Source organism: Xenorhabdus griffiniae (assembly GCF_001028135.1).
GTDB classification, from domain to species: Bacteria; Pseudomonadota; Gammaproteobacteria; order Enterobacterales; family Enterobacteriaceae; genus Xenorhabdus; species Xenorhabdus bakwenae.
This window is the reverse complement of sequence record NZ_LDNM01000032.1, coordinates 1-57,587: the sequence shown is the minus strand read 5'-3', so window position 1 is coordinate 57,587 and position 57,587 is coordinate 1. Positions and strand designations below refer to the sequence as shown.

General features: G+C 47.8%; 46 protein-coding genes and 2 pseudogenes. 38 read left to right on the top strand and 10 right to left on the bottom strand.

The features are described from left to right. From AAY47_RS20585 to AAY47_RS08840, 9 genes are all read left to right on the top strand, one after another. Positions 1-135 (top strand): TIGR03758 family integrating conjugative element protein (locus AAY47_RS20585; RefSeq protein ID WP_072059768.1); only part of this gene is annotated, 135 nt, incomplete at its 5' end. Positions 136-214: 79 nt separating this feature from the next. Further along, on the top strand, positions 215-547 hold the full coding sequence (locus tag AAY47_RS08875) for a TIGR03745 family integrating conjugative element membrane protein (protein WP_235428322.1): 333 nt from the start codon (positions 215-217) through the stop codon (positions 545-547). Positions 548-557: 10 nt separating this feature from the next. Beyond that, positions 558-914, top strand: coding sequence for a TIGR03750 family conjugal transfer protein (locus tag AAY47_RS08870; protein ID WP_047768957.1), 357 nt, complete (start codon positions 558-560; stop codon positions 912-914). Beyond that, on the top strand, positions 911-1,567 hold the full coding sequence (locus AAY47_RS08865) for a PFL_4703 family integrating conjugative element protein (protein ID WP_047768955.1): 657 nt from the start codon (positions 911-913) through the stop codon (positions 1,565-1,567). Before AAY47_RS08870 ends, AAY47_RS08865 begins: the two co-directional genes overlap by 4 nt. Beyond that, positions 1,564-2,397: a TIGR03749 family integrating conjugative element protein gene (locus AAY47_RS08860; RefSeq protein WP_047768952.1), complete on the top strand. Its 834-nt coding sequence runs from the start codon at positions 1,564-1,566 to the stop codon at positions 2,395-2,397. Before AAY47_RS08865 ends, AAY47_RS08860 begins: the two co-directional genes overlap by 4 nt. Continuing rightward, on the top strand, positions 2,387-3,784 hold the full coding sequence (locus tag AAY47_RS08855) for a TIGR03752 family integrating conjugative element protein (protein ID WP_047768950.1): 1,398 nt from the start codon (positions 2,387-2,389) through the stop codon (positions 3,782-3,784). Before AAY47_RS08860 ends, AAY47_RS08855 begins: the two co-directional genes overlap by 11 nt. Then, positions 3,784-4,140, top strand: coding sequence for a hypothetical protein (locus tag AAY47_RS08850; RefSeq protein ID WP_047768948.1), 357 nt, complete (start codon positions 3,784-3,786; stop codon positions 4,138-4,140). The genes AAY47_RS08855 and AAY47_RS08850 overlap by 1 nt, the downstream gene beginning before the upstream one ends. Continuing rightward, a complete protein-coding gene (locus tag AAY47_RS08845; protein WP_047768946.1) occupies positions 4,128-4,529 on the top strand; it encodes a TIGR03751 family conjugal transfer lipoprotein in 402 nt (133 codons plus the stop codon). Before AAY47_RS08850 ends, AAY47_RS08845 begins: the two co-directional genes overlap by 13 nt. Continuing rightward, positions 4,529-7,294, top strand: coding sequence for a conjugative transfer ATPase (locus AAY47_RS08840; protein ID WP_047768945.1), 2,766 nt, complete (start codon positions 4,529-4,531; stop codon positions 7,292-7,294). The genes AAY47_RS08845 and AAY47_RS08840 overlap by 1 nt, the downstream gene beginning before the upstream one ends. A 70-nt stretch (positions 7,295-7,364) precedes the next feature. Here AAY47_RS08840 and AAY47_RS08835 read toward each other — a convergent pair whose 3' ends face one another. Next, entirely contained in the window at positions 7,365-7,700 is a 336-nt protein-coding gene (locus AAY47_RS08835) for a hypothetical protein (RefSeq protein WP_047768944.1), read from the bottom strand. 125 nt (positions 7,701-7,825) lie between these two features. On the opposite strand from AAY47_RS08835, the pseudogene AAY47_RS08830 reads away from it, so the two are divergent. From AAY47_RS08830 to AAY47_RS08820, 3 genes and pseudogenes are all read left to right on the top strand, one after another. Then, a pseudogene (locus tag AAY47_RS08830) lies at positions 7,826-8,035 on the top strand (type VI secretion protein); the annotation flags it as partial. Between the two features lie 78 nt (positions 8,036-8,113). Further along, positions 8,114-8,587, top strand: coding sequence for a hypothetical protein (locus tag AAY47_RS08825; protein ID WP_047768940.1), 474 nt, complete (start codon positions 8,114-8,116; stop codon positions 8,585-8,587). Between the two features lie 101 nt (positions 8,588-8,688). Further along, entirely contained in the window at positions 8,689-11,934 is a 3,246-nt protein-coding gene (locus AAY47_RS08820) for an Ig-like domain-containing protein (RefSeq protein ID WP_047768938.1), read from the top strand. Positions 11,935-12,035: 101 nt separating this feature from the next. On the opposite strand, the gene AAY47_RS08815 is transcribed toward AAY47_RS08820, so the two are convergent. The 5 genes from AAY47_RS08815 to AAY47_RS19955 are packed head-to-tail and all read right to left on the bottom strand — an operon-like array spanning position 12,036 to position 18,950. Beyond that, a complete protein-coding gene (locus AAY47_RS08815; protein WP_047768936.1) occupies positions 12,036-12,305 on the bottom strand; it encodes a PAAR domain-containing protein in 270 nt (89 codons plus the stop codon). Beyond that, positions 12,289-13,494 carry a type VI immunity family protein gene (locus tag AAY47_RS08810; RefSeq protein ID WP_047768973.1) on the bottom strand — a complete coding sequence of 402 codons (1,206 nt, stop codon included), beginning with the start codon at positions 13,492-13,494 and terminating at the stop codon, positions 12,289-12,291. Before AAY47_RS08810 ends, AAY47_RS08815 begins: the two co-directional genes overlap by 17 nt. A 15-nt stretch (positions 13,495-13,509) precedes the next feature. Continuing rightward, the gene (locus tag AAY47_RS08805; protein WP_047768934.1) at positions 13,510-15,021 is read right to left on the bottom strand and encodes a VRR-NUC domain-containing protein; all 1,512 of its coding nucleotides are present in this window, start codon (positions 15,019-15,021) and stop codon (positions 13,510-13,512) included. Continuing rightward, on the bottom strand, positions 15,018-17,195 hold the full coding sequence (locus tag AAY47_RS08800) for a type VI secretion system Vgr family protein (protein WP_047768932.1): 2,178 nt from the start codon (positions 17,193-17,195) through the stop codon (positions 15,018-15,020). The genes AAY47_RS08805 and AAY47_RS08800 overlap by 4 nt, the downstream gene beginning before the upstream one ends. An 18-nt stretch (positions 17,196-17,213) precedes the next feature. After that, positions 17,214-18,950, bottom strand: coding sequence for a type VI secretion system baseplate subunit TssF (locus AAY47_RS19955; RefSeq protein WP_160300193.1), 1,737 nt, complete (start codon positions 18,948-18,950; stop codon positions 17,214-17,216). Between the two features lie 421 nt (positions 18,951-19,371). Between AAY47_RS19955 and AAY47_RS08790 the strand changes: the two genes are divergently transcribed. The 12 genes from AAY47_RS08790 (at position 19,372) to AAY47_RS08735 (ending at position 31,438) form a co-directional block, all read left to right on the top strand. Further along, positions 19,372-19,770: a TIGR03757 family integrating conjugative element protein gene (locus AAY47_RS08790; protein WP_047768930.1), complete on the top strand. Its 399-nt coding sequence runs from the start codon at positions 19,372-19,374 to the stop codon at positions 19,768-19,770. Then, complete coding sequence (locus AAY47_RS08785) at positions 19,767-20,735, top strand: TIGR03756 family integrating conjugative element protein (protein ID WP_047768923.1); 969 nt, start codon at positions 19,767-19,769, stop codon at positions 20,733-20,735. The genes AAY47_RS08790 and AAY47_RS08785 overlap by 4 nt, the downstream gene beginning before the upstream one ends. A 39-nt stretch (positions 20,736-20,774) precedes the next feature. Then, complete coding sequence (locus tag AAY47_RS08780) at positions 20,775-22,190, top strand: integrating conjugative element protein (protein WP_047768969.1); 1,416 nt, start codon at positions 20,775-20,777, stop codon at positions 22,188-22,190. 6 nt (positions 22,191-22,196) lie between these two features. Continuing rightward, positions 22,197-22,532 (top strand): hypothetical protein, encoded by a 336-nt coding sequence (locus AAY47_RS08775; protein WP_047768921.1) that lies wholly within the window; start codon positions 22,197-22,199, stop codon positions 22,530-22,532. Further along, positions 22,529-24,043 carry a conjugal transfer protein TraG N-terminal domain-containing protein gene (locus AAY47_RS08770; RefSeq protein WP_047768919.1) on the top strand — a complete coding sequence of 505 codons (1,515 nt, stop codon included), beginning with the start codon at positions 22,529-22,531 and terminating at the stop codon, positions 24,041-24,043. Before AAY47_RS08775 ends, AAY47_RS08770 begins: the two co-directional genes overlap by 4 nt. Before the next feature lie 677 nt (positions 24,044-24,720). Continuing rightward, a complete protein-coding gene (locus AAY47_RS08765; RefSeq protein WP_047768918.1) occupies positions 24,721-25,143 on the top strand; it encodes a hypothetical protein in 423 nt (140 codons plus the stop codon). Positions 25,144-25,843: 700 nt separating this feature from the next. Continuing rightward, positions 25,844-26,251: a hypothetical protein gene (locus AAY47_RS08760; protein ID WP_053014234.1), complete on the top strand. Its 408-nt coding sequence runs from the start codon at positions 25,844-25,846 to the stop codon at positions 26,249-26,251. 33 nt (positions 26,252-26,284) lie between these two features. Continuing rightward, positions 26,285-27,397 carry a cysteine synthase family protein gene (locus AAY47_RS08755; RefSeq protein WP_047768917.1) on the top strand — a complete coding sequence of 371 codons (1,113 nt, stop codon included), beginning with the start codon at positions 26,285-26,287 and terminating at the stop codon, positions 27,395-27,397. A gap of 12 nt (positions 27,398-27,409) precedes the next feature. Next, entirely contained in the window at positions 27,410-28,585 is a 1,176-nt protein-coding gene (locus AAY47_RS08750) for an MFS transporter (protein WP_047768916.1), read from the top strand. Continuing rightward, on the top strand, positions 28,582-29,484 hold the full coding sequence (locus AAY47_RS08745) for an ATP-grasp domain-containing protein (RefSeq protein ID WP_047768915.1): 903 nt from the start codon (positions 28,582-28,584) through the stop codon (positions 29,482-29,484). The genes AAY47_RS08750 and AAY47_RS08745 overlap by 4 nt, the downstream gene beginning before the upstream one ends. After that, entirely contained in the window at positions 29,474-30,208 is a 735-nt protein-coding gene (locus tag AAY47_RS08740) for a GNAT family N-acetyltransferase (protein WP_047768914.1), read from the top strand. Before AAY47_RS08745 ends, AAY47_RS08740 begins: the two co-directional genes overlap by 11 nt. 15 nt (positions 30,209-30,223) lie before the next feature. Further along, complete coding sequence (locus AAY47_RS08735) at positions 30,224-31,438, top strand: ATP-grasp domain-containing protein (protein WP_047768913.1); 1,215 nt, start codon at positions 30,224-30,226, stop codon at positions 31,436-31,438. A 598-nt stretch (positions 31,439-32,036) separates the two neighbouring features. Here the strand turns inward: AAY47_RS08735 and AAY47_RS23040 are convergent. After that, positions 32,037-32,162 carry a hypothetical protein gene (locus AAY47_RS23040; protein ID WP_255334705.1) on the bottom strand — a complete coding sequence of 42 codons (126 nt, stop codon included), beginning with the start codon at positions 32,160-32,162 and terminating at the stop codon, positions 32,037-32,039. A gap of 342 nt (positions 32,163-32,504) precedes the next feature. Here AAY47_RS23040 and AAY47_RS08730 point away from each other — a divergent pair, with 342 nt between their 5' ends. Further along, a complete protein-coding gene (locus AAY47_RS08730) occupies positions 32,505-33,422 on the top strand; it encodes an integrase domain-containing protein (RefSeq protein WP_047768912.1) in 918 nt (305 codons plus the stop codon). Between the two features lie 54 nt (positions 33,423-33,476). On the opposite strand, the pseudogene AAY47_RS08725 reads toward AAY47_RS08730, so the two are convergent. The 3 genes and pseudogenes from AAY47_RS08725 to AAY47_RS23280 form a co-directional block, all read right to left on the bottom strand. Next, positions 33,477-34,170: pseudogene (locus tag AAY47_RS08725) on the bottom strand (IS982 family transposase). Between the two features lie 203 nt (positions 34,171-34,373). Next, positions 34,374-37,475 (bottom strand): AMP-binding protein, encoded by a 3,102-nt coding sequence (locus tag AAY47_RS08720; protein ID WP_047768910.1) that lies wholly within the window; start codon positions 37,473-37,475, stop codon positions 34,374-34,376. 376 nt (positions 37,476-37,851) lie between these two features. Beyond that, complete coding sequence (locus tag AAY47_RS23280) at positions 37,852-38,073, bottom strand: DDE-type integrase/transposase/recombinase (protein WP_072059766.1); 222 nt, start codon at positions 38,071-38,073, stop codon at positions 37,852-37,854. Positions 38,074-38,219: 146 nt separating this feature from the next. On the opposite strand from AAY47_RS23280, the gene AAY47_RS08715 reads away from it, so the two are divergent. The 13 genes from AAY47_RS08715 to AAY47_RS08660 all read left to right on the top strand — a co-directional run bounded on the left by AAY47_RS08715 (position 38,220) and on the right by AAY47_RS08660 (position 57,436). Beyond that, a complete protein-coding gene (locus tag AAY47_RS08715; RefSeq protein ID WP_072059765.1) occupies positions 38,220-40,058 on the top strand; it encodes a non-ribosomal peptide synthetase in 1,839 nt (612 codons plus the stop codon). Next, a complete protein-coding gene (locus tag AAY47_RS08710; protein ID WP_047768908.1) occupies positions 40,051-45,486 on the top strand; it encodes a type I polyketide synthase in 5,436 nt (1,811 codons plus the stop codon). The genes AAY47_RS08715 and AAY47_RS08710 overlap by 8 nt, the downstream gene beginning before the upstream one ends. A 65-nt stretch (positions 45,487-45,551) precedes the next feature. Beyond that, on the top strand, positions 45,552-49,616 hold the full coding sequence (locus AAY47_RS08705; protein ID WP_047768906.1) for a non-ribosomal peptide synthetase: 4,065 nt from the start codon (positions 45,552-45,554) through the stop codon (positions 49,614-49,616). Beyond that, a complete protein-coding gene (locus AAY47_RS08700; RefSeq protein ID WP_083446703.1) occupies positions 49,613-51,220 on the top strand; it encodes a DHA2 family efflux MFS transporter permease subunit in 1,608 nt (535 codons plus the stop codon). Before AAY47_RS08705 ends, AAY47_RS08700 begins: the two co-directional genes overlap by 4 nt. Positions 51,221-51,224: 4 nt before the next feature. Next, entirely contained in the window at positions 51,225-51,848 is a 624-nt protein-coding gene (locus tag AAY47_RS08695; protein ID WP_047768904.1) for a hypothetical protein, read from the top strand. A 197-nt stretch (positions 51,849-52,045) separates the two neighbouring features. Further along, a complete protein-coding gene (locus AAY47_RS08690) occupies positions 52,046-53,068 on the top strand; it encodes an HlyD family secretion protein (protein WP_047768902.1) in 1,023 nt (340 codons plus the stop codon). Positions 53,069-53,481: 413 nt separating this feature from the next. Then, positions 53,482-53,682 (top strand): hypothetical protein, encoded by a 201-nt coding sequence (locus tag AAY47_RS21685; RefSeq protein ID WP_152669791.1) that lies wholly within the window; start codon positions 53,482-53,484, stop codon positions 53,680-53,682. Then, on the top strand, positions 53,633-54,079 hold the full coding sequence (locus tag AAY47_RS08685) for an antirestriction protein (protein ID WP_152669790.1): 447 nt from the start codon (positions 53,633-53,635) through the stop codon (positions 54,077-54,079). The genes AAY47_RS21685 and AAY47_RS08685 overlap by 50 nt, the downstream gene beginning before the upstream one ends. Positions 54,080-54,171: 92 nt before the next feature. Further along, the gene (locus AAY47_RS08680) at positions 54,172-54,630 is read left to right on the top strand and encodes an antirestriction protein (protein WP_047768900.1); all 459 of its coding nucleotides are present in this window, start codon (positions 54,172-54,174) and stop codon (positions 54,628-54,630) included. Positions 54,631-54,749: 119 nt separating this feature from the next. Continuing rightward, positions 54,750-55,292 (top strand): hypothetical protein, encoded by a 543-nt coding sequence (locus AAY47_RS08675; RefSeq protein ID WP_047768898.1) that lies wholly within the window; start codon positions 54,750-54,752, stop codon positions 55,290-55,292. A 16-nt stretch (positions 55,293-55,308) separates the two neighbouring features. Beyond that, complete coding sequence (locus AAY47_RS08670; RefSeq protein WP_047768896.1) at positions 55,309-55,617, top strand: TA system toxin CbtA family protein; 309 nt, start codon at positions 55,309-55,311, stop codon at positions 55,615-55,617. A gap of 90 nt (positions 55,618-55,707) precedes the next feature. Further along, positions 55,708-56,631 carry a DUF1281 domain-containing protein gene (locus AAY47_RS08665; protein WP_047768894.1) on the top strand — a complete coding sequence of 308 codons (924 nt, stop codon included), beginning with the start codon at positions 55,708-55,710 and terminating at the stop codon, positions 56,629-56,631. A gap of 115 nt (positions 56,632-56,746) precedes the next feature. Further along, a complete protein-coding gene (locus tag AAY47_RS08660) occupies positions 56,747-57,436 on the top strand; it encodes an N-6 DNA methylase (RefSeq protein WP_047768892.1) in 690 nt (229 codons plus the stop codon). Positions 57,437-57,587: the final 151 nt, after the last annotated feature.

Sequence of the window (57,587 nt, the reverse complement as noted above, 5' to 3'; positions counted from 1 at the left end):
TTCTGGGCGGCCTGGGCTGCGGTAGATGTCTGGCAGGGCTGGGCGAATGAAAAAGTGCGTAATGAGACCCTCAGCCAGTTTGCCCTTCGAACCGCGGTATTGCTGGTCGTGGCTGTCTGGATGTTTGCCAGCTAATGCAGCGAACATAATGAAAAGGAACAGAGTCAATATGAAGCCCATTTTTACCGTCTGCCGGCGTATCAGCACGAGCCTGATGACCAGAATAAACGCCTTTCTTTTATTGTGCTGCTTTTCCTGTCGATCCGCCTGGGCGGATTTGCCCGCTATCGAGCCGCCGAAAAGTGGCGGCGGAGGCGGATTGCTGGGACAGGCTAAAGGGTACGCGCAGGATGGCATTGTGATTGGCGGGTTGATCCTCTCGGCAGTCGCGTTTTTTAAAGTGGCCTCAGCTGCTGTCGAAACCTTTTCCGAAGTGCGGGATGGCAAATCAACCTGGACCCAGTTTGGCGCCATCGTCGTGGTCGGCGTGGTGCTGTTGGTGGCCGTGATTTGGCTGCTGTCGAAATCGGCCAGTATTATCTTTTAAGGCAGTCACCATGCAGACGATCGCTTTCTTACCTGACCGTTTAAACGCCGAGCCGGTGGTGTTTCGCGGGTTCACCACACCGGAGATGGGACTGGCCGCACTGGCCGGGATCGTGCTCGGACTGGCCGTCAGTCTTCCCCTGATCCCGTTAGCCGGTTGGGTCATGCTCCCGACCGGCATGTTGGTGATGCCTTTGTTACTGGTGAGCTTTGGCGGGCGCTGGCTTGCGCATGTTAAACGTGGCAAGCCGGAAAATTATCTCTGGCTGAAACTGGAAGAGAAAAAACGCCGGCTGGGTCTCGGTGATCCGGCCTTGATTATGGCCGCTCAGGGCTGGTCGTTGCGCCGAAGCAGGAGAGCGCGATGAGCCGGTTTCGTCATGCGGTGAAAAACCGGGATCAGCATATTCTGACCCTGCGAGTGGCGTGCGGCATTCTGGTGTTGGTATTGCTACTGAGCCTGACGGGCTGGATGGCGTCACCGCGCAATCTCACCATCCATCATCCGCCGGACTTACGCACCGGCAGCACGCGCCCGTGGTGGGAAGTACCCACCCCCAGTGTCTACAGTTTCGCCTTTTATATTTTCCAGCAACTGAATGCCTGGCCGAAAAACGGGGCACAGGACTATCCGGCCAAAATTTATACGCTTTCCCCTTATCTGACGCCGGCCTGTCAGGATTTTCTGCGTGAAGATGCCAGAACCCGGGCTGACAGCGGTGAGCTGCTCGACCGGGTGCGGGTGGTGTATGAAATTCCCGGTCGCGGCTATGGGACACGCAGTGTGACGGTGCGTGACCGGGATAACTGGGTAGTCCGGCTGGATTTGGTGGCCGATGAATATTATCACGCTGAACCGGTCAAACGGGCACGGGTGCGTTATCCGCTGAAAGTGGTGCGCTGGGAAGGGGATGCCGAGCGTAATCCCTTCGGGCTGGCACTGGATTGTTACGACGGGATGCCACAGCGGCTGGAAGCGATGCCGCAACCTTTGGCAGAGAAAAAGGGCGTATTTCAATGAGCAGAGTGTCATTTGGCTGTCGCAATTTTTGGCTGGGTTTGGTCAGCATCTTGCTGTTCAGCGTCGGTGCAAAGGCTGATGAACTGATGAAGTGGGAACGTATTCCGTTATCCATCTCACTCAACGTGGGGCAGGAACGCATTATTTTTGCTGACCGGAATGTCCGTGTCGGTTTGCCGCCGTCACTCAGTGATAAATTGCGGGTACAGAGCGCGGGCGGGGCGGTGTACCTGAAAGCCAGCAATACCTTCCCGTCAACCCGCCTGCACTTGCAGGACAGCGAAAACGGCGAAATCATTTTACTGGATATTACGGCAGCTAAAACGGGGCCAACAGAGCCGGTACGGATTATTTATTCGGATGAAAAACATGCTGCGTCAAAAGAAGAACCACAGCGTCAGCGCAAAACCGAATTATCAGCGCCCGTTCCGGTCGCCTTAACCCGCTATGCCGCGCAGCAACTGTATGCCCCGTTGCGTACTGTCGAGCCGGTGGCAGGTATCCAGCCGGTGAACCTGCATCTGACCCCGTCCATCACAACGCTGTACCCGTCAGAGCCGATTGCGATTACGCCGCTGGCAGGCTGGCGATCACACCCTCACACGGTCATCGCGCTGAAACTGCGCAATACGGCCAAACGCACTATCCCCCTCGACCCGCGAGCATTACAGGGGCAGTTTGTGGCCGCCACGTTCCAGCATCGCTGGCTGGGTGAAACGGGATCACCGGAGGATACGACGGTATTGTACCTCGTCACAAAAGGGCTGCCGGATAATGCCTTTATCCCTGAGCCGGCATCGGTGAAACCGGGAGGCCGTCATGGAGGTTAAGTCCAATGCGTTGGTGAAAATACTGGTGCCGACAGTGCTGGTTATCGGCGGGTTTATTGGCATCAAAAGTTGCAGCTCAACGGAAGGTGCCGCGCCCGGTACGACGCAGAATAATGTACTGGCCACGCTGTCACCGGAGGAGTTACAGGCGCTGGGTGTCGGTGGCGATACACCGGAAGATACCCTGCGTACCCTGATAGGGGCACTGAATAAAGTGCGGGCAGAGCAGAAACGCTTAAGTCAGCAGAATACCGATATCCTGAAAGAAAATGACCAGTTAAAGCATCAGCGCCTTGATGTTGCCGGCCAGATAGATGCGGCGGTTACGGCCATCCGTCAGGGCGATGAACAGCACCGACGCGAGTTACAGGATGAGCAACAGGGGTTGCTGGCTCAGATTGATTTGCTCACCGAGCGGTTAAATTCAACCCCTTTGTCTGCCCCGGAAAGCCAAAACGCATTGAGCAGTCCGTATGCCACCAACCCAGTCAGTGGGCAGGATGAACTCATCTGGGTGGTTCCTGCCGATGAAAAACCGGTTGATGCCCAAAACGGGGTTTACGGCAAACCGGCCACTAAATTCCCGACCGCTTTTTTAAGTGAGCAACCGGCAACGGAACAAAATACCCCACCGGATCCCTCGCTTAAGGAAGAAAACGAAAAACCGGTCTATACCCTGCCGGAAAATGCCACTCTGGTGGGCAGTCAGGCGATGACCGCGTTATTAGGCCGGGTGCCTGTCAATGGCACCGTAACCGACCCTTACCCGTTCAAGGTTCTGATTGGCAAAGACAACCTGACCGCCAATGGCATCGAACTGCCGGAAGTGGAAGGTGCTGTTGTCTCCGGTTCAGCCAGTGGTGACTGGACACTCTCCTGTGTACGCGGGCAGGTCAATTCCATCACCTTTGTGTTTCAGGATGGCACCGTGCGCACCCTGCCGGGCACAGGGCAGAATCAGCAGGGTATCGGCTGGTTATCTGATGAAAACGGCATTCCCTGTATCAGCGGTGAGCGTAAATCCAACGCCAGCTCTTATCTGCCGACGTTGTTTGCCCTGTCAGCCATGAATTCGGCCGGCGATGCCCTGAACGATAGTCAGCGAACCGCCCAGACCAACGGCACTGGCGGTATCACTTCCGCGTTAACGGGTAACGCCGGACAGGCGGCATTAGGCAAAGCCCTGGCCGGTGGCATGAATGACATCACCGAATGGCTCAAACAACGTTACAGCCAGACGTTTGATGCGATCTACGTCCCGCCCGGTGCCGGTGTTGTGGTGCATATCACCCAAAGTCTGGCGATGGATTACGAAACGAAAGGCCGTAAGGTGCGTTACGACTTTAGTGAACCCGTTCAACATGATACTCAGGAAGCCTTAGATTAATGGAAAAGCCTGTCTTTCAATGGCTGTTCAGTGCCAGCCAGCCCTATTGCCTGCAAGTCAGCAGACCCCCACAGGCTGAACCGGTACCGGTTCAGCTCTGCTGGCGGCCTGCCCATCAAAAAGCGTCCCGGCTCTGTCTTGCCATCGGCAATGCGTGTCAACCGCTGAATGACGGTGATTTTACCGTCTTTCGTCTGACAGAAATCCAGTGGCAGGTGGTGATTGCAGGCAAAGCCAGGGCTGAACCTGAACAGTGGGAACGGCTGCCGTTTACGGTATCGGAACTGGCCGTCCATCCTGAGTTTGCCACCTTGACCGCGATTGGCATTACGGAGGTTCAGCGATGCGAAAAATAAACACTGTTGTCGTGCTGTGTCTGACTGGGCTGCTGGCCGGTTGTTCAACCTCGAAAGGCACGTTGCTGCCTGCCGGCGGGCAGACGGTGCTGGCGATGTGGCAGGGCAATAAAGCCGGTCATACTACCGTGCAGGCCAGAGCCGCATTGCGCAGAACGTTGACCGGAATCGAACGCCGCCGGGCACTGGAAGAGCATTACCATTACAGCCGTTCGGCTGCGCAGGAAATCAGCCAGCAATTCCCCCGTCTCCCCAATCCCGATATGGTGATGTATATCTTTCCGCATCTGGCGGCAGGCAATACGCCGATACCGGGCTACAGTACGGTGTTCCCGTTTTATCAGCAGGTGCAGTACGCCCTGCCGGGTGAACGCACGGAGGCTCTGTAATGAAAAATCCCAAGGCACTGCATCGCCCCGGCAAGCTGCGTGAAGCCGATGAAGCCGCGATTTACCGGGCCAGTCCCTCCATCATCGACTACCTGCCCTGGGTGGAATATCTGGAAGACGGGCAATGCCTGTTGCTGGATGACGGGGTTTCCGTGGGAGCGGTCTATCGTATCGAACCGGTGGCCACCGAAGGGCGTCCAGTGGAACGGCTGATTGAAATCCGGGATCAACTGGAGGATGCGATCCAGGACAGTCTGGAAGAAGACGATATCTCACCCTGGGTGGTGCAGTTTTTTTGTCAGGATGAAGATGATCCAGCCAGTTACCTCAACACGTTACGAAACTATATAAAACCGTGGGCACAAGGTACCGCGTTTACGGAGGCCTTTCTGGCCGAGTCCGAACGCCACCTGAACAGCATTGCTCAGCCTGAGGGGATATTTTACGACAGCTTAATTACCGGGCAACCGTGGCGGGGACAGCAGCGCCAGACCCGCATGGTGGTTTACCGCTGGCTGCCGGCTCACAAATCGCAGACACACCATCAAACCGTATCCCCGGTGGCGGCACTTAATCAGGTCTGCGAGCGGCTGGTTTCCTCACTGGCGGCGGCGGGTATTGTGGCCGTTCGGCAAAATGGCGAGCAGATCCACAGTTGGTTGTTACGTCATTTTAACCCAGCCCCGGACTGGAGCATGGCCAAAGTCGATTTTTACCACACGGTGAGTTATGAAACGCCCATGCAGCTCGAACTCCCGATTTATAATGACTTTGCCGAAAGCCTGTGGTTTACCCCACCGGTATCTGATCCCGAAAACGGTGTCTGGTGGTTTGATGGCCTGCCGCATAAAGCGGTGCCGGTTGAACGCCTGCGCCGCCCGCCAGAACCGGGCACGCTGACGGGCGAAGTGAAACGGGGGGATAATATCAATGCCCTGATGGATATGATGCCGGCAGGCACCGTGGTTTCTTTGACCATCGTGGCGCAGGCACAGGATACGTTGGAAGAGAGCTTTACCCGGCTGGCAAAAAATGCGGTGGGGGAAAATACCGAATCGGCACGTGTCCGGCAGGATGTGCAGGAGGTCAAAACCTTACTGGGACGGCGGCATAAACTGTATCGCAGTGCGCTGGCCTTTCTGGTGCGCGGCAACGATGTCACTGATCTGAACCAGCGGGTGCATCAGTTATCGTCAACCCTGCTGAGCACCGGATTACAACCGGTGCGACCGGAATTCAGTGTGTCCCCGTTGAATACTTATCTACGTGCCCTGCCCATGTGTTTTAACCCGCAGAAGGACAAAAAACACTGGTTTACCCGCCTGAGCTGGGTGCAACATCTGGCAGGGCTTATGCCGGTCACAGGCCGTTCAACCGGCACCGGGCACCCGGGGTTCAGCTTCTTTAATCGCGGTGGTGCACCGCTGACGTTTGATCCGATGAATAAACAGGATCGCACCCAAAACGCGCATTTGCTATTGTTTGGCCCGATCGGGGCAGGTAAATCCGCCACGCTGTGCGCCTCTCTGGTGCAACTGATGGCTATCCACCGACCGCGTTTGTTTATTGTCGAAGCGGGGAACAGCTTTGGCTTGCTGGCAGATTATTACGCCAGTCTGGGGCTGACGGTCAATAAAATCGGTATCAAACCGGGCTGTGGTGTCAGTCTGGCCTTATTTGCCGATGCCCATCAGTTGCTGCAACTCAGCCCCAATCAATGGCAGGACATTCCTGATGAATCGCAGGAAGACGAAAATGACGAACAGCGCGATATTCTGGGTGAAATGGAAATTGCTGCCCGGCTGATGATCACCGGGGGTGAGAAAAAAGAGGAAGAGCGCCTGACCCGTTCGGATCGGGGATTAATTCGTGAAGCCATTATGATGGCAGCCCACACCAGCTTTGCTGAGGGACGCCAGATGCTGGCCTCTGACTTACAGAATGCCCTCTATGCCATCGCCCGCAATCACCAGCAGGATGAGTATGGCCAGCCCTTGATCACGGCACATCGCCGGGCACGGGCAGATGAAATGGCCGGTGCCATGTCGATGTTTACCCAGGGTTTTGAAGGGGAACTGTTTAACCGTCCCGGCACGCCGTGGCCGGAAGTGGATGTCACCTTGATTGATTTGGGTACACTGGCGCGGGAAAACTATTCGGCACAAATGGCACTGGCGATGGTGTCACTGATTAACACCGTGAATAATCTGGCCGAACGCGACCAGTATCAGGACAGGGAACTGCAACTGGTGATCGACGAAGGGCATATCACCACCACCAACCCGCTGCTCTCCCCCTATATGACCAAGGTCGTGAAAATGTGGCGTAAACTGGGTGCCTGGTTGTGGCTCGCAACGCAAAACCTCGCCGACTACCCAGACACGGCTGAAAAAATGCTGAATATGGCGGAATGGTGGCTGTGCCTCACTATGCCACCGGATGAAGTCGAACAAATAGCCCGTTTTAAAAAACTGAATGAAGAGCAGAAAGCTGTCTTGCTTTCTGCCAGTAAATTGCCCCGCTGTTATACCGAAGGCGTGGTGCTGGCGAAAAAAATCGAAGCCTTGTTTCGGGTGGTGCCACCCAGTCTCTATCTGGCGCTGGGGATGACGGAAAAAGAAGAAAAGGCCGAACGGCGGGCGTTAATGCGCGAGCACCAGTGCAGTGAACTGGAAGCGGCGGTTTTGGTGGCAAGAAGGATGGATGAGGTGAGAGGATTGAAAACTGATTCTGTGGAACGCCACATTATAAGCGCAACTGATTGATAATTCATATCATTGAGAACTGGTAGTAAAGACGGGAGATCCCAGCACTCTGGCTGGGATCGTTTTATTGCTATTCTTCGTACTTGAAGTCTATGTTGATTTTCATTTTTTCAAGGTCAACAGTGACTAGGCATCCATACCATACAGGCTGACCATTGGTCAGATTATTTTCTACGTAGTATTTACGCAGCATAACTAAATTTTCGATAACACCATCACCAGTTTCTGGAGAGGGGGGTAAAAACCATTTTTGGCATCCGCTTTCATCAATATAGTCATATAATAATTTAGCATGATCATTTTCGGGCGATAACTCGACATCCAGTAAAATCTTCTGGGCATTATCAGGCGCAGATTCATACAATATCCGACCAATTTCTGAATAAATTTCATCATCACTCACCATCATTTTCCTCCAGATGTGTTCATAAAGCGTTCTTCTACCGGCCTTTCATTGCCTATCTGATAAGCTACCGAAAAACGGTCTGGTCTGGCACCATTATCTTTGTAAGAAACATCTATCTTTACCGTTGTTATACCGAAGGGGTAGTGCTGGCGAAAAAAATCGAAGCCTTGTTCCGGGTGGTGGTGCCGAGTCTCTATCTGGCGCTGGGGATGACGGAAAAAGAAGAAAAGGCCGAACGGCGGGCGTTAATGCGCGAGCATCAGTGCAGTGAACTGGAAGCGGCTGTGTTAGTGGCCAGAAAAATGGATATTGCGCGGGGGTTAAAACAGACATAACTATTCAATTTTATTATCGGGTATATTGACTGAGAGAACGTTAACTCTCTTGCCTAAAAAATTGAGATGAAGATAAGAATGAAAAAGTATCAATCCAATCATGGAAAAAAGAAACTTTATCGCCGGGTCAATACGACAGCCCATTTCGTTTTTCATCATGGCGGTGAATATCGATGGGAGCGAGCCAAACAAAAATTAATCAGGGAGGATATGCCCTACTTTCTGTCTATGAAAGGCAGGCAAAGACGCGGCTTAGATTACACGCCACTTTTTATGTTTTTATTGAGTAAAGTCGGTGAAAAATGGGATGCGGTTCACAGTGAAGCCGTTCAGCGACTGGACAGTCCAGAACCTTTATTTTGGATAGTGGCGTTACATGAGCATGAACAAAGAGATTATATCCGCTGTGGTGAATCCAGTTATTACAACGGGCTGTTCGTCGATAAATCAGGCTTTTTAAGGAAGGTGAATCCGCATTTGTCAGCAAATGATATTCCTATTCAGTGTCAGTGCTGTACGCATACATTTAACGGGATTCCTGTTCACCGCTGATTCAGGTAATTTTCACCATGGGAAAAAGAATTAAGTGCAGTATTTAACGCGCTTTTTCTGCATGTTACCCCTTTCAGCATGAATGAAAAGGGTCACAATCTGTGGTGCAAAAAGTCCAGTCCCGTCGGTTCAGCAGGGGAAACTCTTCGATTATCGGCCTGTTAAGCCTGTCACTCAGTTTTCCCGGTCAGGCCATGCCGGAAGTGCCAAACCCGGATCAGCATGAGCACACCCTGGCCGAAATCACCACCCAATGGGGGCAACTGACTCAATCGCAGTCACCCAACGAAGCGGCAAAAACAATGGTCGCCCGGCAGTTATCGTCTGTGGTGACATCAACACTGACACCGTGGTTGAACCAATATGGCAATGCCCGCCTCACACTCCCTTTCGACAATCATTTTTCGTTAAAAGACGTTGCATTTGATGGGTTACTGCCTTTTTATCAATCGATTTCGGGTACGGCATTCAGCCAGCTCGGGGTAAAAACCCACCACGGACAGACAACAACGGCAGTCGGATTCGGCTATCGCTATGTCGCCGATAACTGGTTATGGGGGGCCAATGTCTTCTGGGATGCGTTGTGGCCGGCGCAGCATCACCGTTACAGCATTGGATTAGAAGCCTGGCATGATAACGTTAAATTGTCTGCCAACCTTTACCAGCGTTTATCCCATTGGAAGCCCTCCCGGCTTACAGATTTCGATGCAAGACCCGCCAATGGCTGGGATATTCAGGCCGAAGCATATTTACCTGCTTTTCCTCACTGGGGCGGGCAATTGCAGTTTGCGCAATATTACGGGCAGCAGGTCGCGTTATTCGGTGAAGCAGAACGCCAGAAAAACCCGTACAGCGTCACCGCGGGGCTGACTTACACGCCGGTGCCGTTAGTGACACTGGGCGCTGATTTTCGGCAAGGTAAACAAGGTGTCAGTGAAAATCGTTTTACCCTGAACCTCAATTATCGGTTGGGTGTTCCGTTAAACCAACAGTTTGATCCAAACGCGGTCGCGCCATTGCGCAATTTAAGATCCAGTCAATTTGATTTTGTGAATCGGCGTAGCGATATCGTGTTGGATTATCAGAAGCAAACGTTGCTGACACTGGCTTTCCCTGCATCAATCAACGGATATGAAGGCAAGGAAGTGACCTTTGTACCGATTATCCACGCTAAATATCCGCTGGCACGTTTAGAGCTGGATACGGCTGAATTACAGCAAGCGGGCGGGAAAATACTTGATCAACGGCCGGATAAAGTGACGTTACGGTTGCCGAAAACCACGGAAAATCCCGTTCGGCTTTCGGGAATAGCTATCGACAGCCGGGGTAATCGCTCCAACCGGGCAAAAATCCTGATGGTGAGTTTGCCGACCGAAAAGCGATGGCAGGTGACAGCAAATAAAACGCAGGCCAAAGCCGATGGTCATGACAGTGTGAGCTATACCGTCCTTGTCACCGACCAGGAGGGAACTCCTATTCCCAATCAGGTCGTTATCTGGTCAAGTGATAAAGGCGAATTGTCCCAAGCCCGGAAGCACACGGATGCGCAGGGGCAGGCATCGGTCGTGCTACATAGTCGTCAGCAGGGGCTGCACACAGTACGTGTTACCGTGGATGAAGAGGCTGTTATTGCACCTTCAGTACAGTTTGATGCGGTGCTGATCCCCGAAATCACCGTTGATAAGCACAGCATTAAGGCGGATGGAAAATCAAGGGCGACGCTGACCGTTACTGTCAAAAACGCAGCCGGTCAACTTGTTTCGAATCAGGCCGTTGGCTGGCAGACCAGCCTTGGCCAGTTCTCCGCATTTTCATTAATGACTGATGCAAAAGGGCAGGCTACGGCTTATTTAACCAGCAAAGTATCAGGAAATGCAGAAGTGACAGTGGCAGTTGGCAGTGAAACAGTGATGGCTTCTCCGATTAGCTTTACCGCCTCGTTAACGCATACACTTCAGGCTGACAAACAAACGGCGATTGCTGATGGTCAGGACAACATCCTTTATACGGTGAACGTGCGCGATGCAGCGGAACAACCCGTTGCCAACAGTAAAGTGCAATGGTCAGCGGATAACGGGCAACTGCTGGACAGGCAAGAGCAGACAAACAGTCAGGGAGAAGCGACAGCCCGGTTAGTCAGTCGCACCGCCGGGAGGGTAACGGTGAAAGCTGAGGTGGCGGGAAAAACCCTTTATGCTGCTCCGGTGATGTTTGAACGTTTGCTGAAACCGGCGATCACAGTGGACAAAGTCCGGGCTAAAGGCGATGGGCAGGATACCGTGGTGTTGACCGCCACAGTGAAAGACTCGCTGGGGCTATCTGTGGAAAATCAGTCAGTAATTTGGCAAACGGATCATGGCGTGTTGTCCTCAGAACGGACGCAAACTGATAATCAGGGACAAGTGCAGGTTCAATTGAGCAGTACATTTGCAGGAGATCACCAGGTGCAGATCCAGGTCGGCGATCATAAAGTGGCTGCCCCGATGGTCACCTTTGATGAAATTCTGTTACCCACCCTTCGGGTCAATAAAACCCGTGCCGCGGCGGATGGCGAAGATCGGGTGATTTTTACTGTCACCGTCACCGATATTCATGGGCAGGAGCTTGCGGATAAAGCGGTTGACTGGTCTGGCAATCTTGGCGAGATGATTTTTGCAGAAGGCGGGACAGACCGTCAGGGAAAGGCAACCGCAACCCTGGTCAGTCGTCATGCTGGACAGGCTTCGGTCACCGCAGAAGTGGGTGAGCAGCAAGTTGTCTCCTCTGTGGAATTTATCCTGCCGTTGCGCCTGGTTGATACTGTTGCCGTTGACCGTCAGGGCGGCAATGCCAACCAGAAATCGTTTGGTCTCAGGGGACCCTCCGTACTCTGGCGTGGCGCGAAATTCCGTCTTATCACGGCAGGCAATACAGGCCGGGTGAACTGGCAGAGTAACTCGCCCTCGGTGACGGTATCGGGGGATGTGGTGACGGTACAGCAAAATCCTGACGGAGTCAGGCTCACGGGTACTGATGAGACCGGGCAGCAGGTCGAGCTGACCTTGACGGTTCACACCTGGTTTGAGCGCTCCGGCCTGACGAAAGCGTTTTACTCAGAGGCAAAACAACTTTGTAAATCACTCGGCAGCCAAATTGCCTCCAAATATGCGTTGGAACAGCTCTATGAGGAATGGGGTAATTTTTATCTCTACGATGGCTGGACGCGGGAATTTTATGTGACTTCCACGGATTACCTGGCTGCCAGCTCAGGTTCCGCAGAGCATCAGGCGAAATGGACGTTTTGGGCAGAAACCGACCGGTGGATGCGAAATGGTTGGCCGATGACCGGATTTGCATGTGGCAGGTAGCAATGTTGCCCAATTTATCGGCTAAATAAAGCCAGTGGCTGTTAAAACAGCCACTTAAGAGAATTTCAATCGCTCAGGCTAGTACGTGATTTCTTGTCTTATTAACCCGTAGCAACAAGTGTACACCCAGATGGGCAACCACAATTCACTTTGTGCCCCTCCAGTGCAACCGCTTTACCCTGTATCATCGTCAGTGGAGAACCTTCAGCAATATCGCCTGTGCTTTTGCAGGCCGGGCAAAACACGCTGTCACCAACACAGGCAACCGGTTCCCCCTGCTTGGTTAGCCCTGAACCTGTTAGTACGGTGCCGCTTGTGTTTGTAGTGTCGCCTTTCAGGATAATTTTTTTACCGTCAATGGTTGCCCGCATTTTGCTGTACCTCAAGTTCCCTTAGATCTTTCATGTCATCATGCTCAATCTGACGCACCAAACGCCATACGGTTGTGCCGGGCGTATTACCTTCAACATCAGGGGCAATATCACCTTGCAGAATGATGTTTTCCAACCCTTCACGCCCTTTGGTTGTCCAGTAACCATCGACTCTGGCGGGTTCGCCTGCCATCAGCGGGTCAACCTGTAAGGGACCACGATCATAACGGGCATACCAGAGGGCACTGGTTTTACCGGTGAAATGGCCTTCACCATAAAAATGGAGAGAATCCCCCTCTTTCATGATATAGCGAATCGGTCGGATTAATTCATTAATGGCAAAATAACTTTCAGGCACACTGGCAGGTAGTGGGGTTAAGTCGGGATATTCGCTGGCACGGATAATCAACCCATTACCATATTCAGTAATGGTAATATCAGGATAAGCGGACAACTTTTTCCTTACCCATTGTTCTCCACCCAATCGCTTGATAAATCGGTGTGACAGTAAGGTAAGCCAGCCTATACTGCGTACCGAGTTATAATATTCATGTGCCCATGAATGAACTATTGCATTAACCTGCATGGCAGGATAACGAATGGCAAGCTGGTATTCCTGTGGCATATAAAGATGATAATCTCTGGGTAAGGCAAGTGTATAACCACATTCCCCATGATCGGGATTGAGTTGCCCGCAAAGAAATGCCAGCCATTCATTAAACTCAGTTTGCCCTTCGTCTGTAGCCAATACATTCCACGGTAATACCAAACATAAATAAGAACTCGCGTTACTGCCTACTGTTTCCCACGAATCAAGATAACGCATAATATATTGAGGTGCTTCAGTAGCATTTTTTGCATCACTGACATACCAACCACATATCTTATTGCCAACGAAAGGTCCGTTATCTGCCTTCAAAATTAACTGTTCTACTTTTTCGATATTTTCGGTTGAATATTTTTTCAACCCATCAAATTCATGGGTATGGAATCTTAACTTATCACCGTACATGTCCCGAAAGCGGCGATAACAGGCTAAAATCCGTTCTTTTTTTTCACGGGTATAACCTTGTTTAAAAAACAACGTGATAGCCAACCCTAAACGGGTGACGGTAATATCTCGTTCACTTTGCAGGGTAAATCCCGTTAATTGTGCCTTGATATGCTCAAAATAGGCTTCTTTATTCATAATAATCATTTTTCCTTATGATGCGGTTGCCGCTGTTAATGCGGTAATCCCCGCCACTGCTGCTGTCAGGGTCGCCCATATCGCGGCTGCGACACCACCGGCAACGCTACCCACCCAGATAATTAAACCCGCCAACAAAACTATAGCGGCAACAACGACAATGGTTTCAATAATAGTAATGATTTTTTCCCCTATTTTTACCATTAACTGAATTGTACCATTGCCCAGATCAGCAGCTATCTGATACCAATCGACCTGTTTCAATGCGTCTATCGTCAAGTCGGTATATTTGTATACTGTTTCCATGGCTTCCTTGATTTTAGCTTCGGTGAGACGAACGATTTCCCCTGTTTTTTCACTGACCCAATGAATGGCATAACTCAGCTTTTTTGTTACCGGATCGATAATTTCATCCGCTATCCATTGCCCTGATTCACGAAACCAGGCACCACAAGCCGCCAGTGCTGCACGCGTCTTATCACTCAGGTAATTGAACCCACTGGCCGTTAAATCCCATGTCCATTCCCAGCTACGGACAATCATATCTTTGGTATAGGTAAAGCCGTCTTTCACCCATTGAACACCCTGACTATAGTATTCTGTGACCCGTTCCCCAAATGAGGATTCACTAGGCGGCGTAATTAACGGCGGAACAGTTTGATCATGCGATAAAGCCATCCAAATACTGAAAACAGGCTTATGTTGCCACGGTTTTTCACTCACCAGCGGGAGATTTTGTGGTATATACCGGGCTATTTCAGGATGAGTAGGAATAGGTAATGGTACAGGTGTCGTATTTCCGCTAGCAACCGGCGGAAAAAGACGACCAAATAAGGCCACATGTTTCCTGATATTGTCCATTTCTGCCGCTTTGGCTTCTTCCGAAAGCGTTTCCCATTCCTTTGAACCACGATTATCTTCAACCACAAAAATACCAAAGCGTTCTCTGGTGGCAATGAGGGGATAATCCATTTCCTGTCCTTCTGACATGGAGTCTCCCGGAAATTTCACCTCAATTAATATCTTCAGGTTGTCGGGGTGCGCAGAGCCATCAAGATACTCTGCATCACGCCCCGGCCATCTTATTTGCTGATTTTTGACCAGAATAATATCGGGCCGCCGGAAACCAGTAATGCCGTGTTTAATAATGTTTTGTGCAGACAAATTGGGAAACCAGCTTTCAGAGTGGGGAAGATTGCCGGAATAGCGTTCCTTTTTGTCTGCACTGGCTGTCAGTTTAGGCAATGGCGTCCTGTTCCCTCTCATATAAAAAGTCACTTCAGCTTTATAGGGCCACAGCCAGTCATACACCTTTTCCTCTATTTTAATAAACTGGCTCATCGCGGCCTGTTTGAGAGAAAAAATGCCCTTTTTACCGATAGCTATCTTCGGTGCCCAAATAGCCAAAGCGGCTTTTTTTGCCAGATAACATTGATCTTCATCTTTCGGAAATTCAATGCGCTCCATTCGGCAATGCACTGAGGTAATAGCAGGGCACATTCCACCCGGTTTTAATTGTTGGGTCATTTTGATTCCTCCTTAAATTCCATCACATAATCCACGGGCTGATTATTACCAACGTGGTACAGCGTTTTGGTTTTTTTCTTTTTCTGCGCTTCCGGGAGACTGAATTCCAAAGTATCCGCTTGTTGGGTCTGCACGATGGCAGTACGCCCTGCGGCATCCGTACGGCCGGACACGATGCCTGATGGGGTTTTTATCTGGTACAGGGTATGGGGCAGCGGTTTATTTTCGTTTTTGCTGTTGGTCAGGATATAACGCCCGGAATAATCAAACAGTGCCTGAGCACCGGCTTTTCCTGCTGCGTGTTCGGTCATGGAAATGGACGTACCCGAAATCGTAATTGCTCCTGTCGGATCGATAATAATTTGACCACCTGAATTACCGATGGTGATTTGGCCGCTTTGAGATTGCAGCACAATGTGTTTACCGACACGCACTTCCTGATTATCAGTCACTTCCAATAACTGGCTTTTACCTATTTTGACGCTTTGCTGCCCGGTAATGGTACTGGACTGGTTTTTCTCAACCCACAGTGTTTGACTGCCGCTGACAGACTCATCATCGTCCAGTTTAATGGTGGTCTGGCGGCTGCGTTGAATTTCCTCAAACTGATCCCGCATCACGGTTAATTTCTGGTCTTGGCCAATGCGTTCTTCATGATCCCTGTCCACATGAGTGGTACGATTGTTCAGCACCTTGGTATTCATATCCTTCTGGGCGTGGATATAAATCTCTTCACTGCCTTTGGCATCCTCAAAACGCAGCTCGTTAAAGCCTTCACCTTTATGCGTTTTAGTTTTAAAGGTGGTGCAGGTTTTTTGACCCGGTAAATCCAGCGGCGGGCTGTTACGGCCATTGTAGTTGCAGCCAGTCACAATCGGTCGGTCAATATCGCCGTTCAGGTATGAGATAATCACTTCCTGCCCGATACGGGGAACTGCCATAAAACCAAAGTTGTTGCCGTTCCAGCCCTGCGCCACCCGCACCCAACAGGATGAACCGTCACCGGGTTTATCGTAACGGTTCCAGTGAAAATGAACCTTAATGGCCCCTAATTCATTAGTGAATATCTCTTCGCCTTCCGGCCCGACAACAGTGGCCAGCTCGTCACCGTCTGCCAACGGCTTATAGTGATACGGTGGCCGCCAGTCATCAAAGCCGGGGATAAAGGTCATATCGCTGGTTAATGTGGTGCCTTCGCCTCCCGTTCCGGCCGCTTGTGGTTGAGCGCCATGATGCGTGATGCTCACCACCTGCCAGCGGTCATTCATCGTTTCAGACGGATGAGCACTCAGGGTAAAGATTTTACCCGGCCGTAATTGAATGCAGTTAGACTGTGCCGAACCCAGTTTACTTTCGCTGTTCAACTGGTTAAGGCGGATTTTACCAAAGGGCTGTCCCTCTTTACTCCATTGAAAACGCCCGTAACTTTCAAAAACGGAATGCCCGCTGCTGGGTTCTACGTTGGCTTGGGTTTGCATCGGCTGGGAAGGACGCAGGTAGTTGTAATCTTTGTGAATAAACTCATCCGGGCATAAATATTCGCCATACTGCCACTGCCAGACAGTAGAGTCAGTATCATCCGTGTTGGGTTGACCGTTGTAGACCAAAGGTAAGGCGGCCGTCATGCCGAGGTGAGAATTGCTGTAAAACATCTGGTTTTCCTCAAACCAGAAAATAATCCCTTCTTCCGCCGCTAGCCGGCACCAGAAATCGTAGGCTGATTCCCGTTTCTGGGTAATGTAGTCGCGGGGCGCATGATAACCGGCGCTATCATAGAACTTGCTGTCAGCTTTTACCCGGTGCTCTCCCAGCAATTTTTTCAAAATATCCGGTACGGAGAGATGCTGATAAATACGGTTGTCCTGATTGAGCGTCATCCGCCACATTTCAGGACGCAAGGTAAAAGTGTAACCCGTCTGTTTTCCGTCAGTATTACCCTGTACTGCACCTGCAACGATACCATTGACCGTCCGTTCCACCACACCATTACGCTTGATGGTCAGTGAGGCTTCCTGGTTAAGCTGCTCACCCAGAGGGATATTATTGACGGCGCTGACCACCGTCAGATTAAGTTGAAAAAGCTGAGATAAATGCTCCCGCAGAGTGAAGTTAACCACCTGAAAGGTCGTTGGCGGGAGTCGACCGATTTGGCAGGTAAAAACCAAACCATCCATAACCGTATTTCCTTATTGTTACATTAACGGGCGATATCCCTGTATGGGATAACGTGAGAAACCATAATATTTTCCCGCCGTGGTGCGACAGGTCACTAACATGTGCATATCCTGTGTCAGGCAAAATGGCAGAAACTGGGATACGCTATGGGCAAACATGAAAGCCTCCCCTTCATGAGGGTAGGTGCTGTCATCCAGCATCAGTTCAATAAACAGACAGCGGTGGGGTACGCCCTTAATCAGCCAGTCGCTCGTTTTCGAATGCACGGAAACAATGCCATCAATCCTGCGGCGCAGTGCCCGGCTCCGGTTTCGGTCTGTTTCAGTATAAAAGTCATAACCGCGCAATAGCTCTTTGAGCATGTCAGCAAAATGCAGCAAAAATGGGCTGGCCGAATAATGTGACAATAACGTCCAGTAGCGGTGACTGTCGGTGAGCGGCGGATAGGGCGACGAAGGGGGCGTCAGGTTTTTGATTTGTACATTATCAGGGAGGGTTTCGTCCGCATAACACCTCTCACCAGCCATTAATGGCTCTGGCTGAAGCCCGAATGTTGCCACCTGACAGATAAATTTTCGCACCGGAGGCTGTGTCATGAATTGCCCCCGACTGTCCCGGAAAACCAGATCGTATTGCAACCGGCCTAACGCATCTTCCCCCATTTCCAGTGAATAGAACCAAACCTGTTCGTCATCCAAATAGCGATCCATGCCGGTCAGCAAGCGATCGGGATAGAAACGGAAAGACTCGCCCCGATCGTGCTCTTCATCCGGCTCTTTTTCCAGCGCGATGCCTAGCACATCCAGTACACCCTGTGAAGGTGATAAGGGTAAGCGATAACGTGCAGTCTCTGACTTAAACGGCACGGTTAATTGTGTTATTTTCCGATTGACCACGGGCACACAATGCAGGTGAAACGCTGCCGTTATCTGCGTTTCAGACACGGCCAATTCACATCTGAGTTTGATTACAATAGTAAATTCACGGATTTCTGTCATTAATAAATGGCTTCGCATCGTCGTCGGCAAAACCAATGTGATGAAGTGATGAACATGGGGCAGATAAAGTGACTCTACTAGCATTTGTGGTGCCCAGTTTCCCGCCCGCTGTGGCTGGGACAAAATAAGCCTGGAAGTGCCCTGCAAGGGTTCCAAACGCAAACCTTCCATTGGGTAAGGGGAATTTTCTCGGTATAACTTAATGTTATAAGCCTCTTGTGTCAGTGCCAGCATCAGGGTATCTGCGACGGTTTCATCAGCACTGAGAAACAGGCTGATGGGTTTGATTGCCCAACGGTCACCTTTGCCTGTATACCGGAATGTCAGGGTAATCTGTGTTTCTTGTGCCTGATGATGAAGTTCCCGCTGAATCAGTGTCAGAGGCTCGATATCACAGGAGCGACAGCTCATGAATGGTGTGCCGTTTTCTGTGGTAATTTTACTGCCTGCCGGCACGGAATAAGCATTATCTGTCCCCTGAACGCTATCCAGTTGCATCACACTGGTTGTGGGTAAACCTTTTATTGTCTGCGAGTGTAAGCGTTGCAGTAACGGTTGGGTGTATTCAGGCAATCCGTCGTCAATTTTTTGGCGCAGACGGGCTGTCAAAAAGGCCGAACCTTCATTGGCTCTTTCCACATCCGGATCGTGTCCACTGAGGATATCCGCCAGATGTGGTTTTTCCTCTCGTACCAGTTTTTGTAATGCGCGGAGATACTCAATCTCGTGTTGAAAGTATTGTTCAAATGATTTCACACCGTTTTCCTTTTCGATATTCAATAAACTCGGCCGGTTCACAATGGCACAACTTGTTTAAACCCCTCTTACCAGGCACGGATACTCACTATGTTTTTTATCTTTTCCTCATATGTCTGTTTTGATGAATTATTCATCGCTATTCTATCGGAAAAATTTATATATATTGGGGCATTGATAACGGTTAATGGCGTATTTTACGGAACTATCTGTTAAATTTACTTTATGGAAGGTTGTTTTTGTGATTGGGGACACGTCTTGATAAATGGCTATCAGAATTCCAGGCCAAAACCTCAAATAAGAAAAGTCTTAGTTTGAAGTGCATTCACTTTTTTTACTTTTGCAAAAACTAATTAATTACTGACATCAATAATACGTTTCTTCAGGCTATACCGATATTTTGTCAGACGGGAAATGGCTTATGAAGAAACTGAACTTATTGCTTTATATGGGGTTAGTATTGCCTTTATCTGCTAATGCCAAAACGGTGATTTATACTGACAGCCAACATCCTCCCGTCAATCTTTCCCCTGATACACAGGTAGTCTGGCTGGATACAGCTGAACAACAGCAGAAGAAAATCTTCTCTCAACTTTCTGCTGACCCTCAACAAGCTGCGGTACAGGCACAAGCTATTCTGCAATCTTCCCAATGGTTCCAGCAGGAACAACAAATTATCAACGCTTATCGTGCCGTTGTTGAAGCCTGGCAATTAGGTGTGCGCAAGTACCCTGCCGTGGTCTTTGATGACCGGGATGTCGTGTATGGCACGGCGGATGTGGCAAAAGCGAGTGCCCTCAGGGAGCAGCGCCAGCCATGAAGACACCCCGCCTTGCTTTTCCTGTTGTCATCACTCTGGTTGCTGCGTTTGTTCCCTTTGCGCAGGCTTCCCTCAACACCGCTCAGATTGTGGCCAGCAGTCTCTCACCCGCCTGTATTCAGTGGCGGGTCAGCGGCATTTGTTACTGGCTGTTTTGTTCCTGGCATGGTTGCACGGTAAAAACCTCGGTTAAAGTCACCCACTATCTTCCCGAAGCGGTCGTGTCCACCTATCACTCCCCTGGCGGCAATCCGTGGTCAGAAATGGCCCAGGTCAGCCGGTTATCCGGCGGGCTGGAAAATGCCGTCACCGGGGCGTTATCTCACCTGACTGTCGGCGGCGGCAACCATAATAGCCAGATTTCAGGCCAGCGCCGTACCAGCCTGCGTTTCAAATACGCGGATGCCATTGGGCATCCCGCTACCAGTCTGATTGGCGGACAAATCCCCGGTTATTCTTGCCGCAGTGCGGCCACCCCGTTGATACCTTATTTTCTCAGTACACTGGATACCGTCGCGTGGCGCACCGGGTTGCCGGAGTCGTTCTACCCGGAAGCGCTTATTCCCGGTCAGCGGGAGCTGGGCAGCCAGATGGCCGGCAATCTGTGGGGCACTGTTTACCCGCGTTCAGGGTTTGTTAATCAGACTGATGATGACAAAGCGTCTGCCGTGGTGGTGCAGCGGGTGGCGGATATTATCACCCGCGCTGGGCAGCCGCATGTTTATCAGGCATTAAAAGGTCAACGCGCTGACGGTTATTGGCCACCCGAGCCGGTGACAGAAAACACCGGCACCCAAAATCACCAGTGGCAGCGGTTATCACCCCGGTTAAGCCCGTCCTGCGCGGTGTTTCCTGACGGAGAGCATACGGCTGCGGTCAATGGCAATCAGGCGTATGCCCTGTGGCAACCCTACAGCTGTTGTCAGCGTCGGGGACAGCGCTTTTTGGGCAGTACCGATATTTAAAAAGGAGTTTTTATGCCGAAAAGAAAAGCGTTATGGCTAATGACCTGCGTGCTGGCCGGTGGGGTAGCGCAAACGGGATGGGCTGAAAACGGGTTGACGGTTTCTCTGCCCCAGGTCAATCGCGGTGCCCTGGGTTATGGTGCTGATGTTTCCGGTGCTGTCTCCGATACCCTGTTTTATACCCTCGGTGGCGGCTCGGTGATTTCACAGCCGGCGACCCGCCGTTCCCTGACCCAACTGGGCGGACTGGAACTCGGCTGGAGTTCCGATTTGATGTGCGGCAATTTTGATTTAAAAACTACGGTTGGCAACCAGCTAAACGGCATTACCGCCGGGTTTAAGAACCTGATGAGTGAGGTGATCCAAGGGGCCACCGGCGCGGTGGCGAGTTTACCTGCCATGATCATTCAGCGCGCCAATCCGGGTCTCTATGACATGCTGACCAATGGGGTCTTGCAGGCCAATGTGGCGTTCGACAAGGCCCAGTTTAATTGCCAGAACATGGCCAAACGGATGATGGATTTTGCGCAAAACAGTAAATGGACGCAATCGGCCGCGATGCAGGAATACAAAACGCAGGTGAACAGTGGGGATGCGGATGCAGTGAGGGTGAATAATGCCGGCAGTAAATCGACCGGCACAGGCGGGCACCAGTGGATTGGCGGGAAGAAACAGGGGGGCAAGGGACAGAGCGCTATCCGGCCCACCCGTGATTTAGCCAGCGCAGGGTTTAATATGATGAATCATCTGCCGGTACTGAGCCAGTCGTCAGTCAGTACCAAACAGTGTGATGGCGGTGCCTGTCGCCAATTTCAGAATGCCACCGAAGCGGCGGAGGCTGTGGTGAAAGTGCTGGGCGACCGGGCTATCCGTACCTGTGCTAATGCCGCGGAATGCACCAGCGGCGGGGCGTCCCAGCAACCGGGCGTGACGGTGGCCGGCACCGGCTTTGCGCCGATGCTGGAAGAGAACACCAAAGCCAATATTGAACAGCTGGTGAAACTCCTCAATGGCACGGAAAAATCGACCGCCGCCAATCTGGCCAAACTGAAAACCGGCAGTCTGGCCGTGACCAAAGGGGTCATTCAGGCATTGCAGCGAGACCCGGACAGTGCCGCGTTGACTGCGCGTCTGGCGGGGGAACTGGCGATGGCTGAGACCACCGAGACGGCATTGCTGATGCGGCGAATGTTAATCACCGGCATGTCAGAACCCAATGCCGCTGCCCAGCCGGAAGCCCTGGCCGAAGGGGAACGACGGATTGATGCCCTGGATCGGGAAATTAATGCGCTGAAAAATGAAATGTGGCTGAAACGGGAACTGTCGCGTAACGCCATCCTGACCATTATTGAACGGGAAAACCGTCGCATTGAAGCCCATCCCCAAAAGCAAGTGCCGGACAGTACTGATGCGCGTTTTTATCAGCTGGAAGTGCCCCACAGTGAACGGCGGTAAGGTGATATGGCAGCGATGATCCCCACATTGAGAAAAGGTGTTGTGCGATTACTGATTATCGCTTTGGTGATGGTTATCAGTTTAGCAATAGGCTGGGCCGGGCTGCATCAGGCCGAAAAATTCACTGAGATGTACCATTGGGTGATTGAAACTAAGGGATTTTGGTTAGTCTGGCGATTATGCCTGTATGCCGTGCTGGGCTGGGGTAGCTGGAAAATCGGGCAAAGGACAACACACCAGCCGGAATACCGTGCCACGTTGATACGCATGATGGTAGTCAGCCTGCTGTTTATTGTGCTGGGTGAATATGCCCTGTCAGGTTCGATTGAGGGAATATCATGACCACCAACAGCTATCTGGAATACTTTCTGACCCTGCTTGGCTGGGTGGTCAATAACGGGTTATGGCAAATTCTGATTGCGACGGGGCTGTTTACCCTGCCTCTGGTGATAAAGGTGATTGCGGTCTGGCTGAAAGTGAGAGAGTGTGGCGAAGAGGAGGGCCGTGGTGGATTGCAGTCACTGGCCCGGATCGAAAATACCCTGTACGGTGCCTTCTTCGTTATGGTGGTGTGTTGTGTGCCGCTGGTGAATGTCAGCCTCAGTATCCTTCAGTATGACCCGTCCCGCGCCAAAAGTTGCGGCACCTGGACACCTCAGGCACCGGACAAAAGTGGCTATGCACCGGTGATCTCCAGCCTGAATAATCAGACGGCGGCAGTGCCCCTCTGGTGGGCGGTGGTACACCGACTGTCAAAAGGATTGACGCAAGCAGCGGTAGCCGCCATTCCCTGCCGGCCGGATTTAAGGCAGCTGCGTTTTGAAGTACAGCATACCCGTATCAGTCACCCGGCACTGGCGGCGGAATTGCAGGATTTCACTAATGACTGTTATGCCCTGGCTTTGTACCAGTGGAAACAACGGGATCAGGGGCAAACCACCGACGACACCAGGCTGAATGATATCAACTGGCTGGGCAGCCGCACGTTTTTAGCCGGTGATTATAATACGCTGCAATCCCGAACGCCCCGTACCTATTTCCCGTGGAGTGAGAGCCGGGACAGTGGGCGGCCGTATACCGGGCAGGGCGGTTATCCCACTTGCAAAGCCTGGTGGTCAGCCGCCAAAACCGGGCTGAAAGACCGGGTACTGGCGCAGGCCGATCCGGGATTATGGCTGCGTTTGTCGGCGGCACTCAAAATGCTGGGCAAAGAAACCCGGGAATATAAAGAAGCGGTGATCCGCCGTCTGGTCAGCCCGGTAAATCTGACGGTGTCTCAGGAAGGTTATGTGTATGCGGGCTATGGGGGTAACGCGGATTTTACGGTCTGGGACGGTTCCAACCGGGTCGGAGCAGCTGCGGGGACGATATTAGGGGGATTGATCAGTGCCCCAATGTTTGATGCGGTGCGACAGGCACTGCCCATGATGCAGGCGGTGATCCTGATGGCGTTGTATATTCTGATCCCGTTGATCCTGCTGTTTGCCGCCTATGAATTTAAGACGGTACTCACACTGACGTTCGCCCTATTTTCTTTGAATTTTCTGACCTTCTGGTGGGAAACCGCCCGCTGGCTGGACAGCTATTTACTGGACGCCTTGTATGGCTCAGACACCCACAGTTTGTTGAATCTGGCAGGGTTTCAGAATACCTCGGATGATTTGATTATGGGGCTGGTGATGGGCATGTTGTTTATTGTGCTGCCGATGGTCTGGCTGGGCGCATTGGCCTGGGCAGGGGTGCGAATGGGCGATATGGCAGGCATGATGAGTCAGGGCGTGGGGCAGGTCAGGCAGTCAGCCGGCATGTTCGGGCAAATGGTGATGCAGAAGATGTTGTCCAGAGGAAAGTAGTCAAATAAATGTTTAAAACTTAAGGGATAGAACACTATCCCTTAAGAATAGTTTGAATTTATGTGAGCTTGATTTTTTCCTCCTGTTTAACCTGTTCATAGTTGTTTCGATAACTAATATAAGTATATTGTCGCATTATTGTGTTAATTTATGGCCTTCTAAAGTTAGAGTTTTCATTCACATAATTAGCGAAATATTCATGATCTATGTCACAAAAAAGTAAATTATTTAATGCCATTTCATTCAGTGTATCTTATATTAAAGACGTATACTGACATGTTCTATCACATCAATATCCTCGTTTCTGGTAGTAGACGATTTTAATAATTTGTAGAAGCCACAGTGGTCGCAACCATTGTGGCTTCGTTAATTATTATAATGAAAATCAATAATTCGTAAAAATAGTTATCCAATTTTCGAATTTGGTTAGATGTCTTATTTAAATGACCCTATAAAATTACGAATCACGCTCAAGCTCTGTGTGTTGCGCTGAGTATGAAATTTAATGTATTGCAATTAGAAAAGATAACTTAACCAAAGAGTTCAGTGTGTTTTTAAAACTTATACCTAACGGATTTAACTTAAATGTTAAGTTTACTTTTTTCGTTATTGAATTAATAATGAAAATAGTTAAATTAGAGCTCATTTAAGTGTTATAAAATGGATTAGAGAAAGCAATGAACGACACCGATGAAAACGATAACAGCAAGAAAAATAAAAAATATGCTAATTATTTTATTCCTTACAAAACTACGTATGATTTACGTTTAAGTAAAAGGGAACCAAATTTAATAAACATACTTATGCAGATTCAAGGTTATGAATATGGCTTTTTTACCGTATTAGGTGTCCTCCCATTATCTCAACGGAGTGACAGAAAAAACAGTGCTATCTATGTAGTTAGGTGTCGGTGTGGTAAATATGCAGTCAGGACATTAAAAGCAATCAAAAACCCGAGTAACGTTAATGACATGTGTGAACATTGCCATCACCTATTTAATCTCAGGCGTAGAGAAATTTTTCGCACGACAGGAAAAGATGTGGATTTGTCAGAATTAACAAGAGTTAAATGTAAAAATCTTTTAGAAATTAAAGAATAAGGAAACAGTGTCGCATTTTGGAATAATTGAGCTCTCGGGGGGCACCTTACTTGGGGAGCATAAATACCAGCGTACATCACAGTGGGGAGGTTGTTCGCATTCTAAAAAAACTCTGCTCACGATGTGTAACAATGCTCCCACTGGATGAGGATGGGAGCACACTGGTTTAGCTGCTTTTTAATGGTTATTAAATTGTAAAATAAAGAAAAAAATGACCATGAAATTGGAGAAGGTGTCTATTTTATTATTAGTGAAAATTATATTCCTTATCATATATTTTAACTCATTTATGTTTTGTTTATTTTTTGTTGAATAGTAAGGATGTAAAATTATCTTGTACCAAGGGGTTTCGACTATATAAGCAATTCAAATATTAAAGGCATTGATTATGGAGTTTATTGTGTTCTCAATTCTTTATGACAACACAAAAATTAGCTAATCTTAATTATAAAATATTAAGATAATATGAGGTCTGAAAAACTGTACTAAATCAATCATCTATAATGTTTTTGAAATTGGAATTTTGAATTTTAAAATCTAAGGTATTATGTCATACAAATTCAACCTGAATGAGAGAAAGGGTTATTCACGAAAATTTCTAAGTTTATTTTTTGTCATAACAAATTAATGAGTTTTGTTTTAAGGCATTAGAATATTTGGATTTTTTTAAAAGACTGTTAACCATTGGCGGCCAGGATAGATGACTTTAAACGACATTAGAACTGATGTAAAGCTTGTCAGCATAAAAGATTTATACCCACATGAGGAAACAGATCCTATTAACTTCGCCGTATTGTTGGATAAAATTAATCAAGAAGGTCAATGGCGTATACCTCTGATTATAGACAGAGATACTGGAATTATTATGGACGGACACCACCGATATAATGTTGCTGCTATTTTAGGGTTCTCAGTTGTTCCGTGTTATGAGATGTCTTATTTATCAGAGAAAGTGATTATTCTTGACTGGAAAACAGGTGCTCCTTTTTGTTATAAAAGAATAATTGATTATGTTAAATCAGGCAGGGTTTTTCCTCCGAAGACAACTCGTCATTATTTTACTGAAATTTTTGATGCAGTAAGAATAAACTTAAATGAACTTTACTAATTAAATCTCAGGCAGAAAGCTAAGGGGAAATGGATGTTATCTTTTAAGAAAAACATTACCGATAATATGTCTGAGACACCGCTTGTTAATATTGAGAAGATTAACAGAGCATTAGGGACCAATGTTATCGTTAAGCTGGAAAAAAATAATCCCGGTGGAAGTATCAAAGACAGGGCTGCTATTTTTATTATAGAACAGGCCGAGAAAAGCGGATTTCTGAAACCAGGCGGGACGATTATTGAATCATCATCCGGGAATTTTGCCATTAGCCTTTCCATGATCGGGGCGGCAAAAGGTTACAGAGTCATTGCTTTAGTTGATCCTAAAGCCACGGAAACCAACAAAGCACTGATGAAAGCTTATGGCGCAGAGGTTATCACCGTTACGGAGCAAGACGATACTGGCTCCTATCATAAAACGAGAATTAAACTGGCAAATGAGCTGGCCAGAGAAATTCCCGGAAGTTACAGGCCTGATCAGTGTTTCAATGTGTTAAGTTCTGTCGCGCATTATCATACAACGGCAAGAGAGATCCATGCTCAAACAGGTGGAAACATTGCTGGCATCGTGTGTGCAGTCAGCACTGGTGGCCAGATTGGCGGCATTGCCGAATATTTCAGTAAACACCTGCCCGAAGCTAAAGTTATCTGTGTGGATGCATACGGTTCTTCCATTTTTGGCGGACCTGCTCACGCTTATAAAATTCCGGGGGTAGGGCTGGGCTGGACGCCGAGAAACATCAGCGATGTATCAAAAATTGATTATGTTTACCGTGCAAAAGATGAATCGGCTTATATAGCAGCAAGGTTATTGTGCCGTCATGAAGGAATTCTGGCAGGTGTTTCTTCAGGTGCGGTTTTATTGTCTGCACTGAATGTATCAAAGCGCCTGGGTAACAGTAAGCCCATAATTGCTGTTCTGGGCGACAGTGGTGAACGGTATCTGGATACCCTATTTAATGACAGATGGCTTGAAAGCAACAACATCGATACGGGGGTAGAATTTGAGAGGCTGTTGACCCTGACAGAATCAATGGAGGCGCCGGTTGAGTCCGGGAATATTGAAAGTAATTACAGAGATGATTTGATTAAGCTTCTTGAAGTGCCGACGACCACAATTACGCATTACAGTATGCTTGAGAAGTAATTCAGGATTGCCATGAAAAGTCATCTCATATTCTCTGTCAGTTTCTTTCTGTCATTTGTTAACTTTTTGATTTTCTATAGCTACCCCTTCAGGTTAGAAACGCTGGGTGTGGAAAATGGTGTGGCTGGTCTGGTTGTGGGAACAGCCACAATTTTTACGCTCATCATGCGGGTCATTTCAGGGATTGTTATTGACAAATTCCGGCTTAAACGGGCGATGTTAACCACTGCCATACTGTACAGTTTGTCTCTGCTTCTCATCAACGGCGACTGGGAATTTACTGTTATAGCAGGCCGGCTTGGCCTTGGTGGCTTGCTGGGCATTATGTCCACTCTGCTGATGTACTATACGTTAACAGTCAGTGATGACAGGGCTGAAAAATCAAGAAACGTCTCCATGTTCACCTTTTTTAATGCTCTGCCTACCTGCCTGGCGCCTTTTATCGCGTTGAAGATGGCTCAGATTTGGGGAGTCAACAGCGTTACAGTGCTTGCAGTTATTTTATTTTTCTTCTGTCTTCTGCTGGTGCTTCTTCTCGATATTCAGACGATATCAATCGGTGGTGGAGATGGTTCAACAGAAGAGGGATTCTCTGAAAGTCTTAGGTGTGTAATAGCGGATAAAAACGTGAGAGCTTCAATAATGGTTCTCTCCTTGATCTATGTTATCAGTGGTACGACGGTAACATTTTTACCTACCTATTTTCTGGAATCGGGAATGAATGATCCGTCGTGGTATTTTCTCGTGTTTACCCTATGCATGATGTTGCCACGATTACTTCTGAAAAAACATATGCCGCAGGACAGTATTTTTCCCTCCAGACTGTTGATGATCTGCGTTACGCTTGGCCTTGCCGGTAACCTTGCAAATTATCTTCTGACGAACAATCAATTTGTTCTCGTGGGAGCAGTATGTAACGGAATGACTCTCGGTATAATCTATCCCGTCGTTATGTCATACGTCGTTTGCTGCGTAGGTAGAAATCTTTCAGGAACGCTGTCCTCAGTAGTCGCTGCTGCTGCGGACTTGGGTGTCATTTTGTCAAATATCGGACTTGGCATCCTCAGCGTTTCAATCAGTGATGATATAGCCATGATGTTTCCGGTTATTGCTTCGGCTACCGCTTTACTTATTGTTTATTTAAGGATGATGGTGCAACCACGTAATATAAAAAGGAGAACTTCATGAAAAATGTACTGTTCTTGTCCGACTATGAAGATGAAATAGAATACCAGGCAGTGTTCGAAAAACTGTCCGCCTGGGATATCATCGGCATAACCGCAAAGCCGCGTGAAATAAGTGTCATAAATACTTTATCAGGTACAGAATTTTTTTTCCGTGGAGAGACTCTGCGTCCCGATCTGGTTGTTGGTTATGCCTATGAAGATGATTTATTGGCAGCAGTAAAATTGATGAAACTGTGGCAGATGTCAGGTGTCGCTGTACTCAATCACGGAAGCACATTGTTCTGCGGGCAAAATAAAGATCTTTCCTCGGCAATGCTGAACGCAGCAGAAGGAGTTAGGCACCTGCCTTATTTCAAATTTCCCTCTTTGCCTGCTGAAGAAGAAATGGAAAGTATCGGTTTTCCCCTCGTAGCCAAACCTGTTAATGGAGCCTGCGGGCGCGGCCTTTTCAAGCTCAATTCATATCAGGAACTGTCTGCTTGGGTTCGGCAAAACGAAAGATACCTTGATGATTATTACGTCCAGCCTTATATCCCGAAACTCAATAACGAAGATTACAGGGTTGTCGTTGTAAACCATGTGGCTTGCTATGCCTACTCACGTAGAGGGGCTAACGGCAGTTGGATTACTAATCTGATGAAAGAGGGTACAGGCAAGACCTTTACTGTGGATGCATTACCGGAAAACCTTATTGCGATGGCTGAAAAAAGCTCCCGTGCAGCAAATTCACTTTTCTGCGGCGTTGATGTGGCACTTGATGAGACAGGGATTCCTTTCATCATCGAGATCAACACTTGTCCTGCAATCAAAATCAGCCGTTATATTCCCGGCGCAGATACTCTCGTTGAACAGGCTTATGCAGAATTTATCCATCAGGAGCTTACCAAAAATGATCTGTAAATTTTTCTCTGATGATATAGAGAAGGAAGCAATGATTTTGTCCCTGATTGCCGGCTGGGCAAAATCTCGCGGCGGTGTCGATGTTTCTGTATTGCGTGAACATGGTGCGGTGCACTGCCTCTTTGCTCATGCTATTGGTAAAATTCCCCGCGAAAGAGAATCCTTTTACTGGAACTGCGAGAACATTGCGGATGATGCCGCAAAATTTAACGGTAACCAGGCCCACTTCCTGAGTATTTTCGGCGTGAGCAACAAAACTCACGAGAGCCTTCTTGCTGCAAATTACAAGGTTATAGCGCATGAAACTCATATGTACAGGTATCTTGATGCAGAAGAACCCGCAGTGAATGATACCGTTATTCGGGTTCGTACCCGTGAGCAGGCGGACTGGTATAACGATCAAAAAGGGACACTATTCATCAAACCGGTACATTTGAACGATCCGGATGTTTATGATTTTTATACTGAGTATGAAGGTATTATGACTTCCCACGCCAGAGCGATTCGTTCAGGTAACTACCTCGTGATTGATGACGTTCATACCAGACCGGAATACCAGAGAAAAGGACTGGCAACAACACTTCTTTCTGTGATCACTTCTGTTGCGTTATTGGAGAAATTAAGGGCATTGACACTGATATCCAGTAAAGCCGGTGTCCCGCTCTATCTCCATGATAACTATCAGTTGGGGCCATCTCTTACCGTTTACAGTTCACCAGACTAAAGCAGAGGACAGTTAATGAATATTATTGCTCTTGAAGCCCTGACATTCGGGCTTAGCCGCCTTGTGGATGCCGCAAAAAAGAATGGCTGTACTCTTACCCTCCTGACCCGTGATAAAACCGTCTATGACTATGAGCTTTCTCGCCTGGATACAGGGGCTATTAAGGTTATCGAAGTTGACACATTTTGTGATGATGCCGTCGCTGAAGTGATAAGAAAGGAAAAGGAAGTTACGGCCATTCTCAGCATGACAGACACCTGGAGTCTGCACTGTCTTACGATCAGTGAACGCCTTGGTCTACCTGGTCATAATCCTGATGTTATCCGCTTGATTAGGGACAAGTACCGACTGCGCAACCACCTTTTTAATGCAGGCTTGTCAGCAGGGAGAAGCAAACTGGTAGACCCGAATCAGTTTGATAGGGCAATAGTTGTTAAAGGGATAAACTACCCATGTATTGTGAAAGACACGGCAGGCACCGGCAGTCAGAACGTGTGGATTGCCTATGGAGAGGAAACGCTTCTCCAAATCTTGGATAACGCTTCCTCTGCTGTACTACGGGGACAAATAACCGTGGAACCCTTTTTTTCAGGAACACTGTACAGTCTGGAAACCCTCTCATGGCAGGGAGAAATCCGCGTCATTGCATTGACAAGCCGTATCATGTCGCCAGAGCCATTTTTTCGGGAAGAGGCGTTTTCGTCACCTGTTATGCTGGATGATCCTCAAAAAGCCGCATTGCAGCAATGGATAACCACCGTTTTTAATAGCGTAGGTTATGACAATGGCTTTGCTCACACCGAGTTTATGTCCACCGAAAATGGCTTTGAGATAATTGAAATAAATCCCCGGCTCGGTGGAGTCCAGATAGGTGAGGCGCTGTGTCAGTCGCTGGGAATTAACATTTATGAACCGTGGATTGAAATGGCGCTGAATAAGCGTCCAGTTTTGATGGATGCCCCATTGCCTTTATTAAAAGGAATTGGTCAGATAATTGTTTACGCCACTGAGATTGGCGAATTTTCTCATGTCGAAGGACTGGAAAGGCTAACTCATCATCCTGGTAAGCCAGTCTTTTATCCAACGGCTTACCCTGGAAAACGCATAAATACGATGGATGATCAACGCGCTAGCATCGGCATACTTTTTGCGGAAGGCAGTTCTTCTGAAACAGCCCTGTTCAACGTTTATGCCGCCAGAAACAAACTTCGGGTAGTAATGAAAGCTTGAATGTTTGCATAAGCTGGCAGAATAATTGACTTCTTGCCCCTCAACCGCTCGTTTAAGAAAGAGGCTTAATTGAGCGGTGTTATATCTTGCATCCTATTTATGCTACTAAGTATATGAGGGTAATGAAATATATAAAAAATTCACTTCATCTCATCTGAAATGAAAAGTAATGTAAACTACTTGTAGACGTTCATAAAATGAGTACCCCACAAGCTCATTGTGATCATGGGCAAAGGTAAAATTATTTTCATCAAAAAAATCATGGTACTTTCCTTCACTCCATCATCAAACAAAAATTTGACCTCACCCGACCCAATCGATAAAGTATTTAACTGTTACCAATGATCCATTGCCTGTAAGGATCAGCGTTGAGCGGCGAAGTAAAAACTCCCGTAGCCTGAAAGGGAGTGCATGTCATGCGGTACATCTGCACACTTTTGGAAGCAGATATCATTGGACACCTAACCCTCCGTCTGATGATGAAAGTTTCCCGGTGTTATTCACACCGGCTACCTACATAACCGAGCAGAACATGCTCTGCCTCATGCTAATCGATACCGTTTTAACCGGTACAACATTCACCCACGTTTTGTATTTATCACGATAAACGTCCCGGAGCTTGTGCGGCGTCACTTGCGTTAACGCGCAGCGATGACCAAGTGACGCCGTCAGGCGTCAACGTCCAGCGCACGTCCGGTCTGGCTTTACGACCCATTTGAACCACGCATTACTCAAAGTCACCCGTTATTTCAGTCATTTTCTGATCCTGAACCCTTTTATTCGTTTGTTTTTTAACCCCCTGCCTAGCAACAGGCTGATGCAGTAAAAAGGAGAAATCACACCACGTCATGATTAATGAGGCGTTCATCCTGACTAAAATCAGGCACTGAACGGGGAGTACTCCACCGCCGTGCCCGGCACGTAGCGAACTCCTGCAAAAACTCAACGCAATTTTCCCCTGCTACACATTATCTGACGCACCACGGAACGGTGAACCTGAACCGACACGCAGGGACTTGTTTAAAAAACGAATAAAAACAGAGAGAAAGTGACAAGAGAGGCGTAGATGGCGCAGAAATCGGCACGGTCAAAAATTGAGTTGTTCAGAAAAGAATTTATCACCCATGCCCGAAACGGGCGCGGAAGTTTTGCGACGGTGGCGGATCGAGAACGAATTGCCCGGCAGTTCCTTAATTTTCTAAAAGATAACGGGATTAAGCTCCGACAAATGAACAGCCTCAAAGCCAAATACATTGAGCGCTATATTGCTGAGCGAAAGGCGAATAATATCAGCCACCGAACCCTGCAAAATGAAATGTCTACATTACGGATGATCCTGCGGCATGCGGGCAAGCGTAAACTGGCCGCCTTGGATAATCCGCGCCTGAGTTATCAGGCACTGGGCATTGCCGAGACGAGTCGCAAGGGAACCAAAACAGCATTAACGCCGGAAGAATTTCAGGCAGCGTTTCAACAGGTCGAACAAAAAGACCGCAGCGTGGCAGCGGTGATGCAACTGGCGTCCGTGCTGGGATTGCGCACCAAAGAAGCAGTTGAAGCCTATAAGTCGCTGGCCACCTGGAAAAAAGCACTGGAAAACGGGCAGACATCGGTACGGGTGGTGTTCGGCACGAAAGGCGGGCGACCCAGACAAACGGTCATACTGGATCGGGATGCCTTGCGACAGGCTATTGCTTATGCGGAACGCGAGCAGGCAGAGTGCAGCGGTAAACTCATCGATAAACCGACTGTTCGTCAGGCTATCGAGCGTTATCGATATGTAGTCCGATGTGCCGGACTCACAGGAAATAAAGCACCGCACAGCATGCGTTATCAGTTTGCCCGGCAATCCGGTGAACACTATAAAGCACAGGGATTCAGCGATCGGGAGGCACTGGCGCTGGTCGCAATGGACTTGGGGCACGGCGATGGGCGTGGACGTTATATCAAACAGATCTATTACCAGAACGGAGATGAGGAATAGTCCTGTTTTGCCTGATACGAGATAAAATTATCTGTATTAACGCGATGCTCGACTTTAACACCCTATAACGTTAGCTTGTTGAAGCCAGTCGCGTTGACTTTTACCTTGTTTAAAATTGGCAAAAATGCCCAACGTATGAGAAAGCAGTTTTCTGGCTATTCGATTACTCAAGTGCCACAGATCCCGCGCCCAGCACTTCTCAATCGCAAATTGTCCGGCAAGTTGACCAATCACGGTTTCAATTAAGCGTCGTTTGGCGTTAATACGTTTTCTCGTTTCTTTGGGGACGGGATCATCCATATTGGCACGCACTGGCGTAATCATTTCAATACCCAATATCTTCTGCTTTAAAATTGGCACTGCCTTTCGCTCTTTTAAATCCACAGATGGGCAGCGGAAATCCATCGATGATATGTACTGGCCTGTCTAATGCACCCAGTAATCTCACCAGTTTTTCTTGCAATTTTTGTTTAATAACCCAAAGATTCGAAGCCTGTTTAACAAAATTAGCGCGTGAGCCCAATCCCGGAAACCACTCGAGCCAGTGGTCACAAAAATACGTCCAAATTCCTTTATCTGTTGAAAAGCCTAAGAACTCACCCACCACTTCCATCGTGATGACTTCAGCATCACTCAGCTTAGGTGTGATCCCTCGGCGCCTCAATCTCAATCGTGTGCCTTGCTGTAACGCTGTTAAATTATCGTCTACCCAACAAAACACCCAAATGATAAAATCTTGCTGTGACATAGCCTTTGTTCCTTTATTTCTCTCAGTTTGGCGACCTAAAGTTATAAAGGTGCGGCTATGTCATTTCAACTCACCACGAAAGTCGAGCATCGCGTTCTGTATTATCTCGATCCCACCTAACCATCTGCTTTACGCAAAGAAGCGGAAGTTACTGGCATGATTGTGTGATCGCCCAAAAATTGACCTTAATTTCAAACGTTACTTTATCGATCCTCTACATGGTCTGCCAGCCAATCTCCAACCCTTAACAGCAACGTAAGATATTCTTTGGATAACGCTTTGAGATTACCTTCAGAGAATACCTGCGGATTATAATTAAAACGCAGCGTAAAACTTTCAGCGTCTTGGATAAGTAAAGTTAAGTCCAGCTTAAAATAATGGCTGTATATCTCACTGATGCTTAACTGACAGTTATTGATACATCTTGTTTCGGGAAGCGTAGTTAAGTAATTAAATCCTGTCGAAAAATACAACAGGGACTCATCAGGCGAATGTCGCAATGCATTAACTATGTCCTGATAAGGTAAATGTTGGTTTTCCAGCAATGAAAACACATGCTTTTTACAGCGAGTTAATAAATGATTAAAAGGCTCTTCACTATTAATATCGATAAAGAAACTGGTCATATTGACGAAACAGCCAATAGTATTCGCATCCTCTTGTGAGACGCGATCTGTAATCGGAATACCAATTGGCTGATTACAGTAAGTTGTTTTTTGTAAAGCCAGATTGAATAATGTCAACAATGTAATAAATGGCGTGACATTATTTTGTTGAGAAAAGTGGCGTAATTGAGCGCTCTGTTCAGCATTCAGTGTCACCAGATAATTGCGACCCTCCGTTTGGGAGAATTGCGGGGTAGGTGATGGTAAAGCCCCCTGACGGCGATATTCCGCTAATGTTTGACACCAGAATTCCATTTCCTTAACGTGTTGCTCAGGGGTATTCACTTTGCTTTGCTCACGACAATAATCGGTATATTGCCAGCCAGCTTTGATGCGATACATAGCATCGCCAGCCAGGAACGCCTGATAATAGCTGACAAACTGCCGAAAGAAAGGCGTGATCGAGTCATGATCAAAAAGGGTATGATGCATTCTGCACAAAAGGACATGGTGATCCGGCGCGTTTTCAAACAGCCAAAAATCTGCTAATGGAGATTGTTCAAAGCTTGTTAACTCACGACACGCAATCTCAAGCAACATTCTGTCACGCAAAAGGCGCTCTTCAGGCAACACTATCTTTAGAAGAGGAATACTTACCGCTGATACGGGGGCTATCCAGCTACAAATCGGGTCGCTGTCAAGATCAAACTGAGTGCGCAACACTGCATTTTGCTCAAGGATGCGTGACACGCTATGGTTAACAGCGCTTTTATTAATGCGACCATGGATATCAATAGCGCAATAAATTTGGTATAGCCACGGATTTTCGCTCATCAATTCTAGGGTAAGGAAATAGCGTTGCTGAGAAGATAAAATCCCCTGCACTTCATCCTTATCATCATTGCGGGCAATATCACTGTTGCTGCAATAAGGCACAACGCTAGCTAACATCCGTGGCGTCGGATTCGCAAAGAAACAGTCAAAATCAATATCGGCATACAACTGATGACGAATACGATGGAGAACCTGCATTATTTGCAATGAATTACCACCCAGCTCAAAGAAATTGTCATTTGCACCCAAGTTAACAATGTCCAGCACGTTCTGCCAGATATCAATGATCTCCTGCTCCAGTTCATTTGCCGCACTGACAAAGGGTATTGCAAGGGAGGGGCGCAACGGTGAAGGTTTCGGCAAACGGTGAGTGTCCAATTTACCATTCGGCAATTTAGGAATCGCATCCAAATAGATAAAGCAAGCTGGAACCATGACCGCAGGCAGTTTTGCCGACACGAAACGGCGTAATTCCGTTTCGGTGATACGCGTATGCGTAGCAACAAGATAAGCAATGATTCTGGGCGTGGTCAAACTATCATCGCAGCGCACGATGGCTTTTGCGATCCCCGTATGTGAGATCAATGCATGTTCAATTTCTTCAGCTGCGATGCGCACTCCATTGATTTTAAATTGCTGATCACAACGGCCCAGATAAAGTACTTCATTATTATTAAGCTTTTTGCCTAAATCTCCCGTACGATGCACCCGCCAAGTGCGGCCCTGACGTTCAACCTTATAAAAACGTTGATGCGTCAGGTCTTCGCGATTTATATATCCCCGGGAGACTCCATCGCCCATAATACAAATTTCACCCACTTCGCCCGGCTCCACTTCCAGACATTGCTCGTCAACGATCAGTAATTCACTGCCGCGTAACGCATTACCAATAGTGACAGAATTTTCTGGCCATAACCGACTGAACGAACCGTTCGCTGTTGCTTCTGTTGGACCGTATAAATTAAATAAACAAATATCCGGCGCCTCGCGGAAAGTGCGATTTTTGAGATTGTTTGATACCGCCTCGCCTGATAAAAACACGGTTTTCGGTAGCAGTTGGGCATCGGCGTCACATTGCTGCCGAACATAATTTAGTAATTCTTCCCAAATGGTGGGAACGCAATAAAGTGCTCCGTCCGGATATTGTCGATACCAATTCAACAATACCGGATACTGTTGAAGAATGTTTTTGGGTAGAATATGCAGCGTATCGCCTCGTAACAGAGGAGCATAAAGTTGCGTGACTGCGGCCGCAAAGCTAAGCGATGCAGTTAATGGTAGCCTGGCGCGGGTCACTGGCCATAAATCTTCATTGAACCAATTCAGATAGTAATCCATGTTAGCATGTTCAATCAGCACGCCTTTCGGAATGCCTGTTGAGCCAGAAGTATAGAGGATATAGGCGAGGTCATCAGCAGCAACGTCAGGCAATGCGCAAGGAGGCAAGCTTTCCGGCAATGCCATCAGATCTTCTATAAACTGAACGGTTTTGCTCAGGCTTGTCAGATTGTTACGCTGATTTATTTCTCGGGAAGTGATTACTAAGAAGGATGATGAGTCGTTAATAATAGTCGCTATTCTTTCCGACGGATGAAAGTCTGAAAGGGGAACATAGGTAAAACCAGCTTTCATGACTGCCAAAAAAATAGCGGGTAAATGAAGGCAGGGATCCAGATATACCGCTATTACGCCGCTTCGATTTTTTTGTCCAAATTCATTAAATAAATAATGTGCGATACGCGTCGAAGTTTGTTTAAGTTGGAAGTAAGTCTGAGACTTTTCTTCAAACATAACGGCGATTGAGTCAAATGTATCCTCTGCAATTATATCTATCTTATTAAAAATAGGGAGCAATGAATCATTCATTTCTCAATTTCTCTCGCACTGTAAGAAATATATCAGGTAAGCCACGACTGATAAAATAATCAATTTGTTATAAGTATATTCATCAATGCCTGTGTGGAATTATCATAATTGAAGACTTGGAATAATTTATAAACTCTCCATCAACGACATCGCAATAGTTGGCAATATCTATAATTAATTGAATTTGATTTATAATACTCATTTTTGAGATTTACTTATAACCAACTAACCGAGTCTGAGCTCATCGGAAATTTTGCAGGTCCAGCAGGGGAACCGTCCGAAGTTTAACATTGAAGTGATCCTGTCCAATCAGGTTATTGAGATATTTATTTTGCCGTATAGCGAACAATTATCTATTTTATTCTCATTAAGTTAACTAGCTCGCTGCCGCTTTATTAGCCCCACTTTTATCCATCGTGACGATATCCGGTTGGCCATGTTGACCCATCGATTTTTTAAAGAAATGCAGGGCAGCTGTCTTATCTCTATGCGAGGTAAACACACAATCAACGATGTTGCTGTCTGAGTCTACAGCTCGATTTTTTCCTGTATTCTGTCCGTCAAGCTCAAGATAAGAGCGACCTACATGAGTAGACAACTGGAATGAGAAAAAATTACGTGAGTGACATCAGTCAAAAAGTATTTCAGGAGATGTAACTTTTGTTGCTCATTAGCAAAAAGAGCACTCGCCCCGGATTATTCTGTGCGCTGTTATATATTATCTTAGAATAAAGGAATCCGGTTATGAAATCGGAAAAGACAATTCATGCGCAATTTATGGCGCAGAAAATGAAAACACCTCACGCCGTAGCGTTGAGAATTGATAATTCATCAATAAATTATGAGGAGTTGGATAATCGCTCAACAGCGCTGGCTGGTTATTTAATTAAACAAGGTGTCAATCCGGGCGATAAAATTGGCGTATATCTCCATAAAGGTGTTTCACTAATTGTCAGTCTATTAGGAATATTAAAGGCAGGCGCTTGCTATGTTCCGTTTGATCCCTCCTATCCTCAGGAACGCCTGTTGTATATTGTGCGCCACGCGAGCATTCTCTTTATTATGACTGACCCGACATTGGCGGCCAGAATACCGGTCGATGATGATAAAAAAATAGATATTACTGCGCTGCATTTGAATGCATCCTGCCATTTCCCGCTGCCCGAGGTTGATGACGATGCCCTGTGTTATGTTATGTATACCTCAGGATCTACAGGCCAGCCAAAAGGCGTCATGATCCGGCATCGCACTGTTGTGAATTACCTTTGGTGGATGCAGGACGCTTTCGGGATAGCACAGCGAGATGTAGTGCTTAACCAAACCACTTTCAGCTTTGATGTATCAGTGTGGGAGATTTTCTGGCCGCTGATTACCGGTGCGAGCTGTGCACTGATTTCTGATGATATTAAGTATGATCCCCATCAGGTAATCAATTTTATGCAACAACACCGTGTCACCGTGGTTCAATTCGTTCCGACGGCGCTGCGCGCCATTGTTGCAGCACAAAAGCTGCAAGCCTGTAGTGAATTGCAACATATTTTTTCTGGCGGCGAAGCACTGGATCAGAAGTTGGTAGACGATCTGGCCGCGCAATTTACCGGTCAAATTCACAACCTTTATGGCCCGACGGAGGCCACTATCTATGCCTGCCATTGGTTGTGCCAACCCGGTGCGGATGCAACCATTGTGCCTATCGGTATCCCTATTCCTCATGCCAGAGCGTATGTTCTGGATGAACAACTCAATGTGCTTTCGTCTGGTAAAGCAGGTGAGCTGTATCTGGCAGGCGATATTCTGGCGCAAGGCTATATCAATGAACCGGAAAAGACGCGTAACAGTTTCGTGACCGAACTGTTTGTAACGGATGCGCCAGGTCTGATGTATAAGACCGGCGATATTGTTCGGGCACGGGAAGATGGCGTACTGGAATTTCTCGGGCGCGTAGACAATCAGGTTAAATTGCGTGGCTATCGGGTGGAATTAAATGAAATAGAAATCATCCTTCGCAATTACAGCAAATTATCTGATGCAGTCGTGATTCTAGAAGAGAATGATGAGTCCAACCTGTTGGAGATCGTTGCGTTTTATGTTGTGAAAGAAAACGAAACCGTGCAGGAACTGGAACTAAAAGAATATCTCTACAACATCCTGCCGTTTTATATGATCCCTTCATATCTTATCGAACAGGCTTTTATACCCACGTTACCCAACGGCAAAGTGGATAAGACTTCTCTACATCATAATTTCAAAAAAAGCCTAAGACACACGACAAAAAATATCGTACCTCCCTCATCAAATATTGAAACTGAAATCATCAAAATATGGGAACAGGTGCTCAACAATAAAAACTTATCTATCCATGAAAATTTTTTCGATGCGGGTGGCAACTCATTACTAATGTCAAAGGCACATAGAGAAATCAAAAAGAACCTTGATATTTCAGTATCTATTATGGATCTGTATCAGTATCCCACCGTTAAGGCATTGAGCGCTTATTTAGCTGAGAAAAGCCTTAAATCCGCTTCCAGTAATAAAAGTGATAAAGCAGACAATAAATCAAATGGAGTCACCGATCATGAATAATTTCGCTAACGTACGCGATAAAGACATCGCCATTATCGGCATGGCGGGCCGCTTCCCTGGCGCGGAAGATATTACCACTTACTGGCGCAACCTGCTTGACGGTCTGGAAACGATTACCACCTTTACTGAAGCAGAATTACGCGCTTCCGGTGTGGATGAAGAACTCATCGCAGCGCCGAACTATATTCGCCGCCGCGGGATTCTAGGTGATGCACAGCATTTCGATGCCAGCTTCTTTGATATTACGCCCCGTGACGCGGAAATCATGGATCCACAACACCGAAATTTCCTAGAGTGCAGTTGGCTGGCTTTTGAAAATGCCGGCTACGTACCCTCGATATATCCTGGAAAAGTCAGTGTGTTTGGTGGTACCGGCACCGCCTGGTACCTGCAACAGGCTGGCGCTAATCAGGAAGTTCAGAAGTATACAAGCGGCGCTTCACTGGTCACCAACAACGACAAAGATTATGTGACGACACGGGTTTCCTACAAGCTGAACCTTAAAGGTCCCAGTATTGACGTACAGACTGCCTGCTCCACTGCGATGGTCGCGATTGTTATGGGCGTTAATAGCCTGCTGAACGGTGAAAGCGATATGGTAGTCGCAGGCGGGGTTTCAATTGATACGCCGGAACGCCGTGGATACCTGTATATGCAGGGGGGAATGGAATCGGCAGACGGTCATTGTTACGCCTTCGATGCCCGGGCAAACGGCACCGTATTTAGCCGTGGCGTCGGTGTCGTGCTTCTGAAACGACTGAGCGATGCTATACGCGATGGCGATCATATTTATGCGGTAATTAAAGGCGGTGCCATTAATAACGACGGTAATATCAAAGCGGGCTTTACTGCGCCAGGTATCGACGGTCAGGTTGCCGTTGCCAAAGAGGCATTGCATCGCGCCAACGTCGATCCGGCTACCATTAACTTTGTGGAAGCGCACGGAACCGCTACGGCGCTGGGCGATCCCATCGAGTTTAGCTCTCTGAGCCAAACGTTTCAGGAATTCACTTCTGAAAATCAGTTTTGTCGTCTGGGATCGGTCAAAACCAATATCGGTCATACCGATACCGCATCCGGTGTTGCCAGTTTAATCAAAGCCTCGCTGTCGCTGAAAAACCGCGTTTTGCCTGCTTCGCTGCACTACAAAACACCAAACCCTAACATCGATTTTGAAAACAGTCCGTTCATCATGAACACAGAAACGCACCCGCTGAACGCTAACGGTAAACCGCTACGGGCGTTGGTGAATTCTTTTGGTGTGGGTGGCACGAATGCCTGCGTTATTATGGAAGAAGCACCTGAAGTATCTGCCAGCAGCTCAACGGAAGGTTATCTGCTATTCCCGTACTCGGCAAAAACCCTCTCTGCGCTTGAAAAGATACGTGAAAACCTCAGGCAGTATCTACAGCAAAATGTAGAGGTCAACCTGGCGGATGTGGCTTATACCTTGCAAGTGGGACGCCAACGTATGGTATACAGCAGCTTTGTTGTTGCGCGTGACCGTGAGGCATTGCTCAGTAAACTCGCGCAATCCACAGTGATCGCGCCGCAATCAGGAAAAAATCACAAATCTGTCGTGTTTATGTTTCCAGGCCAGGGCAATCAGTATGTCAACATGGCGCGTGAGTTATACGACAGTTATCCTACTTTCCACGAACATATGGATAGATGTTGTGCTCACCTTGAAAGTATCCTCGAACGTAATCTGTGCGACATCATTTTCCAGGACACCGAAAGCACGAATAAAGATCTCATCAACGAAACTCAGTACACGCAACCAGCGCTCTTTGTCGTGGAATACTCGCTGGCTCAGTTATGGCTATCATGGGGTATAAATCCCGACATTATGATTGGCCATAGCGTGGGTGAATATGTCGCAGCTTGTCTCTCTGGCGTGTTGTCTCTGGAGGATGCGCTGATGGCAGTTGCAATGCGTGGCAAACTGGTACAGCAGCTTCCGGCGGGCGCTATGCTTGCAGTGTTGATGGAAGAAGACGCTCTGCGCGAACGTTTATCTGAAAGTCATCTTGAGATTGCAGCCGCAAACTATCCTGGATTGTGCGTGGTCGCAGGCGGGTTGGTTGAGATTGAAACCTTCCAAAACAAACTGGAAGACGACGGTATTTTTTACAAACTCCTCGACACCTCTCATGCATTCCATTCCTACATGATGGAGCCGATGCTTGATGATTTCCGTAAGGTGATCGAAAAAATTACCTTTAATCCCCCTACCATCCCCTTTGTGTCTACCGTGACTGGCAACTGGATCACGGATATCCAAGCGCAGAGCCATGATTACTGGGTTAACCATGTTCGTCAGCCGGTTCTGTTCACGCATGCTTTCAAAACGTTAATTGCCCAGGAGCATAACCAGTTTGTTTTTTTGGAAGTGGGTCCTGGTCGGTCGCTGGAGTCTGCCGCAAAACAGCACATCAATACAGCGGAAAACCCGGCGATTTTCACATCCCTGCCTATGGCTAGAGATGTCTCGCTGACTGGCGAACAATTTCTAGCAGCATTAGGTCATTTATGGTGCAGCGGCGTACCTATTGATTGGTCTGCTTATTATGACGGTCAGCACCGTCTGCGCCTGCCGTTGCCAGGCTATCCCTTTGAACGTAAAGAGTTCCGTCTTCCGGTGTTGAACATGGAAACGTTAAGCGGGCTGGATAATCGTTCCATTAATACGCGTAAGAAAAAACAATCAAATATAAGTAACTGGTTTTATATGCCCGCATGGCGTCAGACGATCCCGGGGAAATATATGAGTGGCAAAGTCGCTGCCGTAGCGACCGACTGTTGGGTGATTTTTTCAGATAAACAGGGCGTAGTTGATGCGCTACTCTCACAGCTTAGAGAGGATGGTTTTACTGTTATCACCGTTGCGCAGGGCAAAGCGTATCAGGAGAACGACAATGCCTTCGTTATCGATCCTGATAACAGCACGCATTACGTTAGTCTGTTCAGTAGCATTAAGAAAAGAGAGTTAACGCCAACTCGTATCCTTCACTTATGGAGTCTCTCTAAGGATGATGACAATACCCGGTTGATTGATTCCTGTGAAATTTTACAGCGCGATGCATTTTACAGCCCAATGTACTTGCAACAGGCGCTGATTGCCGAAAATCTGTTAGACGGCCTGCGCTTATTGTTTGTCACTAATAATATCTTCAGTGTTGCGGGTGAGCCTATTGGTTCGCCGCATAAAGCTCTGCTTACTGGACCTGCCAGGGTTTTCTACCATGAATATCATGAGGTGCGTTGCCACCTGATAGATGTTGATCTTGATGTCCCTGTTGCGGGCATCGCCAGACTGCTGATCGATGAAAGCAATATCGATACCGATGGCAATCTGGTCGCCTATCGTCAGCATCAGCGTTGGGAAGAGGCCTATCAACAGGTGCCGCTCTCTTCTGAGGAAAGCAATAAAACCGTTGCTATTCGCGATGATGGTGTCTATCTGATCACCGGCGGTTTAGGTGGGATCGGCATGCTGATTGCAGATCAACTGGCGCAGAGTAGCAATGCGACATTGATCCTGATGTACCGCTCACCATTGCCGGCACGTGAAGAGTGGCAATCTTGGCTTCAAGAACACGAAGTGGATGATGTCCTCAGCGAAAAACTCGCCTGTATCTTGCATCTGGAAGAACAAGGTAATCACGTACATCTGTTGAATGTGGACGTTTGCGATTACACCGGTATGAAAGCGGGTCTGGCTGAATTCTCTCATATTGATGGTGTATTCCACACCGCGGGTGTAGTCGGCGGTGGGATAATTCCCCTCAAAAACACATCTAACTGTACTGAAGTGCTAAATCCAAAAGTTCGCGGCACATTAATTCTGGATGAACTATTGGCTAAAAGAGAGCCGGATTTCTTCCTCTTGTTCTCTTCCATTACTGCCATTGTCGGCGATCCCGCTCGTATTGATTACTGTGCAGGAAACGTCTTTATGGATGTTTTCGCCCATTATCGTAATCAATATCGCCGAGGCTGTACTATGTCCGTTAACTGGGGTCAGTGGAGTGATATAGGAATGGCAGCACGATGGAACAAGCAGCTCAATGCAAAAGGAAGAAACACAACATTCAAGAAAATTACCGGCGATCTTCTTACGCAAATTGAAAGTAAAGCTAGTGAAGATGTGTTTCGCGTAAATATTTCAGTCAATCAAGACTGGGTGATTAACGAGCATCACTTATTAAAAACGCCAACGTTAGTCGGAACCACAATTCTGTCCCTGCTGAATGAATATCTGACCGTGTTTAAACAAGGCGAAGAGTTACAAGTTAAGAATCTGATGTTGAGCACACCAGTGCTTTACCATAACGCTTGGCCGCGAGAAATGAATCTGATTGTTACTCAACAGGATAAAGGTTACAGATTCAGCCTTAAAAGTCATGGAATTCTGAACTTTAACTGGCAAGAACACGCATTTGGTCAGATTGGCGAAGCTAAAGAAGTGGATGATGACTATGAACAGCCGGACGCGATTCGTCAGTGTTGCCCTATCGTTATCAGCGATTACGGGTTGAACACCAGCGAAGATTTTCTGACTCTGAGTCATCGCTGGAATACTATTACTGAATTACGTAAAAATGAGACCGAATGGTTTATTCGTCAGGAACTGTTAAAAGAATTCGCAAACGACCTGAAACGTTATGCTTTTCATCCGGCAATGATTGACTCGGTCGCTATCGCGTGTTTGTCAGGCTTGACGGAAAATTACTTTCTGCCAATCAGTTATGGACAGATTTGTTTTCATGCGTCACTAGAAAAAGAGTGTTTTGTTCATGTGAAATTAAATCAGCCCTATCAGTCTTTGGATAATACCATTGTTATGAACATTGTATTTTTCTCGGCGAAGGGTAAGCGGTTGATGACACTTGAGAATTATACGTTAATTAAGATCGTAGATAATAATCAGGTAGGCATTGACAAAACTAATAAAATGACCGAGGTAAAAGTTAATTTACAGAATAAAGACATCCTATATTTTGAAGGGCAAGAAGCTATAAAACGAATTCTTAATCACCTGGAATTCCCACAGTTAGTAGTAGTCACATCTGATTTGGAACAATTAATTTTTGAAGCGATTCCGGAAAAAGAAGATAAAGATAGCTTACAAATCGAATCCAGTATTTCAGATTCACATATCCGCCCAGCTCTATCGATAGAATATGTTGCACCAGAAAATGATATTGAAAAAGAAATCGCAAAAGTATGGCAATCCATTCTTGGAATATCTGGTATTGGCGCGCTGGACTATTTTACAGAACTGGGGGGTAATTCTCTGTTGGCTGTACAAGTTGTATCCATCGTATCAGGTATCTTTGAAATTGATATCCGAGTGGATCTTTTCTACCAAGATCAAACTATCAGAGGCATGGCTAATCTGTTAGTTAACGAATTAACCGGGTAAATAAGTATCGAGTTGTAGCTGCCAGTGCGCGTTATAACGCAACATTATCCCAGGAAGAAAAGAACATGAAAAACAAAAGCGATTCTATTCGTTCATTAAGTTTGGACGAAATAAAAAAACTGGCTCGTCAAAAAAAAACACAAATCGCTGCCAAGGCACAAGATGAAATTCAACGTTGCACCGATATTGCGCGTAAGCAATTTCCGCTGACTGGCGCTCAAAAAAGCATTTGGTTGCTTGATCAATACCTAGAAGATAAAAGAGCCTATAACAATCCCTATGCTTTTGTTTGTCATATGGCTCTCGAATTCAATCAGGAACAGATACGTCAGGCATTAACGTTATTAACCCGCAAGCATTCCATTTTACGCACAACATTTCAGGTAGTTAATGGCGAAGTAATGCAATGTATCTCAGATGATATTATTTTTGATTTCGTCTATGAAGATATCGTAGCCATTCCGGAAGAAGAGAAAAAAAGTCGGATTGATAAGCAAGCTCTTAAAGAAGGATGCCGAAGTTTTGATTTATCCCGTGGGCCACTGTCTTATTGGCGAATGATTAAAACCCAGCTTAACGAATATGTGATGATGCTAACGCTTCATCATATTATTTCTGACGGCTGGACCATAAATCTCTTTTTCAGGGAATTAATGGAGATCTATTTCCAACTGGAAAATGGCATTACACCAGCAGTTGATGATTTTTTACAATTCTCTGACTACGCACTAGCAGAAAACCAATGGCAAATTAGTGGTCATTACGACCGAGGGTTGGCATATTGGAAAAAACAACTGGATGGTGTACAAGGTATCCTGAACATTCCCACCGATGTGCCACGTCCTGCAAGAATGAGTTCGGCTGGTAGCATCGTCAGCCAGACACTAGATAGTGATTTGCAAAAAGCGTTAAGTGTACTGTGCAGTAAACATAACGCCACGCTATTTCATGCTATGTTAACCGCATGGCAGGTCCTGCTCCACTTCTATAGCGGCCAGAATGAAATCATTGTCGGTATTCCTTTCGCAAACCGAAATCATGCGTCTAGCCGGGATTTGATGGGACTTTTTATGAACACACTGCCACTGCGGGGAGATGTTCGTGCGGAGTCCCGATTTGATGAAATGTTAGCCCAAGTGCGCACGAACTGTGCAGAGGCGATGCTTTATCAGGACGTTCCTTTTAATATTATCCTCGATAACATCAATTTCGCTCGCTCGCATCGGGTTAATCCTTTGTTCCAGGCCATACTGAGCTATCAGATTTTTCCACATTTCTATGATGATAACCAAGCATCGATCAAACCCTTAAAGGTAGATTATGGCGTTTCAAAAACCGATCTTAACCTTTGGGTCGAAGAAGACAGCAATAAGCTGTTATTGACACTCTACTACAACTCGACTCTTTACCGTGAAAGCACGGCCAGGCAGATGCTGGAACATTTCCAATCTATATTATGCCAGTTCGTGGGTAACCCGCATATCACCCTCGCGCAAATCTCGTTGTTGAGTGACGAAGAACGAAGCCAGTACCAGACTTGGCGCCTTCAACCGCAAACCGATTGCGCATCAGTACACCGACAATTCATCCAAGTCGCCCATAACATACCGCACCAAATGGCGGTGCGTTGCGATGATAGTGCGTTGAATTATCAACAGGTAGAAGAACAATCAGAAAATCTGGCTCAATGTCTGCTGGCGGAGGGCTTACAACCTGGTAATGTGGTTGGTATTCATATGGAGAAGGGAAACGATTACGTGATAGCCATTATGGCTATTTTACGTGCCGGTGGATGTTATCTCCCGTTGGATATCACCCTGCCGCGTGAACGGTTGACGTATATGATCGACGATGCTGCAGCACACTGGATACTCACCGAGAGCGATAATGTCACGTTTGATGGGGCAACTTGCCTCAATATTCATGTGATACCCCAATCTCTCACTCGACAGCCGCTGCCGGACGTCGCTCCAGATGCTCCCTCCTATCTCATTTATACCTCAGGTAGTACAGGCACACCGAAAGGTATACAGGTTAATCATGCTCAACTTGCCTGCTATTGCGATAACGCTCGTCAGGTCTTACAACAACCTGTAGGGGCGCATTATGGTATGTTCTCCAGTTTCACGACCGATCTGGCTCATACCATGCTTTTCCCGGCTCTGACCAGCGGCGGCTGTTTAAACATTATCAGTAATAGCGCATTACAAGATCCGTCCCGGTTAGCAGAATTACTCACGCATCAGCCGCTCGATTGCATAAAAATCACGCCATCCCATCTTAGTGCGTTGTTGCAGGGTGAAAACATGGCCGCTCTGCTTCCATCTTCCCTGCTAGTGTTGGGGGGTGAGCAGGTGCCCTGGTCGCTGGTTGAACATTTACGAGCACTGGATGCCCGCTGCCGCATCTTGAACCATTATGGACCAACTGAGAGTACCGTTGGGGTCACAACATGGGAAGTGATGCCGGACACACATATGCCGGAAGGCAGCTATCTGCCCATAGGTAAACCTTTCCCCGGTGTACAATTGCTAATTTTAGATAATCAGTTCCAGCCGCTAGCTGACGGGTTGCCTGGTGAAATCTGCATTGGTGGCGCACTCCTCAGTGCTGGCTACATTGGTCGTCATTCGCACAAAAACGCCAGTGCCTTTATTCCTCACCCACGGCTTAAAGATGAACGCCTTTACCGTACTGGCGACAAAGGACGCTACCTGCCGAATGGCAATATTGAGTACTTAGGGCGTTTCGATCGCCAAGTGAAAATCCGCGGCTTCCGGGTTGAACTTGCCGAAATCGAACACGTTCTTCATCAGTGTCCCGGCGTAACTCAAGCCGCTGCGTTAGTAAAACAGGTCAGTGACGATGAGCAACAATTACTGGTCTTTTTTGCGCCAGTACCCGGGTGGAAACAGGATGAGATTAAAGATTATGCTCATGCCCGGTTACCTCACTTCATGTTACCGGACAGATGGTTATGTCTTGAGTCGATGCCGCTCACCGCCAGCGGTAAGATCAACTATACCCAGCTGAACACAATGACTTTGTCGCGCAATACCGTGTGTCGACGCCCGCAAAGTGAAATGGAGAACCAACTGCATCAGCTTTATTGCAACGTGCTCAATCTTAGTGATATCGATATTGATGACAGATTTTTCCAATTAGGCGGCAATTCGATCAATGCGCTAAAACTAGTGATGCAGATTAACCTGCAATTCGGCACTGCTTTATCTCTGGGGCAGTTGCTTGAACATAGTAGTATTTCGCAATTGGCGCAGCTTATGGAGCGGGCCAGCACTTCGCAGGCGTTAACTTCTCTGGTGACGCTGAACAAGGGTGACGAGAGTCAGCCTACTTTCCTGATGGTCCATCCAGCAGGCGGAAATGTACTCTGCTATTACCCCATGTTGCAATCTCTGGAGTCATACTACCCAGTCTATGGTCTTCAGGTCGCTGATTTTAGCCAAATTCACGACTATGACCGCGAAATATCCTCCCTAGCCGCATTCTACCTGCGACAGGCAGGGGATCTGTTCCATCGACAAAAACTGATTGTTGGCGGCTGGTCGCTGGGCGCGACTATCGCTTTTGAAATGGGCCAACAGATCACCAGCATCACAGGTCGGGCACCAACACTTCTGGTGTTTGACCAATCAGCGCCGCAAATGCGCATCGATGACACTGAGAATATGAGCGACAGCGATCGTCTGGCTTATTATGCCCACAAAGTCGCGATGTTTACCGGCTCGCATTTCAATATCTCACAAGAGAAATTAGCTGATATGAGCCATGACGAACGCACTCATCTGTTTATGAGTGAATTTAGACGCGCAGGGCTGGTTCCAGCGTCACTAAGCTTCAAGCATTTCCGTCATTTTCTGGTAATTTTATGGGCGCACATCAATGCCAGTGATCGCTATGTCGGTGCGCCTTATACCGGCAACATTGTGGTAGCCGAAGCGCAGGAGGATTTGCCTGGGAGGATACGATTGCCTGAGCCTGGGCTTGGCTGGCAGAGCCTGACGGACAAACCTATTACCCTCCTGCCAGCGCAAGGCAATCACATCACCATGATGAACGAGCCTTTCATCACAGAACTTATTCAGCGTGTAAAGCAGATTCTGCGATGAGAGTAACCGTACAGGAAAATATCTTGAATATTGAGAGAAAGTACAAAGAAAATACAAGATTATCTCTCCGTAGTTGGTGCACCGTTATTGGCGGTTTGCTCGGTGGCTTTATGGCTATTCTGGATATCCAAATAACTAACTCGTCGATGAAGGTTATTCAGGGCGCGTTATCAGCCACGCTGGATGACAGTTCATGGTTAATGACCTCTTACTTTACCGCTGAGATCATCGCCATTCCTCTGTGCGGCTGGCTGGCGCAGGCACTTGGTACCAGACGCTATGCTTTGTGGTGTATCGGCAGTTTCCTCGCGGCGTCAATACTGTGTTCATTTTCATGGAATCTTAATTCCATGATTGTCTTTCGGGCGTTACAGGGCTTCGGAGGCGGCGCCCTGATCCCTCTTTCATTTCGCCTGATTATCGAGGTATTACCGGAGGAAAAACGCCCCTTTGGGATGTCTTTATTCAGTATTGTGGGCACTTTTGCTCCGGCAATTGGTCCCTCTCTGGGCGGCTGGCTGACAGAGACGTTCTCCTGGCACGCTATTTTTTACATCAACGCCGTGCCTGCTATTTTCGCTTACTGCCTGATTAATTATAAGAGAAAACGCCCACCTATTTGTTGGCAGGTGATCCGCGACGGTGATTTTATCGGCATTCTCACCGCAATGCTGTGGCTAGGCTCATTGGAGGTCGTTCTGGAAGAAGGACGCAATCTGTACTGGCTGGATTCTAACCTTATCTGCTCACTTATTGTGATCTCGATAGTCGCATTTTTAGGGTTCATGTACGATCAGCTTGTGCACCCTTCCCCCTTAATTAACATCCGCATGTTCAGAGACGCGGCGTTCTCGCATGCCTGCATTATGTTCTTTATGTTGGGAGTCGCTATTTATGGCACGCTGTTTATGGTGCCATTTTATCTTACCACGGTGCACAACTATGACGCCCTGCAGATTGGCAATGTCATAATTTGGATGGGATTGCCGCAACTGGTAATCCTTCCATTTATCCCGAAGTTGCTTAAGATTTTCAACCTGAACTATATGATTTTCATCGGTTTCACCGGTCTGGCTATCAGTTCACTCATGAATGGACATATGGATAGCTATTTCGCTGGGCAGCAGATGAAACTTTCGTTATTGATTCGGGCGCTGGGGCAACCCTTCATCATGGTGCCGCTTTCCATAATTGCTACCCGTAATGTTAAGCCCAAAGATAGCGCCTCATCCGCTATTCTGATTAACATTACCCGCAGCGTTGGTGGCTCAATGGGTACGGCCATTCTTTCCACCCTCTACGTTAATCATGCGTGGATGCATGCTAAACAGATCCAATCGACAATAGCTTCCGGTAGCGATACGTTTAATCGCTATATGGAGAGCATCAAAACGCTTTTGATCCATCATGGTGGCTCGCTATATAACCTCAATGTTCAACAGACTGCCTATGCAATATTAATTAAAGGCATTAAGTTGCAGGCTCAAATCATCGCTTTTAATGACATATTTTATGTGATGGGCGGGATGATGCTAGCTACAGCGTTCATGGCGTTACTCGCAACAAAGAATTTCCGGCTGTTGCAGTCCTCACAGGAGAAATAATAAAATGAGCCAGAATACCCCCTTTACATTTCTGCATTACCTGCATTCTCGTGCAGCGTTACTGAACATCATCATTCCGTTAGCACTTTATTATGGCGTGCTGTACTTAATTGGCATTGGTACGGCGTTGTTGGCCAGCGCTGTTTGGGCAGCATTTCTTGCGTTGCAAAGCAAGAATCGTCAAGCGACGCTGGCCATTGTGCTGATGATCCTGCTTTCCGGTCTATGCCACTATTTATTTCTGTACCATTTCGCGTTGCTGCCCGTTCAACGTGAGGATGTTTTTCTGTCGCTAAACGGTGCATTAACGGTTGCAGTGGTTTTCCTTTTTTATTCGCTACGAGGTGAACCCGTTATCCGGACCTTAGCCGAACAGGCAAGACCACAACTTAAGACACTGAATATATACGGCTCACCAGTCTATTTTCGCGTCTGGCAAGAAATGTCGCTGATGTGGATAGTCGTTTATTTATGCAAAGCTATCTTAGTTTACCTGCTGTATCGCCTACACAACCCATTATTGGATATATTCCTGTTTGTGGTTGGCTGGCCATTAGTACTAGTGATGATATTTTTTAGTGTTCGCTGGCCACGTTATCGCTGGCAAGGAAAAACGAAGCAGTCCTGAACTTTTTCCTTGTACCGAGCGAATATCGGGAAATTCTAATTGATGGGTTGGAAAAAACTCAGCAAGCTTTTATCGAGCCTTTAAACGCCAGATATTTTGGAAAATAAATTGTTAAGATTAGCTGATCTGTATCGCCAGAAAATGTTACCTCCAGCTTTTCCCGTAGTTACAAATCTTGTGTTGTGCGATCATTGCCAATGAAATATGTTAAAAATATCGTTATTCCACTCATTGTGGTTTCGCTTATGGGTAGTTTCCTATACTGGTCATTATACTGGCGCTATATCCAGACTACCGATAATGCCTATACCCAAAGCGATATCACCAATATTAGCGCCCGCATTAGCTCCCAGGTGATGACGTCTTATATCACCGATAACCATGAAGTAAAACAAGGGCAGCTTTTAGCTGTTCTCGACGATCGTGCTTATAAAGTCGCGATCCTGAAAGCAAAAGCTGATGTCGCAAAAACGACGGCTGCGCTGAGTAATGCGCAGGCTAATGTAAAGATGCAAGAAAGCATCATCAACCAGTACAGCAGCAGTCTTACTTCAGCCAAAGCTAGAGAAAAATATGCCACTCAAGAATTGATTCGCGTCAACCAGCTTAATACACGCCATTATGTCGCTCAGGGCGATATAGACAAAGCTGACAGCACGCACAAAGTCGCCATTGCCGACGCAGAGGAAGCACAGGCAAGCCTAGAGACTCAGCAGGCTAAACTGGCGGTACTGAAGACCATCATTGAACAGGCCCAAGCGCAACTAAAACATGCGCAGGCCAGCTTAGCGGATGCACAGCTGCAGTTAACTTATACTCGAATTATTGCGCCTGTTTCCGGCGTGATAGGAAACCGTAATCTTCAGGTTGGTATGTTTACCCAGGCCGGTCAAACTATCGCCAGTATTGTCCCCGAACAGCAGCCGTGGGTTGTAGCTAATTTTAAAGAAACGCAGCGAGACGGGATGAAGCCAGGACAAACTGTTGATATCACTATCGATAGCTATCCCGGTGAAGTTTTTAAAGGTCATATTGAAAGCTTAGCGCCGGCGACCGGTTCTGTGTTCGCACTTTTGCCCGCTGATAACGCTACTGGAAACTTTACAAAAATTGTGCAACGTTTCCCGGTCAAAATTGTTTTCAATAAACCGATAACAATGGCAAGCGGGTTATCTTGCGAGGTCACGATAGATACACGTCATATGATTTTGTCGCATTAGCACGTCATGATTGGAGTAACGTCCGCAATTGGCACAAAGCCGACTGTTTGATTGGATTTCGATCAGAGCATCAATAGTGTCAGATCGAGTCTTAGTTGGTACAACTAATCTGTGAACACCAAGAGACTTTGTCGTATTTTAACTACCAAGCGATTTTGTCCAGAAGTGAGTTAGAGCAAGTTGCCTGATTTGGTCACACCATAAAATTGAATCGGGTAGATTACACTCTAATCAATTCAAATAATGCTATTACGCTTCTGGCATTATTTTCTGTCTCGGAAAATGAATTACCCATTGACCTTATTATTTCGATTGATTAGCGTAGAAAAGTTTATTGATGATCCGGTCGCTTTTAAGGATCGCTTTCGGGCAGCGACACCCACACTCCCGTAGCCTGCAAGGGAGTACACACTGTGTGGTACATCTGCCCACCTTTGGAAGCAGATATCATCTTTGTCGATGATGAAGGTTATTTAATCCACCCTGGCCAATATGCCAGCCACCCAACGGGGAATACGTTTCCCGCCGGGCAATGTGTTCTCCGTGGTTTTCAGGGAGTCCACAATGCAACAAAACGAAACCAGGATAACGGTGCGTGCTGTACCGGTGTCTGAATTGTCCCCTTTCGAGGCCGTTTTTCCGCGAAGTAGTCCACTGGAACTGATGCTGCTGGAGCACACGGTGATTAAAGCGGCGGTCACGCTGTGTGAGGATTACCGGTGTGATAAATGGCAGTGCCGGAAAGTGTCGGACAACATTGCCTATGCCGTGCCGACACGTGCTGACACGTATGTTGTCAAAAACGAGGCCACTGACTTTAACGCTGAGGTGTCAGCGGATACGTTCGGGCTGATGGTCACGTTGACCGTACTGGGCTATCTGACGGCACTGATAAAGCACGATGAAATTGCTGAACGGTTGTGTGATTTGCGGGCATACGCGCTGCAACACCCCCAGGCCCCGTGTACTTCGGGCGGCTCTAGGTTTAGCGAGGGCATGACGATAATTTAATCCACCCTGGCACGATGCCAGTCACCCGGACGGGGAATTTCTTCCCGTCGGGCAGAGGTTCTCCGTCTTTTCTATTTTTACAGGAGAACATCATGCAAAAAAGAGAACTTATCATGCTGGACAGTCCTGCACTGTCTGCGGCATTTCCCGGCAAAAAACCGCTGGAACGGTTGTTTCTGGGGTTTCTGATTGCCAATACCGCCGCACAGTTATGCAGCGATTACCCGCCTGAGCAATGGACTGGCCGGCCGGTGTCTGAGTCGCTGGCTTATATGGTGCCGACATCAGCGAAAAATTATCCGGTTTACCTGCCGGACACGCAGTTAAGGGTGACACTGTCGGCGGATGCGTTCGGACTGGCGGTGACGTCAATCGTGCTTGCCCGTATTGCCGCGCTGAATGAGCGGGATGCCTGTCGGTTTTGCGAATTGCGGGAATATGCGAAGCAACACCCGGAAAACGGTCTGATAGGGTCAGTCATGACATGGGTGCCCCCCGAGGACTTTATCAGCCGGTCATTAATCGAAAATAAAAATAATCATTCTCACTGACGTTATCAGCCCATGATGCTGTTAACCCTTTTCTTAAGCGCCTGACCAGGGAGCTGAAAACACCTTCCCGGTCTCGGGCGGGTGTTTTCTTTATTTGACTTCAAATCAAGGAAATACGTATGGACCCCATTTTTTTACCGGCCCCGGATGACACCGGTCCGGCATGCCATGAAGACATTTTTACCGTGCAGGTCACCGGCCTGATGCAACACCCGCAAGCGAGGCAATCCCTGCGGGAAGAAACCCTGACCGTGTGCGAAGCGGTCTCAGTCACCGAAGCGGTGCAGCGCCTGAAGGTTATCCATCTGCTGGGCGACTGGCCGGTGCCGGAAACGTTATCTCATCAGGCGAAGTGCATTTTTTTCCCGCTGACCGTCATGATTTATGACGCCCAGGATGAAAAAGTGCTCGGTGGCCGATGCTATGATGAGATTGTCTGGGCGCAGCCGGTGACGCTGGTATCAGAACGCCTGTCACTGGAAAAGCAACAGCAGCAGTTGTGTCAGTCAGCCGTGCTTGAGCAGAGCTGGCAGAATGCACAGGCTGCCCGGGCATTGTGGCATGAGGCGCACTTACTGTCGCTGCATGTGGTTTCACCCTGTTATCAACAGTGTCGTGAAGTGCGGGATATTCTCCGGCACGGCACGACAGTCAGTGTTTAACGCGTGAGGTATCACTATGGCACCTTTGCGTTTAACCGTCTGGCAGGTGATTGCCGGTACGCTGCTGAAGCGTCATTTTGGCCTGAACCTGGAGGATACGGTACTGTATGAAGCCGACACGGTGGCTGAACTGATGGCCCATGGCGTCCAGCCATTTGAAGCCATTAACGCGTTAGTGGATAAATACGATTTAACCCGGCTGGATGCGCAGGATATGCAGGGCAGTACACCGTATCTGGGTATTCATGATGAACTGAGAGTGCTTTTCGACTGCGGTATTACCGAAACGATGCTCAGTCAGGCCAACGGGTCACCGTCCGAGTAACCCCTTTTTTTAATCACCCATCGGGGGAATTGTGCCCTGATGGCGCGGTTCCTCCGGTTTATTCTTATTAATCCAATGAGGAACTTAACCATGGCAGAATGGGTCACCAATCAACTGGAAATTACCGGCAAGTCAGTGTGTATTGACGTGATGCAACAATGGGTCTGCGGTGAAGAAATTCCCCGTTACCGCCAGGCAGTGTTGCAAAGCCTGCGGTTGTTTCTGGCCGGCTGTGCGGGGATACTGAAACCGACTAAACCGCAAACTTATACGCCTTACCCTGATTTAGTACGCAGCACGGCGGCACCGACGGCGCAGAGCCTGGCTTTTGAACAGTGGCTGACGTTGTTGCAGGATAATGTGCCGTTAAGCAGCGATAACATTAAACGGATAGATAACCTGTACCGCCAGTCCGGTCTCAGCCTGGTGCGCTGGGAAAATATTCCGGCGCCGGCGCGCGACAGTATCACCCGTCTCCTGACCCGTCAGTATACCGACTGGTTTGGGATGGTAGGCTGGTCTGAGACGCCCGATATCGGCGCGTGCTGGGATAAGCTGAGTGTTTACCCGGCATCGGCGCAGCCCTGCGATATGCTGATGATAATGCCGACCCGGCTGGCGACTGAGATTAACGGTAACAGTGGGTTGTTGAAAGGCATTGCGACGACGGCACAGTTTTACGAAGAGCAATACGGCCTTGAATGGCCGTTGGGTCACCATGTCCGCTGGGAGCGCCGCAATGTCAGCTGCTTAACCGTGCGTTTTGACTCCCCCTGGGCACCGCCGTCGGCCGAACTGATGGGCGAACTGTCATCGGTGTTTGACTGTGAAATCCGCCACGGGTACAGCGCATCGTCAGGTCAGCTCAAAGGCTACGATTGCTATGACCAGGGCGAGCATGTGGACAGCGGCAACGGGCAGTCAGGACGGGAAAACCGGCCGGCGCTTTATCTGGTCAACGAGGAGAAGCAGGCGGTGAACCTGCCCGTGCCGGCCATCGCGGTCGGGCCATAGCCATTCGTTTAACTCGTCATTAATTGATTTTTTATCTTCACTTCAACCGAAAGGGGAAAACAGGTTCCCCTTTCGGAACGTGTTTTCCCTTTATTTTTTGCAAGGAAAACACGTGATGTCATCACAGCCGGATCACCAGAAAGAATTTATCGCGCTGTTTAACCAGACGGCGCATTATCACCGTCGTTATCAGGTTTTTCAGGATTTTTGTAATTGTGCGATGGCGGCAATACATAACAGGTACTGTTACTGCGAGGCGCTGGAGCAGTATTACCTGAAAACCATCAAAAAGTACGAACGGGAGGATATTGACCGGATTGTGCAGCTGTTTTCCTGTACCGTTCTTGGGTTGGCGCAGGCACCCTGTGATTTTCTGGGCAATGTGTTTATGCAGCTGGGATTGGGGGATAAAACCCTCGATCAGTTTTTTACCCCCTGGAGCGTGGCCAGAATGATGGCAGAGATGCAGTTACAGGATGTCTCTGAATTATTGAAAACCCAGCCCTTTGTCACCTTCCATGAGCCTTGCTGTGGCGCGGGCTGTATGACTTTAGCTGCTGCTGAGGTATTAAGAGAACAGGGACATGATCCGTTATCAAGCCTGTGGGTCTGTGCCATTGATATTGACCCATTGGCCGCAGTGATGGCTTACATCCAGCTTGCCCTGACCGGCATTCCGGCTGCGGTGACTATTGGGGATGTACTGAATGATCCTGGTAGCAAACGGACACGTTACACGCCCGCCCATTATCTGGGTAACTGGTCTCAGCGGTTACAGGCGTATCAACAGCCCCGGGTGGCATAAATTTCCTTTTCACTTTGGCGCCTTTCGGGGCGCTTTTTCTGTTTTCAAATCACATTAATTTATTGAATTTATGATGAAAATTAAGGTAATTCGGTAAGTGAATCCATGGATGAATCGAGTCAGTTTAATTTTCATTTCCGCAAAAAGAGTT

Excerpts from the sequence above, each read along its gene's own strand:
- AAY47_RS08875 (WP_235428322.1), top strand. The coding sequence starts at position 215 with ATGACCAGAATAAACGCCTTTCTTTTATTGTGCTGCTTTTCCTGTCGA.
- AAY47_RS08870 (WP_047768957.1), top strand. The coding sequence starts at position 558 with ATGCAGACGATCGCTTTCTTACCTGACCGTTTAAACGCCGAGCCGGTG.
- AAY47_RS08865 (WP_047768955.1), top strand. The coding sequence starts at position 911 with ATGAGCCGGTTTCGTCATGCGGTGAAAAACCGGGATCAGCATATTCTG.
- AAY47_RS08860 (WP_047768952.1), top strand. The coding sequence starts at position 1,564 with ATGAGCAGAGTGTCATTTGGCTGTCGCAATTTTTGGCTGGGTTTGGTC.
- AAY47_RS08855 (WP_047768950.1), top strand. The coding sequence starts at position 2,387 with ATGGAGGTTAAGTCCAATGCGTTGGTGAAAATACTGGTGCCGACAGTG.
- AAY47_RS08850 (WP_047768948.1), top strand. The coding sequence starts at position 3,784 with ATGGAAAAGCCTGTCTTTCAATGGCTGTTCAGTGCCAGCCAGCCCTAT.
- AAY47_RS08845 (WP_047768946.1), top strand. The coding sequence starts at position 4,128 with ATGCGAAAAATAAACACTGTTGTCGTGCTGTGTCTGACTGGGCTGCTG.
- AAY47_RS08840 (WP_047768945.1), top strand. The coding sequence starts at position 4,529 with ATGAAAAATCCCAAGGCACTGCATCGCCCCGGCAAGCTGCGTGAAGCC.
- AAY47_RS08835 (WP_047768944.1), bottom strand. The coding sequence starts at position 7,700 with ATGGTGAGTGATGATGAAATTTATTCAGAAATTGGTCGGATATTGTAT.
- AAY47_RS08825 (WP_047768940.1), top strand. The coding sequence starts at position 8,114 with ATGAAAAAGTATCAATCCAATCATGGAAAAAAGAAACTTTATCGCCGG.
- AAY47_RS08815 (WP_047768936.1), bottom strand. The coding sequence starts at position 12,305 with ATGCGGGCAACCATTGACGGTAAAAAAATTATCCTGAAAGGCGACACT.
- AAY47_RS08810 (WP_047768973.1), bottom strand. The coding sequence starts at position 13,494 with ATGAATAAAGAAGCCTATTTTGAGCATATCAAGGCACAATTAACGGGA.
- AAY47_RS08805 (WP_047768934.1), bottom strand. The coding sequence starts at position 15,021 with ATGACCCAACAATTAAAACCGGGTGGAATGTGCCCTGCTATTACCTCA.
- AAY47_RS08800 (WP_047768932.1), bottom strand. The coding sequence starts at position 17,195 with ATGGATGGTTTGGTTTTTACCTGCCAAATCGGTCGACTCCCGCCAACG.
- AAY47_RS08790 (WP_047768930.1), top strand. The coding sequence starts at position 19,372 with ATGAAGAAACTGAACTTATTGCTTTATATGGGGTTAGTATTGCCTTTA.
- AAY47_RS08785 (WP_047768923.1), top strand. The coding sequence starts at position 19,767 with ATGAAGACACCCCGCCTTGCTTTTCCTGTTGTCATCACTCTGGTTGCT.
- AAY47_RS08780 (WP_047768969.1), top strand. The coding sequence starts at position 20,775 with ATGACCTGCGTGCTGGCCGGTGGGGTAGCGCAAACGGGATGGGCTGAA.
- AAY47_RS08775 (WP_047768921.1), top strand. The coding sequence starts at position 22,197 with ATGGCAGCGATGATCCCCACATTGAGAAAAGGTGTTGTGCGATTACTG.
- AAY47_RS08770 (WP_047768919.1), top strand. The coding sequence starts at position 22,529 with ATGACCACCAACAGCTATCTGGAATACTTTCTGACCCTGCTTGGCTGG.
- AAY47_RS08765 (WP_047768918.1), top strand. The coding sequence starts at position 24,721 with ATGAACGACACCGATGAAAACGATAACAGCAAGAAAAATAAAAAATAT.
- AAY47_RS08760 (WP_053014234.1), top strand. The coding sequence starts at position 25,844 with ATGACTTTAAACGACATTAGAACTGATGTAAAGCTTGTCAGCATAAAA.
- AAY47_RS08755 (WP_047768917.1), top strand. The coding sequence starts at position 26,285 with ATGTTATCTTTTAAGAAAAACATTACCGATAATATGTCTGAGACACCG.
- AAY47_RS08750 (WP_047768916.1), top strand. The coding sequence starts at position 27,410 with ATGAAAAGTCATCTCATATTCTCTGTCAGTTTCTTTCTGTCATTTGTT.
- AAY47_RS08745 (WP_047768915.1), top strand. The coding sequence starts at position 28,582 with ATGAAAAATGTACTGTTCTTGTCCGACTATGAAGATGAAATAGAATAC.
- AAY47_RS08740 (WP_047768914.1), top strand. The coding sequence starts at position 29,474 with ATGATCTGTAAATTTTTCTCTGATGATATAGAGAAGGAAGCAATGATT.
- AAY47_RS08735 (WP_047768913.1), top strand. The coding sequence starts at position 30,224 with ATGAATATTATTGCTCTTGAAGCCCTGACATTCGGGCTTAGCCGCCTT.
- AAY47_RS08730 (WP_047768912.1), top strand. The coding sequence starts at position 32,505 with ATGGCGCAGAAATCGGCACGGTCAAAAATTGAGTTGTTCAGAAAAGAA.
- AAY47_RS08720 (WP_047768910.1), bottom strand. The coding sequence starts at position 37,475 with ATGAATGATTCATTGCTCCCTATTTTTAATAAGATAGATATAATTGCA.
- AAY47_RS08715 (WP_072059765.1), top strand. The coding sequence starts at position 38,220 with ATGAAATCGGAAAAGACAATTCATGCGCAATTTATGGCGCAGAAAATG.
- AAY47_RS08710 (WP_047768908.1), top strand. The coding sequence starts at position 40,051 with ATGAATAATTTCGCTAACGTACGCGATAAAGACATCGCCATTATCGGC.
- AAY47_RS08705 (WP_047768906.1), top strand. The coding sequence starts at position 45,552 with ATGAAAAACAAAAGCGATTCTATTCGTTCATTAAGTTTGGACGAAATA.
- AAY47_RS08700 (WP_083446703.1), top strand. The coding sequence starts at position 49,613 with ATGAGAGTAACCGTACAGGAAAATATCTTGAATATTGAGAGAAAGTAC.
- AAY47_RS08695 (WP_047768904.1), top strand. The coding sequence starts at position 51,225 with ATGAGCCAGAATACCCCCTTTACATTTCTGCATTACCTGCATTCTCGT.
- AAY47_RS08690 (WP_047768902.1), top strand. The coding sequence starts at position 52,046 with ATGAAATATGTTAAAAATATCGTTATTCCACTCATTGTGGTTTCGCTT.
- AAY47_RS08685 (WP_152669790.1), top strand. The coding sequence starts at position 53,633 with ATGCAACAAAACGAAACCAGGATAACGGTGCGTGCTGTACCGGTGTCT.
- AAY47_RS08680 (WP_047768900.1), top strand. The coding sequence starts at position 54,172 with ATGCAAAAAAGAGAACTTATCATGCTGGACAGTCCTGCACTGTCTGCG.
- AAY47_RS08675 (WP_047768898.1), top strand. The coding sequence starts at position 54,750 with ATGGACCCCATTTTTTTACCGGCCCCGGATGACACCGGTCCGGCATGC.
- AAY47_RS08670 (WP_047768896.1), top strand. The coding sequence starts at position 55,309 with ATGGCACCTTTGCGTTTAACCGTCTGGCAGGTGATTGCCGGTACGCTG.
- AAY47_RS08665 (WP_047768894.1), top strand. The coding sequence starts at position 55,708 with ATGGCAGAATGGGTCACCAATCAACTGGAAATTACCGGCAAGTCAGTG.
- AAY47_RS08660 (WP_047768892.1), top strand. The coding sequence starts at position 56,747 with ATGTCATCACAGCCGGATCACCAGAAAGAATTTATCGCGCTGTTTAAC.